The organism is Burkholderia diffusa (assembly GCF_902499115.1).
Classification (GTDB): Bacteria; Pseudomonadota; Gammaproteobacteria; order Burkholderiales; family Burkholderiaceae; genus Burkholderia; species Burkholderia diffusa.
On sequence record NZ_CABVPN010000002.1, the window covers coordinates 282,521 to 338,909 of the forward strand.

55 protein-coding genes (2 of these 55 cut by a window edge) are annotated in these 56,389 nt (G+C 68.0%); 24 read left to right on the top strand and 31 right to left on the bottom strand.

The genetic code is table 11. The features are described from left to right. From BTE28158_RS03210 to BTE28158_RS03245, 8 genes are all read right to left on the bottom strand, one after another. On the bottom strand, window positions 1-139 hold the 5' end (the start) of the coding sequence (locus tag BTE28158_RS03210) for a sigma-54 dependent transcriptional regulator (protein ID WP_151049089.1). The gene continues 1,283 nt to the left of window position 1, outside the view; the window shows 139 of its 1,422 coding nt (coding positions 1-139); it begins with the start codon at window positions 137-139; its stop codon lies off the left edge, out of view. Between the two features lie 112 nt (window positions 140-251). Next, on the bottom strand, window positions 252-836 hold the full coding sequence (locus tag BTE28158_RS03215; RefSeq protein WP_059600071.1) for a hypothetical protein: 585 nt from the start codon (window positions 834-836) through the stop codon (window positions 252-254). 155 nt (window positions 837-991) lie between these two features. Beyond that, on the bottom strand, window positions 992-2,668 hold the full coding sequence (locus BTE28158_RS03220; protein WP_174919667.1) for a chemotaxis protein CheA: 1,677 nt from the start codon (window positions 2,666-2,668) through the stop codon (window positions 992-994). Between the two features lie 44 nt (window positions 2,669-2,712). After that, window positions 2,713-2,994, bottom strand: coding sequence for a hypothetical protein (locus BTE28158_RS03225; protein ID WP_124901261.1), 282 nt, complete (start codon window positions 2,992-2,994; stop codon window positions 2,713-2,715). A gap of 77 nt (window positions 2,995-3,071) precedes the next feature. Then, complete coding sequence (locus BTE28158_RS03230; protein WP_151051884.1) at window positions 3,072-3,662, bottom strand: hypothetical protein; 591 nt, start codon at window positions 3,660-3,662, stop codon at window positions 3,072-3,074. Between the two features lie 111 nt (window positions 3,663-3,773). After that, the gene (locus tag BTE28158_RS03235; protein ID WP_124901259.1) at window positions 3,774-4,100 is read right to left on the bottom strand and encodes a hypothetical protein; all 327 of its coding nucleotides are present in this window, start codon (window positions 4,098-4,100) and stop codon (window positions 3,774-3,776) included. 1,174 nt (window positions 4,101-5,274) lie between these two features. Continuing rightward, entirely contained in the window at window positions 5,275-5,511 is a 237-nt protein-coding gene (locus tag BTE28158_RS03240) for a hypothetical protein (protein WP_151051886.1), read from the bottom strand. A 495-nt stretch (window positions 5,512-6,006) separates the two neighbouring features. Further along, window positions 6,007-6,933: an AraC family transcriptional regulator gene (locus BTE28158_RS03245; protein WP_124628159.1), complete on the bottom strand. Its 927-nt coding sequence runs from the start codon at window positions 6,931-6,933 to the stop codon at window positions 6,007-6,009. 183 nt (window positions 6,934-7,116) lie between these two features. Here BTE28158_RS03245 and BTE28158_RS03250 point away from each other — a divergent pair, with 183 nt between their 5' ends. From BTE28158_RS03250 to BTE28158_RS03275, 6 genes are all read left to right on the top strand, one after another. Further along, on the top strand, window positions 7,117-7,578 hold the full coding sequence (locus tag BTE28158_RS03250) for a (2Fe-2S)-binding protein (protein ID WP_059468378.1): 462 nt from the start codon (window positions 7,117-7,119) through the stop codon (window positions 7,576-7,578). Between the two features lie 2 nt (window positions 7,579-7,580). Further along, a complete protein-coding gene (locus BTE28158_RS03255) occupies window positions 7,581-9,791 on the top strand; it encodes a xanthine dehydrogenase family protein molybdopterin-binding subunit (protein ID WP_151051888.1) in 2,211 nt (736 codons plus the stop codon). A gap of 457 nt (window positions 9,792-10,248) precedes the next feature. After that, window positions 10,249-10,647 carry a winged helix-turn-helix domain-containing protein gene (locus BTE28158_RS03260; protein WP_059526731.1) on the top strand — a complete coding sequence of 133 codons (399 nt, stop codon included), beginning with the start codon at window positions 10,249-10,251 and terminating at the stop codon, window positions 10,645-10,647. Window positions 10,648-10,998: 351 nt separating this feature from the next. After that, the gene (gene sctQ, locus BTE28158_RS03265; RefSeq protein WP_174919669.1) at window positions 10,999-12,153 is read left to right on the top strand and encodes a type III secretion system cytoplasmic ring protein SctQ; all 1,155 of its coding nucleotides are present in this window, start codon (window positions 10,999-11,001) and stop codon (window positions 12,151-12,153) included. Window positions 12,154-12,156: 3 nt separating this feature from the next. After that, window positions 12,157-12,831, top strand: coding sequence for a type III secretion system export apparatus subunit SctR (sctR, locus tag BTE28158_RS03270; protein WP_044847619.1), 675 nt, complete (start codon window positions 12,157-12,159; stop codon window positions 12,829-12,831). After that, window positions 12,828-13,622, top strand: coding sequence for a lytic transglycosylase domain-containing protein (locus BTE28158_RS03275; protein WP_151052172.1), 795 nt, complete (start codon window positions 12,828-12,830; stop codon window positions 13,620-13,622). Before sctR ends, BTE28158_RS03275 begins: the two co-directional genes overlap by 4 nt. Window positions 13,623-13,674: 52 nt before the next feature. On the opposite strand, the gene asnB is transcribed toward BTE28158_RS03275, so the two are convergent. The 15 genes from asnB to BTE28158_RS03350 all read right to left on the bottom strand — a co-directional run bounded on the left by asnB (window position 13,675) and on the right by BTE28158_RS03350 (window position 30,022). Continuing rightward, on the bottom strand, window positions 13,675-15,642 hold the full coding sequence (asnB, locus tag BTE28158_RS03280; protein WP_151052174.1) for an asparagine synthase (glutamine-hydrolyzing): 1,968 nt from the start codon (window positions 15,640-15,642) through the stop codon (window positions 13,675-13,677). 258 nt (window positions 15,643-15,900) lie between these two features. After that, on the bottom strand, window positions 15,901-16,932 hold the full coding sequence (locus tag BTE28158_RS03285; RefSeq protein WP_124628147.1) for an EscU/YscU/HrcU family type III secretion system export apparatus switch protein: 1,032 nt from the start codon (window positions 16,930-16,932) through the stop codon (window positions 15,901-15,903). A gap of 24 nt (window positions 16,933-16,956) precedes the next feature. Next, window positions 16,957-17,766 (bottom strand): type III secretion system export apparatus subunit SctT, encoded by an 810-nt coding sequence (gene sctT / locus BTE28158_RS03290; RefSeq protein ID WP_059526749.1) that lies wholly within the window; start codon window positions 17,764-17,766, stop codon window positions 16,957-16,959. Continuing rightward, the gene (locus BTE28158_RS03295; RefSeq protein WP_174919671.1) at window positions 17,760-18,449 is read right to left on the bottom strand and encodes a hypothetical protein; all 690 of its coding nucleotides are present in this window, start codon (window positions 18,447-18,449) and stop codon (window positions 17,760-17,762) included. Before BTE28158_RS03295 ends, sctT begins: the two co-directional genes overlap by 7 nt. Further along, window positions 18,442-19,827 carry a type III secretion system ATPase SctN gene (sctN, locus tag BTE28158_RS03300; RefSeq protein ID WP_124901250.1) on the bottom strand — a complete coding sequence of 462 codons (1,386 nt, stop codon included), beginning with the start codon at window positions 19,825-19,827 and terminating at the stop codon, window positions 18,442-18,444. Before sctN ends, BTE28158_RS03295 begins: the two co-directional genes overlap by 8 nt. Then, window positions 19,824-20,453 (bottom strand): type III secretion system stator protein SctL, encoded by a 630-nt coding sequence (gene sctL, locus BTE28158_RS03305; protein WP_059600083.1) that lies wholly within the window; start codon window positions 20,451-20,453, stop codon window positions 19,824-19,826. Before sctL ends, sctN begins: the two co-directional genes overlap by 4 nt. Further along, window positions 20,435-21,175 carry a SctK family type III secretion system sorting platform protein gene (locus BTE28158_RS03310; protein WP_151052575.1) on the bottom strand — a complete coding sequence of 247 codons (741 nt, stop codon included), beginning with the start codon at window positions 21,173-21,175 and terminating at the stop codon, window positions 20,435-20,437. Before BTE28158_RS03310 ends, sctL begins: the two co-directional genes overlap by 19 nt. Beyond that, window positions 21,172-22,056: a type III secretion system inner membrane ring lipoprotein SctJ gene (gene sctJ, locus BTE28158_RS03315; RefSeq protein WP_174919673.1), complete on the bottom strand. Its 885-nt coding sequence runs from the start codon at window positions 22,054-22,056 to the stop codon at window positions 21,172-21,174. Before sctJ ends, BTE28158_RS03310 begins: the two co-directional genes overlap by 4 nt. Before the next feature lie 53 nt (window positions 22,057-22,109). Continuing rightward, the gene (locus BTE28158_RS03320) at window positions 22,110-22,592 is read right to left on the bottom strand and encodes a hypothetical protein (RefSeq protein WP_151052675.1); all 483 of its coding nucleotides are present in this window, start codon (window positions 22,590-22,592) and stop codon (window positions 22,110-22,112) included. A 124-nt stretch (window positions 22,593-22,716) separates the two neighbouring features. After that, entirely contained in the window at window positions 22,717-22,938 is a 222-nt protein-coding gene (locus BTE28158_RS03325) for a hypothetical protein (protein ID WP_040141234.1), read from the bottom strand. Between the two features lie 145 nt (window positions 22,939-23,083). After that, the gene (sctD, locus tag BTE28158_RS03330) at window positions 23,084-24,442 is read right to left on the bottom strand and encodes a type III secretion system inner membrane ring subunit SctD (RefSeq protein WP_174919676.1); all 1,359 of its coding nucleotides are present in this window, start codon (window positions 24,440-24,442) and stop codon (window positions 23,084-23,086) included. Then, window positions 24,423-26,462 carry a type III secretion system outer membrane ring subunit SctC gene (sctC, locus tag BTE28158_RS03335; protein ID WP_151049389.1) on the bottom strand — a complete coding sequence of 680 codons (2,040 nt, stop codon included), beginning with the start codon at window positions 26,460-26,462 and terminating at the stop codon, window positions 24,423-24,425. The genes sctD and sctC overlap by 20 nt, the downstream gene beginning before the upstream one ends. Beyond that, window positions 26,462-26,740 (bottom strand): type III secretion system export apparatus subunit SctS, encoded by a 279-nt coding sequence (sctS, locus tag BTE28158_RS03340; RefSeq protein ID WP_006751731.1) that lies wholly within the window; start codon window positions 26,738-26,740, stop codon window positions 26,462-26,464. The genes sctC and sctS overlap by 1 nt, the downstream gene beginning before the upstream one ends. Further along, window positions 26,737-28,950 carry a type III secretion system export apparatus subunit SctV gene (gene sctV, locus BTE28158_RS03345; RefSeq protein ID WP_124628131.1) on the bottom strand — a complete coding sequence of 738 codons (2,214 nt, stop codon included), beginning with the start codon at window positions 28,948-28,950 and terminating at the stop codon, window positions 26,737-26,739. The genes sctS and sctV overlap by 4 nt, the downstream gene beginning before the upstream one ends. Before the next feature lie 238 nt (window positions 28,951-29,188). Next, on the bottom strand, window positions 29,189-30,022 hold the full coding sequence (locus tag BTE28158_RS03350; RefSeq protein WP_124628129.1) for a helix-turn-helix transcriptional regulator: 834 nt from the start codon (window positions 30,020-30,022) through the stop codon (window positions 29,189-29,191). 280 nt (window positions 30,023-30,302) lie between these two features. Here BTE28158_RS03350 and BTE28158_RS03355 point away from each other — a divergent pair, with 280 nt between their 5' ends. Then, on the top strand, window positions 30,303-31,208 hold the full coding sequence (locus BTE28158_RS03355) for a helix-turn-helix transcriptional regulator (protein ID WP_124628127.1): 906 nt from the start codon (window positions 30,303-30,305) through the stop codon (window positions 31,206-31,208). Window positions 31,209-31,291: 83 nt separating this feature from the next. Here BTE28158_RS03355 and BTE28158_RS03360 read toward each other — a convergent pair whose 3' ends face one another. Continuing rightward, the gene (locus tag BTE28158_RS03360; RefSeq protein ID WP_151049387.1) at window positions 31,292-32,938 is read right to left on the bottom strand and encodes an NRAMP family divalent metal transporter; all 1,647 of its coding nucleotides are present in this window, start codon (window positions 32,936-32,938) and stop codon (window positions 31,292-31,294) included. Between the two features lie 104 nt (window positions 32,939-33,042). Next, window positions 33,043-33,180: a hypothetical protein gene (locus BTE28158_RS03365; protein WP_170296434.1), complete on the bottom strand. Its 138-nt coding sequence runs from the start codon at window positions 33,178-33,180 to the stop codon at window positions 33,043-33,045. A gap of 1,053 nt (window positions 33,181-34,233) precedes the next feature. On the opposite strand from BTE28158_RS03365, the gene BTE28158_RS03370 reads away from it, so the two are divergent. Both BTE28158_RS03370 and BTE28158_RS03375 read left to right on the top strand, forming a co-directional pair. After that, window positions 34,234-34,503 carry a hypothetical protein gene (locus tag BTE28158_RS03370; RefSeq protein WP_151049385.1) on the top strand — a complete coding sequence of 90 codons (270 nt, stop codon included), beginning with the start codon at window positions 34,234-34,236 and terminating at the stop codon, window positions 34,501-34,503. 110 nt (window positions 34,504-34,613) lie between these two features. Continuing rightward, entirely contained in the window at window positions 34,614-36,107 is a 1,494-nt protein-coding gene (locus BTE28158_RS03375; protein ID WP_151049383.1) for a carbohydrate porin, read from the top strand. 99 nt (window positions 36,108-36,206) lie between these two features. Here BTE28158_RS03375 and treA read toward each other — a convergent pair whose 3' ends face one another. Next, window positions 36,207-37,931: an alpha,alpha-trehalase TreA gene (gene treA / locus BTE28158_RS03380; protein ID WP_151049381.1), complete on the bottom strand. Its 1,725-nt coding sequence runs from the start codon at window positions 37,929-37,931 to the stop codon at window positions 36,207-36,209. A gap of 331 nt (window positions 37,932-38,262) precedes the next feature. Here treA and BTE28158_RS03385 point away from each other — a divergent pair, with 331 nt between their 5' ends. Then, window positions 38,263-39,651 (top strand): MFS transporter, encoded by a 1,389-nt coding sequence (locus tag BTE28158_RS03385; protein ID WP_151049379.1) that lies wholly within the window; start codon window positions 38,263-38,265, stop codon window positions 39,649-39,651. Window positions 39,652-39,994: 343 nt separating this feature from the next. Next, window positions 39,995-41,206, top strand: coding sequence for a winged helix-turn-helix domain-containing protein (locus tag BTE28158_RS03390; RefSeq protein WP_124901243.1), 1,212 nt, complete (start codon window positions 39,995-39,997; stop codon window positions 41,204-41,206). 95 nt (window positions 41,207-41,301) lie between these two features. On the opposite strand, the gene BTE28158_RS03395 is transcribed toward BTE28158_RS03390, so the two are convergent. Next, window positions 41,302-41,520, bottom strand: coding sequence for a DUF1653 domain-containing protein (locus BTE28158_RS03395; RefSeq protein ID WP_006751720.1), 219 nt, complete (start codon window positions 41,518-41,520; stop codon window positions 41,302-41,304). A gap of 55 nt (window positions 41,521-41,575) precedes the next feature. Continuing rightward, the gene (locus BTE28158_RS03400; protein ID WP_059685971.1) at window positions 41,576-42,019 is read right to left on the bottom strand and encodes a GNAT family N-acetyltransferase; all 444 of its coding nucleotides are present in this window, start codon (window positions 42,017-42,019) and stop codon (window positions 41,576-41,578) included. Window positions 42,020-42,221: 202 nt separating this feature from the next. On the opposite strand from BTE28158_RS03400, the gene BTE28158_RS03405 reads away from it, so the two are divergent. Continuing rightward, window positions 42,222-42,845 carry an HAD hydrolase-like protein gene (locus tag BTE28158_RS03405; protein WP_059600317.1) on the top strand — a complete coding sequence of 208 codons (624 nt, stop codon included), beginning with the start codon at window positions 42,222-42,224 and terminating at the stop codon, window positions 42,843-42,845. A gap of 396 nt (window positions 42,846-43,241) precedes the next feature. Further along, a complete protein-coding gene (locus BTE28158_RS03410; protein ID WP_151049377.1) occupies window positions 43,242-43,823 on the top strand; it encodes a DUF4142 domain-containing protein in 582 nt (193 codons plus the stop codon). A 111-nt stretch (window positions 43,824-43,934) separates the two neighbouring features. Here the strand turns inward: BTE28158_RS03410 and BTE28158_RS03415 are convergent, their stop codons facing one another. Both BTE28158_RS03415 and BTE28158_RS03420 read right to left on the bottom strand, forming a co-directional pair. Then, window positions 43,935-44,534 carry a GNAT family N-acetyltransferase gene (locus BTE28158_RS03415; RefSeq protein WP_151049375.1) on the bottom strand — a complete coding sequence of 200 codons (600 nt, stop codon included), beginning with the start codon at window positions 44,532-44,534 and terminating at the stop codon, window positions 43,935-43,937. Between the two features lie 75 nt (window positions 44,535-44,609). Then, a complete protein-coding gene (locus BTE28158_RS03420) occupies window positions 44,610-45,524 on the bottom strand; it encodes a LysR family transcriptional regulator (protein ID WP_059600096.1) in 915 nt (304 codons plus the stop codon). Window positions 45,525-45,633: 109 nt separating this feature from the next. Between BTE28158_RS03420 and lysA the strand changes: the two genes are divergently transcribed. From lysA to BTE28158_RS03450, 6 genes are all read left to right on the top strand, one after another. After that, window positions 45,634-46,872, top strand: coding sequence for a diaminopimelate decarboxylase (gene lysA / locus BTE28158_RS03425; RefSeq protein ID WP_151049373.1), 1,239 nt, complete (start codon window positions 45,634-45,636; stop codon window positions 46,870-46,872). Window positions 46,873-47,422: 550 nt separating this feature from the next. Beyond that, the gene (locus BTE28158_RS03430) at window positions 47,423-48,223 is read left to right on the top strand and encodes a transporter substrate-binding domain-containing protein (RefSeq protein ID WP_124628104.1); all 801 of its coding nucleotides are present in this window, start codon (window positions 47,423-47,425) and stop codon (window positions 48,221-48,223) included. Window positions 48,224-48,306: 83 nt separating this feature from the next. Beyond that, window positions 48,307-48,966 (top strand): amino acid ABC transporter permease, encoded by a 660-nt coding sequence (locus BTE28158_RS03435; RefSeq protein ID WP_151049371.1) that lies wholly within the window; start codon window positions 48,307-48,309, stop codon window positions 48,964-48,966. A 43-nt stretch (window positions 48,967-49,009) separates the two neighbouring features. After that, window positions 49,010-49,735, top strand: a complete 726-nt coding sequence (locus BTE28158_RS03440) for an amino acid ABC transporter ATP-binding protein (protein ID WP_059468348.1) — start codon at window positions 49,010-49,012, stop codon at window positions 49,733-49,735. Window positions 49,736-49,784: 49 nt separating this feature from the next. Beyond that, window positions 49,785-50,972, top strand: a complete 1,188-nt coding sequence (gene metC / locus BTE28158_RS03445) for a cystathionine beta-lyase (protein WP_124901239.1) — start codon at window positions 49,785-49,787, stop codon at window positions 50,970-50,972. Window positions 50,973-51,048: 76 nt separating this feature from the next. After that, complete coding sequence (locus BTE28158_RS03450; protein ID WP_124628100.1) at window positions 51,049-51,393, top strand: DUF3088 domain-containing protein; 345 nt, start codon at window positions 51,049-51,051, stop codon at window positions 51,391-51,393. 224 nt (window positions 51,394-51,617) lie between these two features. On the opposite strand, the gene BTE28158_RS03455 is transcribed toward BTE28158_RS03450, so the two are convergent. After that, window positions 51,618-52,301, bottom strand: coding sequence for a helix-turn-helix transcriptional regulator (locus BTE28158_RS03455; RefSeq protein ID WP_151049369.1), 684 nt, complete (start codon window positions 52,299-52,301; stop codon window positions 51,618-51,620). A gap of 272 nt (window positions 52,302-52,573) precedes the next feature. On the opposite strand from BTE28158_RS03455, the gene BTE28158_RS03460 reads away from it, so the two are divergent. From BTE28158_RS03460 to BTE28158_RS03480, 5 genes are all read left to right on the top strand, one after another. Further along, on the top strand, window positions 52,574-53,266 hold the full coding sequence (locus BTE28158_RS03460) for a DUF2589 domain-containing protein (RefSeq protein WP_059600103.1): 693 nt from the start codon (window positions 52,574-52,576) through the stop codon (window positions 53,264-53,266). A gap of 210 nt (window positions 53,267-53,476) precedes the next feature. After that, window positions 53,477-54,157, top strand: coding sequence for a DUF2589 domain-containing protein (locus BTE28158_RS03465; RefSeq protein ID WP_244107998.1), 681 nt, complete (start codon window positions 53,477-53,479; stop codon window positions 54,155-54,157). After that, on the top strand, window positions 54,141-54,587 hold the full coding sequence (locus BTE28158_RS03470; RefSeq protein WP_124628096.1) for a lysozyme: 447 nt from the start codon (window positions 54,141-54,143) through the stop codon (window positions 54,585-54,587). The genes BTE28158_RS03465 and BTE28158_RS03470 overlap by 17 nt, the downstream gene beginning before the upstream one ends. A gap of 169 nt (window positions 54,588-54,756) precedes the next feature. Beyond that, a complete protein-coding gene (locus BTE28158_RS03475) occupies window positions 54,757-55,872 on the top strand; it encodes an extracellular catalytic domain type 2 short-chain-length polyhydroxyalkanoate depolymerase (protein WP_151051368.1) in 1,116 nt (371 codons plus the stop codon). A gap of 55 nt (window positions 55,873-55,927) precedes the next feature. Next, window positions 55,928-56,389: the 5' portion of a hypothetical protein gene (locus BTE28158_RS03480; protein ID WP_124901236.1), read on the top strand. 81 nt of this gene lie beyond the right edge of the window; 462 of the gene's 543 nt are visible here — the first part of the coding sequence; the start codon lies at window positions 55,928-55,930; its stop codon lies off the right edge, out of view.

Here is a 56,389-nt window from a genome sequence, read left to right on the forward strand (position 1 = left end):
CATCGGGACGCTGCGACAGATACACGAGCGGGCGTGACTGCACGCTATGGAGACGCGGGACCGCGACGAACTGTGGCGTGCACGGGGCCCGTTCATCCTCCAGCGGGCCTGACAGTCTGATTGGGCAGCATTGGTTCACGATGGCCTCGCCGCATGGGGTTGTCTGGCGGAATGGACGGCGCGAAACGGTGCGCGGCAGGCCGCCCTGCCCACGCGCGACGCTGCCGGCATGTCCGCTCGGGAAAGTTTCGTCATCGGCAGAACACGACACGCTGCAGGTAGATCTGCGGTTCGACGACGGGCCGCGCGGTCTGGTTGAGATCCTCGCGATAAGCACGGTAGGTCTTGCCGTTCACCGTCACTTCCGTCGCAGTCGCCGTCTCGATCGTGTTCAGCCCTTTGCGCTGCCAGTCGCTGACCCGCGCCGACGCGGACACGCTCGACTCGCCGGCGATCTTCTGCGTGATCGCGCTGCTGTCGCTCCACGGCTGCGTCTGCATGTCCTCCGCGTGCTGCATCGCGCCGATCGTCTTGCCGGTCGGCGTCGGCCCGGTCTGCGCTTCGAACGGCGCGCCACGACCGTACACCGGCGATTGCCACGACGGTGCGTGTCCTTCCGCCGGCATCATGTAGATCATCTGCGGATCGCCGACCATCATCATCGGCACGCATGCCGTGTTGTCCGAGCGGCCGAGCGTCGTCAGCGCCTGCTGGACGCTCGCGGCATTCGCGAGGGTCTGCTCGCTCAGGATGACAAAGACCGCAGGGTTCTGGAAAACCGACTGCGCGGCGGCTTGTGTGCCGACCAGCATCAGCGCGACCAAAAAGATCCTCATGATTGAGGCCTCCTTGTACCCTCGTCAGGCAAAAAGAGGTGTTGACCTCGGGGAGGGACCAACACCCGTCAAACTTGCGACCTGCGTCGCGCCGCGGATCCCGGCGGTGCCCGTGCGATCGGCATGCCGGTCGCACGGGCGCCCTGTCCGCATGATTACGACGACGTGCTCGTCGAGATGACGGTCGGCGCCGGCATCATCGGCGCGGCCGGGGCGGCCTGCTGGTCAACCGTGGCCGGCGCCGGATCGGATGCGGCCGGCATGTCGGCGGACGGTGCGGGCGCGGCAGCGGATTCGACGGCTTCCGTCGCCTTCGCGTCGGCGGCCGGCGTGTCGGCAACCGCAGCCGCTGCGGCGGGCTCCGCGGCTTCCGGCGCAGGTGCTTCGGCTGCCGCCTGCGTGGCCGGTTCGGCAGCCTTCGCATCGATCGCGGGCGCGGCCATTGCAGCGTCCTGGGTCCGCGGTGCGGCGTCGGTCGCGGCCGGTCCGGATTGCGCGATATCCGGCGTCTCCGTGACGGCGGCCGGCGCTGCCGCGGCTTGCGCGGCGGTGTCGGTTGCAGCCGGTGCAGGTTCCGGTGCCTTGTCGGCGACCGCCGGCGCGGGTTGTTCCGGCGCCTTCGTATCGACCGCAGGCGCCGCCGTAGCTTGCGCCATGGTGTTGGTTGCAGCCGGCGCGGGTGCCGAGGCCTTGCTGGCAACCACCGGCACGGGTTCCTTCGCCTTCGTGTCGACCGCAGGCGCCGCCGCGGCTTGCGCCGTGGTGCCGGTCGAGGCCGGCGTGAGTTCCGGAGCCTTGTCGGCAACCGCCGGCGCCGCAACGATGGCCGCAGCCGGCACCGCGCTCACCGCGGCCGGTGCTGCCGCAGGCGCGGCGCTCACTGCCGGTGCGGCCGCGGCAACCGGTGCGGCAACGGCGGCAGGCACGAGGGCAGCCGCTTGCGTCGCCTTCACGGCGGCCGCCTGTACTGCAGCAGGCACCGCGGTCGTCGCCGGCGCGGCGATCGACGGCGCGGGCACCGGCGCCGGGATCGGCGCCGCCTGGACCGCGGTCGTCGCCACCGGGCGCGTCTGCACGGGCGCGGCGGCATCGAGCGGCGGCAGGCCCATGCGGTTGCGCACGAGCGGATCGCGATACTTCACGTCGTCGGCCACGGTCGCTTCGGCGGAGGGCGCGACGTTCGAGCGCGCAAGCGGCGCGGTCGTGCCCGGGCACAGGTGCCCGGTCGCTTCCACCGCGCGCCGGTTCGCGTCGCTCTGGCAAAGCAGCGCGAGCGCGACGTCGGTCAGCCCCATCGCGCGGAATTCACGCGCGTCGAGACGACGCACGCATGCCTGGTCGACCAAGGTCGTGCCGCCCGTCGCGCCGAAGCCCGGAAACGACACGCCGACGCTCACCGAGCCCATGCAGGTATCGGACAGCGTGGTCGTGAGACCTGGCGCCTGGATCGCCGGGTTCGTCTTGATCGTCTGGGTGCCCGAGTAGTTGACGTTTTCCGCCGCCTGGGTGTTGTACGGGCTGGTGCCGGGCGAGCCGGCCGCGAGCGAGCTCGTGCTCTGCGGCGTCACGTTCGAGCCGCCACTCGTGGAAGACGGCAAGTTCAAGTTCACCTGCACGCTCGAATTGCCGCTGCTCCGAACGCCGCTGCTGCTCGTGGCATTGCCGCCGGTCGTGTTGTTCGTGTTCATGCTCGCGCCGCCGCCAAGGCTGACTGCCGTCGACGACGTCGAGGACTGCGCGCTTGAAGTCGAATCGGCGGTCTGCGCTTGGGCACCGATCGTGGCCATCGCGAACATTGCCGCACATGCCACCCTGATCTTGTTGCTGTTCATTTCAATCTCCGGACGTGGTTTGACCTCCCACCCAGGCAACCGTATTAATTCCCCTGAATTCCTTCAGCTTTGCCTGCTTCCCCGAACTGCTTCCAGCCGCTGCCCAGCTGGGACCATGAACCGCCCGACATGCCCGGCCATTGCGGGGCCGCCGATGCACCGATGGCGCTGCCCGACGAAAGCGTGTGTTGTTGTGACGGTTTGGTTGTCTGGTCAGGATTGCTTGACGTTTGCACATTCGATTGCACGTCGTCGGCAGCACGGTCAGCGCCATACGCCGTCAGAGACGCGAGCATCAGAGCGGCGGCAATCAGTTTCTGCTTCATGCCAACTCCTTACGGTGACAACAAGGCGAGGAAAGAGAGACCAGCGTCGTTGGGAAGCTGGCCCCCCGACACGCGAATCAGGGACTGCCGGCGGTCGCGCCGGAGCTGCCCTGACTGCCGCCCGATGCGAACGGCGATCCGGCCGGCCCCGTGCCCCATACCGTCGACGAGTTGTAGTGGTTCGAGCCCGCGACCGTTCCCGACCACCCACTTCCCGCCATGCCAGCGGCCCCCGCGTTGGCAATACCGTTGTCGTTCGCGCCGGTTGCCGTGTAGTGGTTCGCGCCGAGTACGATCGTGGCGGTCACCCCTCCCGACAGCGCATTGGCGTTCTCGCTCGTGTTGCCGGTTCCACCGAACGAACCTGCGGCGCCGATACCGCCGCCTGCCGCGAACGCGCCTCCGTTCGTGCCCCAGCCGCTGGCCGTCGAAGTCGAGTCGTGATAGGCGGATGCCGTGCCGGTGGATCCGGCGGGTGTCACGGTGCTTCCGGCGTTCGCGCCCGCGACCGAAGTCGAGTTGCTCGTGTAGCTGCCGGTACCGACCAACACCGAACCGGAGACGCCTGCCGCGACGGATTGCGTCTGGTTGAATGTCGTCGGACCTGCCGCCAGCACGGCTGACGATAGGGCGGTGAGCGCTGTCGCTAAAATGACGTTGGCTTTCATAGCAATTCCTTGCTGTGAGGAAATTCGGTGGCCAGGTCGCCGGGTCCGCCCTCGCGGGACGAAACCCGGCATCCCTGTCACCTATCCATGACGAACGCTATGCGCCGCGGCTTAGTAGTGATACATCGTCCAGCCGGTCGATCCGGCATTCGCGCCGCTGGAACCACCAGCTTGTGCGCCGCCGAAGCCGAAGCCGCTCACCGTCGATGTGTTGGTGTGGTTCGTGTACGAGATCGAGCTGCTCGCGCCGCCACCGGCCGTTGCACCGGCAGCGCCGAGCGCCGCGCCGGAATCCATGGCAGTGAACGAACCGAACCCGACGACACCGGCCATCGTCTGGCCACCGCTCGACGAATTGCTGGTCGAAACCGTGCCGCTCGCTGCGAACGCTGCACCCGAAACCGCCATAACTGCTACTGCAATCAGAAGCTTCTTCATGGTCGACTCCATAACGGCGTGGACGGAACAAGCGAGGAAAGCTGCACGCCTTCAACTTCCCTGCCTCGAGCAATCCCTAAAAATAAGGATCACTATCCAATCACAAAAAAAAGATTCATCTCGAATCCGAGACCACGTAATCGTTGGACATTCCAACTTCATGTTCGTATTTTTTAGTTTTCCGAATTTTTATGAAAATTTTCGATATCGAATATCGATTTTCAAAAATCAGAAAACAAATTGCCTCACGCACCCGAATACAGGAACTCGACATTCGGGACTGGTTTTTTCGAAATTCGCACCCGCGACATACCAGCACATGGCATTCGCTTCAGCGATCGAAAATGCGTGAAAATGGTTAACTACCGAAAATGCAGCGCCAGCGAAAACATGCACGTCATCGTGGCGATAACGGGCCTGCATTACGGTCAGTCGGCATCGCTTCTCCCTGAGTTACCGATCAACGATCTTCCGGGCAATCCGGCCAACGGGTATTCGAGCTAGTCCGGCCAGCGCCGGCATATGCCCGGCGCACTCGATACGGCCGTGCACGGTAGAAGTCGGCTCGGGGTCGAACTGTCCGGCACGAACAGCCCGGTCCACCCGGACGTGATGGAAGAAGGGGAGCACCGCTGTCGGCCGGTTGTCATGCGGAACGACAGGCGTTCCAGCACGTGCAACGCGCGGATGCCGGGAAACCGGCAACGAACCCGCGAGGCTGGCACTGCATCGCGAGCCGTACTCCAATCTGTCCGACTACCCCACGGATGCGCAAGGAATGCGCGGAAAGAATGACTGCTTCTGGTCTTCATCGCTGTTTCCCCGACTGCTTATTGACGAACACGTCGCCCCCCCATCTTTGTCGCATCAGGTTGACCGCTCGCCGGTACGCCCAATGCTGCAAGCGGCATGCCATGCGTGATTCCACCGGCGGTTGCACGACGCTTACCGTCCGCGACACGCGGCCATATCGCCAGGAATCGCTTTTTTCGTTTCAGGAATGTATCGCGACAACCGTAGGCAGCTTGCGCCGATCATTGAATGCCGCGAAGCAAGGCTGAAAAAGGCGGACGAATGCGGCCCGCGGGGCCTCCCGCAAGGGGGTGGCGAACGGGTGTTTCATACTTGAGAAGTGCGCGGTCGCACATTGCGGCCGATCTGCACATCGGCCCTGTCAAACCGCCTGCTGCAGCCCGTTCGACGGCGTTCGCATGCCCGAAAAACGACGAATCGAAATACGCGGCGCCCGGTGCAGCGGAGCCTGCACGGCCGATATCGGCAAAGCTTGCGGATGTGCACACCAGCCGCCGCGAAACGCAATTGATTCATCCGTGAAAATACCGACGGGATCAGGTATCGACCGACAACGCGAACGTGCGGCAAAAACGGCAATTGAGGTGCAGGCTGACATGGCTTTCACGCCACCTGCATATCGGAAAAAATGACGGCGTGTGCCGCACGAACCCTTCAACACCCTTTATTCATTTTTACTGGCGTCATTCGATTCGGCGACATTCAATGTCAATAACCGTCGTGCTCCAATCGCTGGATGACGACACACGATGCGCGCGAGAAACATTTCCGATGCGATATCGGCGCGAATCTCATTGCTGAAACATGTTCGTGCAAAGCACGATTCATGCAGAAAATTCGTGACGGCGCGACTTTTTTGCGAGTTTCGATCGGTCGATTCGTGTGCTGCCGGCAAGTGTCGCACCGGTTCGCGCAATCCAGGGATGCATGCGTGAAACAGAAGTTCGCGCGCGGCGCGGCAGCGCTGTCCGCCGCTCCCTCGCATCCTCACGCAGCAACCCTGGCACGCCGATTGTATGTCGTCCCGATTCGGCAGACCGCGCATCGCGCGACGAAGCCACGCGCGATGCAATCGAAATGAACCGCGCGGCCGCTATGTGCCGAGCAATTCCTTCTTGCGCAGATGCACGACGTCGCGCATCGGCGGCGCGCCGAACAGCCGGCTGTATTCGCGGCTGAACTGCGACGCGCTTTCATAGCCGACGGTCGCGGCCACGGACCCGACGTCGCCGCCCTGCCGCAGCAATAGCCGCCGCGCCTCGTGCAGCCGCAGCTGCTTCTGATACTGCAGCGGGCTCAGCGTGGTCACGTGCTTGAAGTGGTGGTGTAGCGACGACACGCTCATGTTGACCGCCTGCGCGAGCGTGTCGACGCGCATCGGCTCCGCGTAGTGATCGCGGATCCATTCGATCGCGCGTGCGATCCGGTGCGTCTGGCTGCCGGCAACGGCCATGTGCCGCAGCCGCGTGCCCTGCCCGCTCGTCATCAGCCGGTACAGCAGCTCCTTTTCGATCAGCGGCGCGACCACCGGAATGTCAGCCGGCGTTTCGAGCAGCCGCAACAGCCGCAGCGCGGCATCGAGCAGCGGCGGCGTCAGCTCGGCAAGTGCGATGCCCTCGCCTTCGGGGCCGGCATCCGGCTCCGGCAGCCGCATCTCGGCCGCGAGCTCGACGATGCGTTGCGGATCGAGCGTGAGCGACAGGCACAGGTAAGGCGCGTCCGGCGAAGCCTGCGTGACGCGCGAGAGAATCGGCAAGTCGATCGACGCGATCAGGCAGTTCCGCGTGTCGTATTCGTAAGCCTGGCCGCCCACGATCACACGCTTCGCGCCCTGCGCGGCGATCACGAGCGCGGCGCGCGACACGCCGCAGCCGAGATCGACCGGATGCCCATGCCGATGCAGCATCAGCGCGGGCACGGCCGTCGAGTGGGAGCCGTCCGTCGGCGCGAAGCGGGCAATCAGCGATGCCAGTTCGCGCCGCCCGGATTCGCGCGACGCCGCGATTTCGGTCATGTCCATGACGGGTTCCTCGCTTCGTTTCCCTGAACCGCGCGAGCATAGCGAATCGCTTGCCGTCGCGCCGGGGATTTGCAGGATTGTTCAATAAATTTGCAGGATTGGGTAGACGCAAAAATCGCGCGCTCGCGCACACTGCCCGCTAACCTGGCGCATGCCGGGTTTTCCCCATGGAGACATACAAACATGCCTACCTCGTTTGTCCTCAACGGCAAGAACGTTACGCTCGACGCCGATCCGTCGATGCCCGTCCTCTGGGCGATCCGCGAGCACGCGGGGCTGACCGGCACGAAGTTCGGCTGCGGCATGGCGCAGTGCGGCGCGTGCACCGTCCATCTCGAAGGCCAGGCCGTGCGCTCGTGCGTGCTGCCGCTCGCCGGCATCGCGGGCAAGCACGTCACGACGATCGAAGGCCTGCAGAGCAAGCCCGCGCAGGCCGTGCAGGCCGCCTGGGTGAAGCTGCAGGTGCCGCAGTGCGGCTATTGCCAGTCCGGCCAGATCATGTCTGCCACCGCCTTGCTCGAACAGAATCCGAAGCCGACCGACGCAGACATCGACGCGGCAATGAACGGCAACATCTGCCGCTGTGCGACCTACGCCCGCATCCGGGCCGCGATCCACGACGCGGCAGCGACACTGGGAGCCTGACCATGACGATCGAACTCGAGAATCGCGGTTCGGTGCGACCGTCGCGCCGCACGTTTCTGAAAGCCGCGGGCGCCGCGGCCGCCGTCAGCCTGACGATCGGCTTCGAATGGGCCGGCCTCGGCCGCCGCGCACTCGCCGCGACGGCACCCGCCGCCGATTTCGCGCCGAACGCATTCCTGCGCATCACGTCCGACGGCGTGGTCACCGTCGTCGCGAAACACGTGGAAATGGGCCAGGGTGCCTACACGGGCATCGCGACGATCGTCGCCGAGGAGCTCGACGCCGACTGGTCGAGCGTACGCGTCGAAAGCGCGCCGGCCGATGCGAAACGCTATGCGAACCTCGCCTTCGGCACGATGCAGGGCACGGGCGGCAGCTCGGCCATGTCGAACTCGTGGCAGCAACTGCGCGAAGCGGGCGGCAAGGCCCGCGCGATGCTCGTGTCGGCCGCGGCGGCGCGCTGGAAGGTGCCGGCCGGCGAGCTGACCACCGCCAACGGCGTGGTCACGCACGCGACGAGCGGCAAGACGGCCGCCTACGGCACGCTGGTGGCCGACGCGTCGAAGCTGCCGGTGCCCGACAAGGTCACGCTGAAGCAGCCGGCCGACTTCAAGCTGATCGGCCATCGCATTCCGCGCGTCGACGGGTCGGCCAAGTCGAACGGCACCGCGCATTTCACGCTCGACACGACCTTCCCCGGCATGCGCGTCGCGCTGCTGCAGCGCCCGCCGCGCTTCGGCGCGACGGTCAAGTCGTTCGACGCGACGGCCGCGAAGGCCGTGCCGGGCGTGGTGTCGGTCGTGCAGGTGCCGGGCGGCGTCGCGGTCGTCGCGACCGGCTTCTGGGCCGCGAAACAGGGCCGCGACGCGCTGAAGGTCGACTGGGACGAAACGAACGCCGAAAAGCGCGGCTCGGCCGAGATCATGCGCGAGTACCGGCAGCTCGCCGCGAAACCCGGCGCGTCCGCGCGCAAGGACGGCGATGCCGACGCGGCGATCGCGGGTGCCGCGCGCAAGGTCAGCGCGACGTACGAATTCCCGTATCTCGCGCACGCTCCGATGGAGCCGCTCGACGCGGTCGTCAAGCTGACCGCGAACAGCTGCGAGATCTGGGCGGGTGACCAGTTCCAGACGGTCGACCAGGGCAACGCCGCCAGGGTCGCGGGCCTGAAGCCCGAACAGGTGCAGATCCACACGCTGTACGCGGGCGGCAGCTTCGGCCGCCGCGCGAACGCGTGGTCGGACTACGTGGTCGAGGCCGTCTCGATCGCGAAGGCGCTGGGCGCGGACGGCCAGCCGGTCAAGCTGCAGTGGACGCGCGAGGACGACATCCAGGGCGGCTTCTACCGCCCGATGTACTTCCACAAGCTCGACGCGGGGTTGACCGCGGACGGCAAGCTGGTCGGCTGGCGCCACCGGATCGTCGGCCAGTCGATTCTCGCCGGCACGCCGTTCGAGGCGTTCATGGTCAAGAACGGGATCGACGCGACATCGGTCGAGGGCGCGGCGAACCTGCCGTACGCGGTGCCGAACGTGTCGGTCGAACTCACGACCACCAAGGTCGGCCTGCCCGTTCTCTGGTGGCGCGTGGTCGGCAGCTCGCACACCGCGTACGCGGTCGAGGCGTTCATCGACGAAGCCGCGCACGCGGCCGGCAAGGATCCGTACCTGTTCCGCCGCGACCTGCTCGCGAAGGAGCCGCGGATGCGCGCGGTGCTCGAGCTGGCCGCGCAGAAGGCCGGCTGGGATCCTGCGAAGCCGCTGCCGAAGGGACGCGGGCGCGGGATCGCGGTGGCCGAGGCATTCAAGAGCTATGTCGCGCAGGTCGCGGAAGTGTCGGTCGACGCCGCCGGCAAGGTGAAGGTCGAACGCGTGGTGTGCGCGGTCGACTGCGGGATCGCGATCAACCCCGACATCGTCGCCGCGCAGATGGAAGGCGGCATCGGCTTCGGGCTCGGTGCGGCGCTGCACAGCGCGATCACGCTGAAGGACGGCCAGGTCGAGCAGCGCAACTTCGACGGCTATCACGTGCTGCGGATGGCGGAGATGCCGAAGGTCGAGGTGCATATCGTGCCGTCGGCCGAGGCACCGACCGGCGTCGGCGAGCCGGGCGTCGCGCCGGTGGGCCCGGCGGTCGCCAACGCGATCTTCGCGGCGACCGGCAAGCGCCATTACGTATTGCCGTTCGATTCGGGCGACACCGCGAAGGCTTGACCGGCAGGTGAAACGCCGGTCGCGCGGCGGGCGTGTCGCGCGACCGGTTTTCTTTCTTTCCGCTTGGGGCAGGCCCCGGCGCACGGTCCGAAATCGGCAAAAATCCGCCCCAACCCATTGATTCCGCTCTGCAATCCGTCCCAGCAAGGGAGCGTTCGATACAGGGTTCGCCGTCCGGTCGGCGCGCTGCCTGATCGGCGGGAATTTCCCGCCCCCACGTAACACCGCCCGTAACGCCCGTAACGTTCCCGCCGGATGCTACGTAACAATCCTTCACTGTTGCTCCGACCCTTTCGAAGCCTGCCGCGCGTCCTGCGTTAAAAATTCTTTTAGATTCAAGGCCGGCGTACCTCCAGCCCCGCCCCCGCCGCCCGTCGACGCCTGACAGACCCTCCCTGGCCCGGAAGTTGCGGTACATGACCCGCAAACACTCCTTTACGGACATGCGAGGGCCAACATGGATTGCAAATACCTGTACATCGACAACATAAAAATCAACTTCGTGCGCCGCACGATCGAAATCGACAACAAAGTCGTCGACGTCACGCCGCGTGAATTCGACGTCGTCGAATTCCTGCTCGACAACATGAACAAGATCGTGCCGCGGCAAGCGATCCAGGAAGCGGTCTGGGGCCGCGAGCTCGGCGTGTCGTCGCGCACGCTCGACACCCACATCTCGCGCATCCGTTCGAAGCTGCAGCTCGATCACGACAAGAACCTGCGGATCATCCCGATCTATGCGGTCGGCTATCGGCTGGTGCTGTTCGGCGCGGCCATGACGCACGTCGAGCGCCACGACGCGGCGCCGATCCTGCGCGCCGCGCCGCAGCAGGCGCTGGCTGCCGACTACGCGTAACGGCGCACCCGCGCGCCGCCACTGCGCGGCGCGCCGGCAAGGCTCCCCACCGCGCCGCACGTCCGACGTGCGACGCCTCGCGGCCCGGCACGCGTGCCCGCCGCGCCACGACCGCCGCCTCCGGGCGGCGGCCGCCTTTGTGCGTGCGACGCGCCGCATGCGGCCACGTCGCCGCGCAGCAGGCTTCGTAGCTCGCCGCCGCCCGCGCGGCCGGCGCATGCGCGCGACTACGGATTCCGGCGCGGCACGCGGCCGGCGCCGTCCCTACAATCGACGCAGCAGCCGCGCGCCCCCCGCGCCGCCGGCCACAACAACCCGTCGAACCAACGCCGAATCCGCCCCGATCCCGCCGTGCCTGCGCTGTCCCTGACGAATGCCGACGCCGGCGACGCCGCGAACCGGGCCTCGCCCGCCGCGGCGCCCGCCATCCCGCCCTCGCCGGCCGTGGTCGCGCTCGACGCGTCGCCCTGGCTGCCGCGCCTGTCCGCCGCCGCCGCGCGCGGGCTGTCGCATGCGTACGGTGCCACGGGCGCGGTCCCGGTCACGCTCGGCGAACACGCGTACGAGGTGCGCTGGCGCGTCGACGCCGAACCGGCCGCCGACGCGCACGCATACCGCTTCGTCATCGGCCCGGCCGCCGGCACGCTATGGATCGATCCGGTCGCGGAAAGCGCATGGCTCGACGACGCGGCCGACCCGGCCGTACCGGCCGTGATCCGCGCGGCGCTGCTCGCCGACCTCGTCGCACCGCTTTCGGCCGTGCTGCAGGCCGCGACACGGCAGCGCGTGGAACTGCTGCCGCCGCCGACGAGCGTGCCCACGTGGCGCAGCGCGCCAGCCGCGCTGCGCTTCGAACTGCGTCGCGCCGACGGCGCATGGCGCTGCCACGGCGCGCTGCTGTTCGATGCACCGGACGCGCTCGCGGTGTTCTTCGCGGCGCCGGCGGCCACGCGGCCCGACACGCGCGCCGCGTATGCAAGCCTGCCGGTGCCGCTGGTATTCGAGATCGGCCGGACCGAGCTGACGATGGCCGAGCTGGCCGACGTCGTCAGTGGCGACATCATCGCGATCGAGCGCTGGCGCGCGCACGAGCAGAACCTGCTGTGCGTCGCGCGGGTGCCGGCCGCGCCGGCGTGGGAGATCACCGGACGGCCGTCGGGCAACCGGCTGACCGTCGAACGAATCAGGGAGATGCCTTTGGAACCGACCCGCACCGACACCCCGCCCGCGACTGCGCAGGATGGGTCGCCCGACGATGCGCCGCGCTCGCTCGACGGCCTCGCGGTCGACCTGCGTTTCGAATTGCCGCCCACGTCGATCCCGCTCGGCGAACTCGGCGCGCTGCAGCCCGGCGCGGTGATCGAATTGCAGCAAGGCATCAACCAGAGCGTGATCCATCTCGTCGCGAACGGGATGCTGATCGGCACCGGCCATCTGATCGCGGTCGGCCAGAAGCTCGGCGTGCGCGTCGTCACGCTGACGCAGCCCGCGCCGCGCGAGCGCTGAACGATGGGCAGCCTGCCGAATCCGGTCGCGCTGATCGCGGTGATCGCCGCGCTCGGCATCGCGCCGTTCGCGGCGCTGATGGTGACGAGCTACACGAAGCTCGTGGTCGTGCTGGGCCTGCTGCGCTCCGCGCTCGGGATCCAGCAGGTGCCGCCGAACCTCGTGCTCAACGGCATCGCGCTGATCCTGTCGCTGTTCATCATGGCGCCGGTCGGCATGTCGATCCGCGACGCGCTGCAGGCACGCCACTTCGACGCATCGGGACAATTGTCGACCGCCGACATCGGTGCGCTCGCCGATGCCGCGCTGCCCCCCGTCAAGGATTTCCTGGTGTCGCATACGCGGCAGCGCGACCGCGAATTCTTCGTGCGCACCGCGACGTCGGTCTGGCCGAAGAACCGCGCGGACGGCATCAAGGACGACGACCTGCTCGTGCTGGTGCCGAGCTTCACGCTCGCCGAGCTGACGAAGGCATTCCAGATCGGTTTCGTGATCTACATCGTGTTCATCGTCGTCGACCTGCTGGTTGCGAACATCCTGCTTGCATTAGGCATGCAGATGATCTCGCCGACGACGATCTCGGTGCCGTTCAAGCTGCTGCTGTTCGTCGCGCTCGACGGCTGGTCGCTGCTCGTGCACGGGCTCGTGCTGTCGTATCGCGTGGCGGGGGCAGGATGAGCGCGCGTGGCCCGCGCGGCGTCGCCGCGATCCTGTGCGCGCTGCTCACGCTGGTGCTCGCAGGCGCGGGCATGCAGCCGCGCGGCGCGCACGCGGCAGGCATCGCCGCAGGCTTCGCGCAGCTCGCGCGCGCCTGCGCACCGAACGTCGATCCCGACACGCTCGCCGCGCTGGTGCGCACCGAATCCGGTTTCAATCCGTATGCGATCGGCGTGGTCGGCGGCCACCTGACGCGCCAGCCCGCGTCGCTCGACGAGGCGCGCGCGACCGCAAGCGCGCTGGCCGCGCGCGGCTTCAGCTACAGCGTCGGCCTCGCTCAGGTTAACGAACGAAACTTCGCGAAATACGGCCTCGACGACACGACGATGTTCGAACCGTGTCGCAACCTGCGGGCAGGCGGCGCGATCCTGACCGAATGCTTCACGCGCTCGTCGAACACCGGCCGCCCCACGCAGGCCGCGCTACGCGCGGCGCTGTCGTGCTATTACAGCGGCAATTTCACGACCGGGTTCTCGAGCGGCTATGTGAGCCGCGTCGTCGCGAGCGCGCAGCGCAACGCACGCGAAGGCGGCGTCGAACCGATTCCGGTGGTGCGCGACATGCCGCCACCCGCGCGGCAACGGCGCATGGACGCGGCCGCGACCACACCACCCGAACGCGCGCGCAGGCTCGCGTCGCCCGCCGCCTCCGCCGACGCGCCGTCGTGCCATGCGCGACCGGTCGTGATGATGTGCCGCGGATTGTCGGCGAGCCAGGCTAAGCGGCTGTGCGTGCGGTGCCTCGATCAGTGAGCGAGCGCCGAACACCAACATGACGTGACGCGGCTTGCCGCGTCATCCCGCTTCATGCCGCCCACTGATGTTCCAGCCACGCCTGGAACATCAGCACCGTCCACAGCTGATGCTGCCAGTTCATCCGGCCCGTCTGGTGCTGGCGCCACAGCCGCTCGACGGCCGCCGCATCGAAGAAGCCCTCGTCGCGCAGCCGCGACGGCTGAAGCAGCGCTTCGGCCCAGTCGCGCAATGCGCCGCGCAGCCAGTGATCGACGGGCGCGCAGAAGCCCTGCTTCGGCCGGTCGATCAGCGACGACGGCACGTACTGGTCCAGCAGCCGGCGCAACAGCGCCTTCGACTGCCCTTCCGGCAACCGCACCGACGCAGGCAGGCGCCACGCGAATTCGACGACGTGATGGTCGAGGAACGGCATGCGCGTCTCGAGGCTGACCGCCATCGCCGCGCGGTCGACCTTCGCGAGAATGTCGGTCGGCAGGTACGTGAGCGTGTCGATCGCCATCGCCTGCTCGGCGAAGCTCAGGTTCGCGGGCCATGCGGACACCGTGTCGAGCGGCGTCGGCGGCTCCTGGCCGCGCAGCGCGATGCGCTCCGGATGATGTACCGACGACATCAGCAGCCGGTACAGCCCGATGCGGCTCTCGGCCGTCATCACGTGGCCGAGCTTGTGCAGCCGGTCGCCGATGCGGGTCGCCGAGTCGCGCGCGTCCACGCCGCCCCATGCGCCCTGCGCAACCGCCGCGAGCTGATCGGCATGATCGGGGCGCAGCGCATGCAGCGCGGCGGCGATCCGCGCGCGCACCGCCGCCGGCACGCGATGCAGCTTGCGCCACAGGCGCGGCGTCAGGAAGTAGCGCGTATAGCCGCCGAACAGTTCGTCGCCGCCGTCGCCGGACAGGCTCACCTTCACGTGCCGGCGCGTCAGCTCCGACAGGAGGAAGGTCGGAATCTGGGAGGCGTCGGAGAATGGTTCGTCGTAGATCGTCGGCAGCTTCGGCACGACGCCGAGCGCATGGTCGGCCGTCACGTAGAGCTCGGTGTGGCGCGTGCCGAGATGGCGCGCAACCGCCTTCGCGTAACCGGCTTCGTCGTAACCGGCCTCGTGAAAGCCGATCGTGAACGTGTCGACCGGGTTCGCCGACTGCGCCTGCATCAGCGCAACGATCGCCGACGAATCGATACCGCCCGACAGGAACGCGCCGAGCGGCACGTCGGCTTCCATCTGCCGCGCGACGGCCTGCCGCAGGACCGCGTCGAGTTGCCCGACGGCCTCGTCGGCACTGCCCTCGAACGGCTGCTCGCGGCCCGCTTCGATCGCCTGCTCGAGCGTCCAGTACGCGCGCAGGCGCGGCGTGTCGCGCGCATGTTCGAACTGGACGAAGGTGCCCGGCGGCAGCTTGCTGATGCCGCGATAGATCGTATGCGGCGCCGGCACGCTCGACTGGCGCAGGTACAGGCACAGCGCGTCGCGATCGATCGTGCCGTCGAAGCCCGGATACCCGCGCAGCGCCTTCAGTTCCGACGCAAACACGAGTGCGTCGCCGATCCGGCCGTAGTAAAGCGGCTTCTCGCCGATCCGGTCGCGCGCGAGCGTCAGCACCCGCGACGCGCGATTCCACAGCGCGAACGCGAACATGCCGGTCGCGCGCCGCAGCGCCGCCTCGACGCCCCACGCGACTATCGCCGCGATCAGCACCTCGCTGTCGGAGTGGCCGCGCCACGCCGGTGCGCGACCCGCGCGCTCGAGCTCCGCGCGCAACTCGCGATGGTTGTAGATTTCGCCGTTGAAGACCATGACGTAGCGGCCGCATGCGGATGCCATCGGCTGCCGGCCGTGTACCGACAGATCGACAATCGCAAGCCGCCGGTGCCCGAGCGCGATACCAGCCTCCGGGTCGACCCAGAGGCCCTGCCCGTCGGGCCCGCGATGCGCGAGGCTCGCCGTCATTCGCGCGAGCGTGCCGCGCGCTGTCTCCTCATCGCAGGCGACGCTATTCAGAAAGCCGTCGATTCCGCACATTGATTTGTCTGCCCCTGTTGACCTGTTCCGTCAGCGGCGGCGCAATCTCGCAGCCCGCCGCCCGGTTGACGGTCGAGCCATATTACGAAGAAATAAATCAGCAATAATTCATGGGTGAATGTCGGACAAATCCGGAAAAAAAACCGCGTCAAGCCCGACGTACCATCGGCCTGGCGAGCAGGAAACGGGTCCACATCACGGCGCATCGACGCATCGTCGAGTCGCGTGCATGCCGGCGTGCCCGACGGGTCGTATTCGTCATGCCGCGCCGGTCGCCCACTTCAGCAACTGCGCGACCTCGCGGAAATGCTGCTGCTGGATCGTGCCCTTTTCGGGCGTGCTTTCGTACAGCGCGTGCGCGAGGCCGGCGTTCGCGAGCGTCGGGCGCAGCGCGTCGCGCGCGAGCCGCACGATCCGCTCGGCCGCCTCGCCCTCGCCGCGCGCGAGCACCCACGGCAGCGTCCCGATCCCGCCGTAATAGAGCGCAACCGCGACGCTCGACGAATAGACGACCACCGACGCGAAGCCGATCCGGTCGGGCAGCGACGAGAACTGCGCTTCACGCGCGAGCTGCCGGCGCTTTGCCTCGATGTGCGGATCGCCCTCGTCTTCCTTGTGCTCGCGCCGCACTTCGTCGATCGACATCTTCATCTTCTGGTTGAACTCATGGCGCTGGTGAACGATGTCGATCAGCGCCATCACGATGTAGATCAGCGCGGCCCAGCCGAACAGCAGCATCAGCAGCTTCACGATCAGCGCGAGAATCGACATCGGCCGCGTGAAGCCGGCCTGCACCGACGGGTCGAGCGACTCGACGATCAGCCAGCCGAGCGTCGCGGCGAGCAGCACGGTCTTCAGCAGCATCTTCGCGAGATTCACGAGGTTGCGCATCGACCACATGTTCTTCAGCCCCTCGGCCGGATTGAGCCGCGACAGCTGCGGCACGAGCCGGCTCCACGCCATCACGCCGCCCACCTGCACGAAGCCCGCGAGCACGCCGGCCAGCAGCCCGGCCGCGACGATCTGCGCGGACAGCAGCGCCCAGTCGCGCGCGGCGCCGTCGATCAGCACGGCGAGCCGCGCGGACGGATCGGCCGCGCCGGCCGCATCGAACACGAGCCGGAACAGCGCCTGCAGCCGCGCGAACAACGTGCCGAGCCCCACCGCGAGCGCGACGCACACGCCGACGAAGAACGCCGACGAGATCGTCTCCGCGCTCTTCGGCACGTCGCCCTTCTGGCGCGCCTCGCGCAAGCGCTTCGCGGTCGGCTGCTGGTTCTTCTCGGACATGGGCGCTCCGGTTCCGGCGGGCCGTCACGCGCCGCCGTGCGCGGCGAACAGCGCGCGCAGCAGCGCCATCAGCCCGCTGTCGGGGCTCAGCAGCGCATGCAGCGACGCGTACACCACCGGCAGGAACAGCACCATCATCAGCACCGCGAGCGCGCTCTTCACCGGCTGCGCGAACACGAAGATGTTCAGCTGCGGCACCGCGCGCCCGACGAGACCGATGCCGAGCTCGACGAGCACCAGCACGATGATGACGGGCGCGGCGAGCTTCACCATCCATTCGAAGATCGTGTCGGTCTGCCGCACGACGAAGGTCTCCAGCATCGACGAGAAATCGGGGCCGAGCGAGCCGATCGGCCACCACGCGTACGACTGCGCGAACAGTTGCACCAGCACCTGCAGGCCGCCCGCGGTGACGAACAGCGCGATCGCGACGAAATTGAGGAAGCCCGAGGTCGGGCCGCCCTCGTGCCCGCCCATCGGATCGAAGAACGCGGCGCTGCCGCTGCCGGTCTGGAAATCGATCAGGTAGCCGACACCCTGGATCGCGAACAACACCGCGCTGAACGCGCCCGCGAGCAGCATGCCGACCACCGCCTCCTTCGCGACGAGCAGGCACCACATCAGGAACGGCAGCGCGGCGACCTGCGCCGGGTCGATCACCGGCGCGACGAACGCGGCGATCACCACCGCGATTCCGTTGCGCACGAGGCCCGTGACGATCTGCTCGTTGAACACCGGCACGACGAACATGACCGGCAGCAGGCGCGGCATCACGTAGAGCAGCGGCCGCAGCGTGCCGGCGATGTCGTTGAAGTTCGCGGCGTGGTCTAGCATCGGCGGTCCGCGGCGGCGGGTGCCGGGTCGGCGGCGGGGGTGGGTGCAGTGTCTGCGGCGGTCGGGTCGGAGGTGTCGGCCGCGTCCGTCCCATCCGCATCCGCATCCGCCGGCCGCGACACCATCTGCGCATCGAATACGGCGGCCATCTCCGGCTGCTCCGACGCATGCGCGTGCGCATCGCCCGCCCAGACGCCCGCCGTCGCGAAACGCCGCACCGCATGCGCATCCGCAACTTCGTCAGCGTCGTGCTCGACCCGCGCGGCACGCGCATGCAATGCCTTCTCGCCAGCCTTGTCGAGCTTGTCCTCGGCAGCCTTCGCCTTGCGCGCGGCGCGCTGCAGGTCGGCGAGCGTCGCCTCGTGATCACGATGCACGTGCGCGGCTTCGCTGACCGACGCATTCGCAACGCCGATGTGGCGATCGAACGTGCGGGTGTCGGCCGCGGCGTTCTGCAGCGCGCGCGCCTCGCGCAGGTCGTCGGCGAGCCGCGTCTGGATCGCGGCCTTCGCGGCGACCTGCTGCGCGAGCTGCGCGTGCGCGGCATCGAGCGCGCGGCGGCTCTGCGCGGCGATGCCCTGCTGGCGCGCGGCTGCAACGCGCGCGATCTGGCTGCGCATCTCGCGCACGCGCTTCAGGCGCGCAAGCGTCGCGAGCACGAGACGGTCGTCGGCTTCAGACATGGTCGTTCGCGAGTTTCGTCAGCTTCGCGAGCAGCGCGTCGAAACGCACGTCCTCGTGCGAAACCTGCGCGCAGAACGCGCCGATCGCATCGCGCGCACGCAGCGCGAGATCGCCGAGCCGGTCGCTGCCTTCGCGGTACTCGCCGATCTGCACGAGCAGCTCGATCTCCTGGTACTTCGCGATCAGCTCGCGCACGCGCGCGGCCGATTGCTGATGCGCGCGGCTCGCGACGAGCGGCATCACACGCGACAGGCTCGCGAGCACGTCGATCGCCGGATAGCGGTTCGCGAGCGCGATCTTGCGCGACAGCACGATGTGGCCATCGAGGATCGAGCGCACTTCCTCGGCGATCGGATCGGATTCCTCATCGCCTTCGACGAGTACCGTGTACAGCGCTGTGATCGAGCCGGTCGCGCCCTGGCCCGCGCGTTCGAGCAGGCGCGGCAGCACGGCGAACGTCGACGGCGGGAAGCTGCGCCGCGTCGGCGGCTCGCCGCTCGCGAGGCCGACCTCGCGCTGCGCGCGCGCGAAGCGCGTCAGCGAATCGACCAGCAGCAGCACGCGCTTGCCCGCATCGCGGAAGTGCTCGGCGATAGCGGTCGCCACGAGCGCGGATTTCACGCGCTCCATCGCGGGACGGTCGGAAGTCGACACGACGACGATCGAGCGCGCGCGCACCTCGGGCGACAGGCTGTGCTCGATGAACTCGCGCACTTCGCGGCCGCGTTCACCGACCAGCGCGATCACGTTCACGTCGGCTTGCGCACCGCGCGCGATCATCCCGAGCAGCGTGCTCTTGCCGACGCCGGACGGTGCGAAGATGCCGACGCGCTGGCCGATGCCGAGCGTCATCAGGCCGTCGATCACGCGCACGCCGGTCGGAAACGGCGTGTCGATCATCTTGCGCGCAAGCGGGTTCGGCGGGTCCTGCTGCGTCGATACCCACGCGGCACCCGTCACGGGCCCGCGATCGTCGAGCGGGCGGCCGAGGCCGTCCAGCACGCGGCCGAACAGCGCTTCGCCGACCGGGAACACGTGCTCGCGCCCGGACGGCACGACGGTCGTCTCCGGCGACAGCCCGGCCACGTCGCCGAGCGGCGTGAGCAGCGTGGTCTGCCGCGAGAAGCCGACCACTTCGGCGAGCAGCGTCGGCTGGTTCGGCGTGCGCAACTCGCAGATCTCGCCGAGCCGCGCGCGGATGCCGGTCGCGTTGAGGATCTGCCCGACCGCGTGATTGACGCGGCCCTGCACCGACACCGGCGAGAAGAACGCGAGCCCCGCGTCGAGGTCGCCGACGAGGCGGCCGCGATCGAATGGCGCCGCATCGTCGTCGCTGTCACCGCCGAACGACTGCGGATCGTCGAGCGGCACGTTCATCGCGTCGTGCCCTTCAGCGCATCGCGGCGGATCGCCTGGCGCAGCGCGTCGATCTGCAGGTCGAGGCTCGCGTCGATGCGCCCGGACGGCGTCTCGACCGTGCACGCGTGGCGTTCGAGCTGTGCATCCTCGACGATGCGGATCCTTTGACGATTCGACTGTCCGGCGAACGCGCGGTCGAGCGCGTCGCGCATCTCGTCCTCGCGGCCCGGCGCGACCCGCACGATCAGGAACGCCTCGTCGCGCACGAGCGGCGCGATCCGCGCGAGCGCGGCCTCGTAGAGCTTCTGCGTGCCCATCTCGCCGACGATCGCGCGCACGGCCTTCACGACGATGTCGGCCATCGAATCCTTCATCGACTCCATCGTCCGGGCGGCGGCCAGCGCCTGCGTGTATGCCTGCGCCGCATGCTCGCGCTGCGCGCGGCGCATTCCCTCGTCGTAGCCCGCCGCCTGGCGCTTGTCGAATTCGCGCTGCGCATCGGCGACGATGCGCGCGGCCTCGTCGCGCGCGGTCGCGATCACTGCGGAGGCGTCGAGCAGCGCCGCGTATTCGCGCTCCTTGAGCACCTTGCGCTCCGACAGCAGCTGCAGGTTGTCGCTCGTGATCAGAAAAGCCAGTCCCATGACGCAAGCCTCTCGGGAATCAGAAACAGGAACAGCAATTCGCCGAACTGGTCGCGCTGCGCGCGATTCAGCCAGTACGGCGCTTCGTTGTCGATCGCGCGGTTGAATTTCAGGCGCGCGCGCCGCGCGACCGCGTCGCCGGCCACGCCGATGAAATCCGCGAGCAGTCGCCCGCCGCGCGCACGAATCACCACCGGCAGCGCGGCCGGATCGACACGCCACGGTTCGAGCGTGTCCGCGAGCGCGCCGAATTCCGGCGCGCGCTCGAGCGCGAGCTCCAGCGCGTCGCCGCCGAGCTTCGCCGCGACTTCCGCACGAATGCGGCGCACGGTCAGCGCGTCGCGCAGCCAGCCGCGATGCAGCAGCAGCCCTGTATACGACGCGAGCTGCTCGAGCGCCGCGCCGGGCAGCAGCGCGAGCCGCGCACACGGATTGGCGACGTCGAAGTCGTGGAGTCCGGCCACGCCGTTCGCATCGAGCAGGTGACGAGCAAGCAGCTTGCGGCCGGCCGGGCCGAACGCGTCGGGCGAGCGATAGCGCGAGGGCCACTCGGCCGGCACGCGCGTCACGTGCAGATAGCGGTCCGGGCGCAGGTTGAATTCGCAGACGAGCGCGTGAAACGCCGCGCGCCGCGCGGGAGGCGGCGGCGCGAGCGGTTGCAGCCACGGCAGCGACGCGGCATCGGGCCTGGCACCCGGCGGCAGCGCAGCGTGTTCGCTCATGCGCCGTCGCGCGCGCCGTCCGGCGTGCGCAGGCCGCTACCCGACGACGCGGACGCACCGCCGGTCCCGTTCGCCCCGCGCGGCGTGCCGACCAGCCCGGCCAGCCGGGCGCCGAACATCCCGCGCCGCGCGGCCGACAGCGCGATCACCGCGCAGGTCAGCAGGATCAGCACGAACACCAGCCAGCCGAGCGGCGAGCGCAGCCGCAGGACGTCCGACACCGCGCTGCCGATGCCGTCCACGCGCGTCGTGCGCGCGGCGGCCGGCTGCAGGAACAGCGACACGTTGTCGTACTGCAGCCCTTCGATGCTGTGCGCGACGAGATCCTTGACCATCGGCGCCATCGCGCGCAGGTCCACGCCGGGCCGGTAGCGGATGTACACGGCCGCCGACGACGGCTTGATCTTGTCCGCGAGCGGATCGTTCTCCGGAATCACGACCTGCACGCGCGCGACCACCACGCCCTCGATGTCCTGGAGCGTGCGCGACAGGTCCTGCGACACGCCGTACAGATAGCGCACGCGCTCCTCGGCCGGCGTCGACACGAGCCCCTGCTTCTTGAACAGCTCGCCGAGGCTCGCATAGCTCGGCTTCGGCAGCCCGTTCGCCTGCAGCACGGTGAGCGCCGACTGCATGTCGCCGTCCGCGACGCTCACCTGCCATGCGTTGCGATCCGACGTGTCGCGCGCGTCGTTGTCCTTCGACGCGCTGATGCCCGCATCGCCGAGCACGGCGACCATCTGGTTCGCGTCGCGCTCCGACAGGCCGGAGTACAGCTCCTTCTGGCAGCCGGCCAGCAGCGCGAGCAGTCCCGCGAGCAGCGCACGCGCTGCCCGGCTGCGCCACGCATGCATGCGCGGCGTCGAATCGATCGTCGTCATCGTTTGTCCGCTTCAGGGCGCGCGGCCGCTTCAGGCACACGCACCGGCCTTCGTCACTCCTGCGTCTTCAGCACCGTATGCGTGAAGCCGTTCGCCGCCTGCGCGACCGACAGGCTCAACTGGTATTCGGAAATCGTGGTCGTCGCCGTCCACTGGAAATCCATCGCCTTCACCATCGTCATCAGCGGATCGCTGCGGTTGTCCGCCATCGACGTCAGCATCTCGGTGCGATGCTTGTCGATGTTCGCGTACCGCGTGTCGAGATCGTTGCCGTACGTGCGCAACCGCTCGACCAGCGACGCATGATTCGCCTGCGCGGGTGTCGCAGGCGTCATCTGCACCGCCGGCGCCGCATCGGCCGGCGCGCGCGACATCGCGACGCCCGACGCCGACGGCGAGCCCGCGGCGGTACCCGGCTGCATCAACGCATCGAACTGGCGCACCTGCGCCGGATCGGACGCCGTGCCCGCCTGCTGCACGGCGCCCGCGAGCGCGGCCGCGCCCGGCGGTGCTGCACCTACGCCTGTTACCGACATGATCGTGTCCTCCTTGACCGGCAGCGCCGGAAACGAGCCGGCCGACACGCACGCGCGCCCCGCCAGGCACCCTGCACGGGCTGCCCGGGCATGTGGCGTCGCGCGGCGCGGCCGGCGTCCGGCGTCATGCGCGGCCGGCGGAACTCAGGTGTTGCGCAACCTGGGCGTTCGCCGTCCCTTCCTGCGCGGTCACTGCGTTGCTGGTTTCGAACGTCGCGGTCGACTGCTGGACCTGGAAGTTGATCTTCGTCAGTTCGAGCTGCGTCTTGGTCAGGTCGTCCGCCTGCTGCTGGACCTGGGTCGTGTCGTTCGGACCACCCGTGCTACCGGCTGCTGAGGCACCCATATTTCGCTCCTTTTGCGTGAAGAACGTCATCCACTTTCCGGCGGCGGCCCCATGCCCCGCCAGTGACGTGACGCGCCGCATGCATGCGGCGTGTCGCGTAATGCGCGCACCGCGCGACGCGCGATGCGCAAATCCTGTCGCGACGCTAGTGCGCCGCCTCCTTCGATGCACCAGCGGCCGCGACGGCCGGCGCCGCCGGCGCCTCCTGCAGCAGCGTCGGGCCCGGCACCGGCTGCGCGACGCCTGCCGCCGCACCGCTCGCGAGCGGCGGCACGGGCGGCGCCGGCGCGCGCTCGGGCGCGCTCGCGGACGGGCCGCCAAGCGGCATCGTGATGCGCTGGCCGTTGCGCTCGAACACGACTGCGTCCGGACCGATCGACACGACGGTCGGCCCCTCCTTCAGCCGCGCGCCTTCGAAATAGCGGCTGCCGTCCGCCATCTCGATGTAGCGCTGGTCGCCGTCGCCCGCGAATACCGTCGTGATCTCCGGAATCCCCGCGACGCCGCCGAGCGTCGTCGCGGTGCGTGGCGCGGCGGCATCGGCGTCGCGCACGTGGTCCACCACCTCGAGCGCCGGACGCGCGTCCTTCATGTAGTTGCGGATGCGCGGCTCGATCTGCGCGCGCTCGGCCGCGCCCGTCAATTCGATCCGGCCGCGGCCGAGATACGCGACCGTCAGCGCCGTGTCGCTGAAATAGGTCTGCGCGGTCGCGACCAGGTCGCTGACCACGTAGATGTTGCCGAGCGCCGCGTTGTCGACGCCCGCGACGATCTGCGCGACGCGTTCGCGCGCGGCCGGATCGCTCACGTAGCCCGACACGATTACGCCGTCGTCGCGCGGCGCGACGGCCAGCTCCGGATACGCGTGCAGCAGTTGCTGCAGCCGGTGCGTGCGCGCGAGCACCGATTCGTGCTGCCACGGCAGGCGCCCGGACCAGGTGACGAAGCCGTAGCCGAGCGCGCCCAGCAGCACGCCGAGCCACAGCGCGACCAGCGCGATCACGAGCCGCCGGCTGCCGAGGCGGCGCAGCCCGCCTGCGAGCCAGCCGAGCCACGCGGCCTCGCGCGCGGTATCCGGCGCACCGGTCTCATCCGGCAGCGCGACGCTCGCCTGCGCGTGCCGCGCGATGCCGAGCCGGATCGAGCCGACCGTCACGACGTCATGCGGCGTCAGCGAGCGGCGGCCCGCGCCGAGCGGCTCGTCGTTGAACAGCACCGGCGCCCCGCCGTCGCCGCCGTGGTTCTGCACCGTCACCGCGAGCGCGCCGACCTGCAGGCACACCTGTTTCGCGCCGATCTCGCGATCGGGCAGGATCACTTCGCAGTCGGCCGCGGTGCCGACCCAGTTCGCGCCGCGCGCGAGCGACATCGTGCGGCCGTACATCGGCCCGCTCAGGAAGCACAGGTTCCACGGCGACACGAGCGCGGCCGACCCGGCCGCGGCGCCTCCCGCACCGCCGGGCAATGCGCCGTCGCCGTGCGGATCAATGATGGTCGTCGACATGAGTGGACGCTCCTGCGGTCGTCGCCACGGGCTGCGCGGCCGAATCCTTCGGCGGCGGCAGCGCAGGCGGGCCGAACTTCGTGCCGGGCAGCGGCGCGGGCGTGAGCGGCACCGCGATGTCGTTGTCCGGCGGACGGTACATCGACGTGCCGTTCGAACCGGCCGGCCCGTCCGCGCCCGGATTCACCGGCGAGCCGTCGGGCGCATACATCGACGCGGTCGTCACCACGCGCGGCGTCAGCAGGTAGAACCGCTCCATGTGGTTGCCCGACTTGTCGGTGTACTTGAACAGGTTGCCGATCAGCGGGATGTCGGACAGCCACGGCACGCCGCTCTTGTTCAGCCTCACCTCGTCGTCGTTGAAGCCCGCGATCAGCAGGCTCTTGCCTTCGTCGATCATCGTCTTGGTGACGATGTTGCGCTGCTGGATCACCGGCACGTTCGACACGGCCTGCCCCGGCACGATGTTGCCGTCCTGGATGTCGATCGACATCATCACGCTCTGCGGGTTGCCGGAGACGGCGGCCGCGTTGCGGATCGCCTCGTCGACGATCATCGGCGTCACCTTGATGCTCGTGCCGGTCGTCACGCTGTACAGCGACGAATCCTGGTAACCCTGCACCTGCACGTAGAACTGCGTCAGGTTCTCGAGAATGGCCTCGGTGTTGTCGAGCGCGAGCACCTTCGGCTTCGATCGCAGCTGCGCCTGCCCCTTCTGCGCGAGCGCGTTCACGCGCGTGAGCAGGTAGTTGCGCAACGAGCCGCCGATCGACGCGGTCAGCGCGATCCCGGTCGGCATGAAGGCGCCCGTCTGCCCGGTTTCCGACGTGCCGATGCCGAACGTCAGCGGCGGATTGCCGGCGCCGTTGAACTGCGTGTTGCCGTTCAGCGGATTCTGGCCGTTGCCGATCTGCACGTCGCCGTGCGTCGTGTGCAGGCGCCAGTCGATCCCGAGGCTGTCGAGCGAATCCTCGTTGATGTCGATGATCGTCACGTTGATCTCGACGATGCGCGGCCGCTCGTCGAGCTGGTTGATCAGCGACTGGTAGCGGTACATGTTCTCCGGCAGGTCGCGCACGATCACCGCATTGATCGCCGGATCGGCAACGATCTGCGGCAGCGTGTCGCCACCGCCGCCGCTCGAGAACGGCGAGAAGCCGCCCGCGCTGCTGTCCGCCGCGCCATAGCCGCCCTGGCGCGCGCCGCCGGACATGTCCGGGAAGTCGAGCCGCGGCACGGCGATCGTCAGCCCCGAGCCGAGCTTCACCTGACGCGCGGCCTGCCCGAGCGGCGTGCTCGACGGCAGTTCGCTCGTGCCGCCGCCCCTGCCGAACAGCCGGCGCAGGATCGTCGCGACACCCGGCACCGTCACTTCCTTGCCCGAGCGGTTGATCGTGAAGTCGGACGCCCAGCCGTACCTGAGGCGGAAAGCGCGGATGTCCGCATGCGCGCCGTTCGCCGACGGATCGCCGACCGAGCCGACCGCCTGCCGCACGAGCTCCACGTAGCGGCGCGGGCCGGCCACGTATACGCTGTTCGCGCGGTCGTTGATCACGAGCGTGTAGCGCTTGTCGGGAATCTGCATCGCCTGCAGCGCGCGCCCGATCTCGCCGGCCGCGTTCGGCGGGATCGGGATCATCTGCGTCTGCGACTGGTCGGCCGGGTCGACGTACAGAAACGAGCCGTCGTAGTACCACGTGAGCCCGTAGGTCGAGCAGATCGTGTCGAGCGTCTGCTGCGGCGTGCCCGAGAAGCGGCCGCTGATCACGCCGTCGACCTTCGGGTCGACCACGGCCGTCACGCCCTGCGACGATGCGAGCTCGCGAATGAAGTCACCGATCTTCTTGCCGTTCGCGACGATCGTAAACGGCTTGTTGCGCCAGCGCAGGTCCGCCGCGCGCGCCGGCTGCGCGACCGTCATGCACAGCGATGCCGTGAGCAGCGCGGTCGCGCACATGGCGAGCGCGGCCCGTTGCAGGCGGCGCGGTTGAAACCGGATCGGGGTGACGCGTCGGCGCATCAAAGCACTCCTGTGGAAGAAACGAACATGCGTTCAAGCGCCTGCTGCGCGAAGCGCAGCACCTCGCTGCCGAGCCAGCCCGACAGCAGCACGAGCGCGACCATCACGGCGATCAGTCGCACCGCGATGCCGATATTGGCGTCCTGCACCTGCGTGACCGCTTGCAGGATCGCGACCACGAGGCCGGTGACGGTGGCGATCAGCACGATCGGCAGCGACAGCAGCAGCACCAGCATCAGCGCCTGCCGGGTCAGGTCGAGGATCGTCGAGCTCGTCATTGCGCGACTCCCGGCGCGCGCACGCCGGCGCCCGCGCCGAGCGTGCCGTCGTCGGGCGGATTCTTCACCCAGCCGACCGTATGCAGTTGCACGTCCTCCTCGACCTCCTGGTACGACAGCACCGCGAGTTCGGGCAGCACCGGCTGCAGGATCGTCTTCACGTAGCGACGCGCGCCGAGCGCGACCATCACCGCGAGCCGCGCGGCGCCTTGCGGGTTGCCATGGCCGCCTGCGCCGGCCGCCTGCGCCGACGTCGCGGCCTGCACGATCGCGCGCACCTGTTCGCCGATGTCCTGCTTGATCGCGCTCGACAGCGCGAGGAAATTGCCCTGCTTCGTGCGCATGACCGCGTTCTCGATCCGCTCCTGCAGGTTCTGCTCGAACAGCACGACGCGCAGCTGCCGCGTCGCGCCCGCATGACGATCGGTGATCATCCGGCGCAGGTCGACGCGCACCAGCTCGACCAGCGCGATCACGTCGTCCGGCTCGTTCGGCGCCCACGTGATGAGGCTTTCGAAAATCACGCGCAGGTTTCGGATCGGCACCTGTTCGGCAAGCAGCCGGCGCAGCACCTCGGTCACGCGCTGCAGCGGCACGAGCCGCGTCAGTTCCCCGACGAGTTCGGGATGCTCGCGGCGCACCAGGTGCACGAGCGCTTGCGTTTCCTGGATGCCGATCAGCTCGTCCGCATGCTGGCGCACGATCTGTTCGACGTGCGCGGCGAGCGCGCCTTCGCTCGTCAGCCACTTGCCGTCCGGCGCCGCGCCGTCTGGCTTGATCCACAGCGCGGTCGCGAACGGGCCGAACGCCTCGGCCGGCTGGCGCTCCGCGCGCTCAGGCAGCGGCGCGACGCCGTCCCACAGCAGCCAGCCCGGCTTCAGCGCGCCATGCGCCGCAAGCACGTCCTGCAGATAGATCCGGTACGTGCCGGCCGCTGCGCCCTCGTCGTCGTTCAGCGTGATGCGCGGAAATACCGTGCCGATATCCGCGTCGACGCGCGCCTTCGCGCTCGACAGCGCGGTCTGCAGCTGCGCAAGGTTCAGCGTCGTGCGCAGGTCGTCCGACAGCGACACCGCGATCAGCGACGTGACGCCCGCCGCATGCGACACCTTCGCGGGCTGGCCGTCGTCGGTCGCGCCGATGCGGCCCGCGATATGAATCAGGTTGAAGCTCGGCGCGGTCGTCTTGCGCTTCAGCTGCGTGAATGCGAACGCGCCGAGGCCAAACGCGATCAGCGCGAACGACCACTTCGGAAAACCGGGCACGACGAGGAAGCCGGCCAGCACCAGCGCCGCGATCAGCAGCGCGCGCGGATGCGCGCCGAGCTGCTCGCCCAGTTGTTCGCCGAGCTGGCGCTGCCGCGTGTCGCGCGTCGCGACGCGCGTCGTCACGATGCCGGCCGCGATCGACACCAGCAGCGACGGGATTTGCGACGCCATCCCGTCGCCGACCGTCAGGATCGCGTAACGTTGCAGCGCCTCGCCGATGTCCATGCCGTGCATCAGCGTGCCGACCGCGATGCCCGCGACGATGTTGATGAACGCGATCACGAGGCCCGCGATCGCGTCGCCCTTCACGAACTTCATCGCGCCGTCCATCGCGCCGTGCATCTGCGATTCCTGTTCGAGCTTCTCGCGACGCTCGCGCGCTTCGTCGGCGCTGATGATCCCCGCGCGCAGGTCCGCGTCGATGCTCATCTGCTTGCCCGGCATCGCATCGAGCGAGAAGCGCGCACCGACTTCGGCGACCCGCTCGGAGCCCTTCGCGATCACGATGAACTGCACGACGGCGATCACGAGGAACACCACGCCGCCCACCACGACGTTGTTGCCGACCACGAGCCGGCCGAACGCGTCGATCACGTGGCCCGCGTTCGCGTGCAGCAGGATCAGCTTGCACGACGCGATGTTCAGCGCAAGCCGGAACAGTGTCGTAAACAGCAGCAGTGCGGGAAACGACGAGAAGCTGACGGCCGAAGGCACGTAAGTCGACACCGTCAGCAACACGACGCTGGCGGCGAGATTCAGCGAGATCATCCCGTCGAGCGCGGCTTGCGGCAGCGGCAGGATGAACAGCGCGACCACCGACACGATGAACGCGGCGAGAAACAGGTCGGCGCGCGGCGATGCCCCGAGACGTCGCCCGGACACGCTGCGGGCGGCGGAAAAGATCCGCTGCCAGTCGCGAGGGAGCGCCTTCGGTTCTGCCATCGTGCCGTCGTCCTGTCGTTGTCGCCGGCGGGCACGGGCCGTCATGCCCCGTGTCGCGCGGACCGTTGAATGGGACGAGTGTAGCGACGCGACACCGCGCAAAAAGGGATGCACCTCGTAGCGGCGCGGCGGTTTTTCGGTGACGATCGGATCCGACTACGAAACCCGGCGGCGCCTGCTCGCGCGCATCGCCGGAACCGCTTCCATCGCGCGGCGGGCGCCGCGCGCGCAGACAGGGTCAGGACTCCAGACGGCGTGCGGCGAGATACGCGAGCTGCGCGCGATTCCGGACGTTGAAGAGTTTTTCGAGCGAACGGATGTGGTGACCGACCTTGTGCAGCGACGTGCGCAGCGCGCTCGCGATCTCCTGGTCGGACAGCCCGTGCACGAGGCGCTCGAGCACCTGCTGCTGCTCGTCGCCCAGCGCGAAGCCGCGCATGCGCGCGATGCGCGCCTCGAGAAACGGCAGCGCGACGCGATGCACGGCGAGGCTCACCGCCAGCGCGCCGCCGATCACGCGATCGTCGATCCACTCGGTACCGTGCGCTTCCGACGTCACGTTCACCGCGACGCGCAGGTCGAGCCGCGGCGCCGACAGGCTGAAGATCACGCCGCTGTTCATCGCATGCGCACGCAGATGGCCGGCCAGCGCGAGCACCTTGCGGTCGCCGCTGCCCTGCGCGGACGACTCGATCTCGTCGAGCCGCCACGCGACCGGAAAGCCGCTTTGCCGCACTTGCGCGAAACGCGGGTCGCTCTCGTAGAGCATGCCCTCGATATACGGCTGCACGAACGTCGCGGGCGCGAGGTCGCGCAGCAGATGCGCGCACAGAATGCGCCGCCCGATCATTTCATATGCGCCGTAACCGAGTGTGCTGAAACCGATTTGCCGCAATCGGGCATGGCATTGGGCGAAATCGACGGGAGCGAGGTCGGATTTACCGGGTGCGATTTGGATGCCGGTAAAAACGTCGCGCTCGATTGCATGAATTTCTTTTGAATAAGCGGCAGCAGCAGCGATATCGGCTTGCGAGAACCACTCGACGCGTGGCGCGTCGTCAGCATATGTCATGAGGAGCCCACCCTTTCCCAATATGTGAACCTGCCCCGTCACGATCTGGTCTTTTCTTTATGTTTTTCTGGTCTTCTCTATACCGGTGCGAATATGAACCTTTCGCCCGAATTAGTATTACGGCATATTACGCGCACACAGGCATTTTTGTACAATGCCCCCGCGTTTCGTCAGGATGACGATCGACGCATATCATAAAGATGCTCGATCGCATCGTCGCGAGCGCCGTACACGATACGGTTGCCGCCACGCGATGCGCGTCGATTCCGAGGGATGGCTCATGTCCGATATTGCATTGCAAGAAGAAGCGGTCGCCCCAACGTTGTCCCGTCCGTCGCGGCGGACGGCCGCCTGCAACGACGCGTCGAGAGAACGCACGGTGCAGGTCGTCTGGTGCGACGACGTCAAGCGCGGCGACATCGCGCAGCCGCACGCGCCGAAGCTTGGCGTCGCCGATACGCTCGCGCACGCGCAGAGCACCGCGGAGCGCAACCGGATCGTCGCAAGCCTGCTGCACCTGACGGGCTTCTCGACGTTCGCGTATTTCGCGCTCGAATTCTCGCGAGAGCGCGTCGAAAGTCTCTACCTCCACGAGGCGTTCACGCCGACCACCTATCGCGGCGACTACGTGAGGCACAACCATCACGACATCGATCCGCGCACGCTTGGCGCGCGCGTCTGCAACATGCCGATCGTGTGGGACCTGCAGCAGCTGCGCCGCGAACACCGCGAGCGCGACGACGCGCCGTGCGTCACGCCGGCAGCGCTCGACGGCTTCCTGCAGACGATGCAGGACGACGGCATGTGCAGCGGCATCATGTATTCGATGGCCGTGCCCGGCACGCGGCTGCACGCGTTCATGAGCTTCACCGCGCCGCGCCGCACGCGCGAGTGGATCACGCCGGCGACGATCGAGCAGGCGCTGTCGATCGGGCTGTCGGTGCACAAGTTCGCATCGCCGCAACTGATCGCGACGTCGCGCGAACGCGCGGTGAACGGGCTCACGCCGTTCGAACAGGAACTGCTGCTGGGCATCGCGGAAGGCGCGTCGGACAAGGAGATCGGCCGGCGCCTCGACACCAGCGCGCACAACGTCGACTATCACCTGCGCAAGCTGCGCAAGCGCTTCGGCGTCGCGAACCGGATCCAGCTCACGTACCTGACGTCGAAGCTCGAACTGATCTGACGCGCGCGACGAACCCGCGTATACGCACATGCCGGCCTCGCGGGCCGGCATGTGCGCACACCTGGCGACGACGCCGTAAGGCGCTACTTCAGCAGCGTCATCTGCACGACCTTGACGATCACGAGGCCGACCGCGATCACCAGATAGCCGCGCATCACGGCCATCCAGACGCGCGTCGCGACCGTCATCTTCTGCGGCTCGAGAGAATCGAGCGGCGGCATGCGCCATGTTTCGCGCAGCGTGCGGTCGATGCTCGGCTCGACGACACGCTTGTTGCGGCGGATCAGCACCGTCGCGAGATAACCGGCAATCGCGAGCACGGTGCCGCCGATCAGCACGTCGACGATCGCTTCGCCGCTGATGTCCGGATACATCACCGATGCCGTCAGGATGATCGACAGCAGCACGAGCACCCAGATCACCGCGCCCGTGAATACGTTCAGCTTCGTGGAGTTGACCCACGGGCCGAGCACCTGGCGATCGTTGCAGAGCACGAGCAGGAACACGGTCGCGCTCGGCAGCAGTACACCGGCGAGCGTCTGCACCGCTTCGGTCAGCAGGCCGAGCGGGCTGCCGGGAATCAGCACGAGCGCGGCGGCCGCCGCGACGATGCCGAAGTAGACGAGATAGAAGCCCTTCGCATCCGACACGCCGCGATGCAGCGAATGACGGATCTTGAACACGTCGCCGATCGCGTACGCAGTCGACAGCGACACCGCCGCCGCGCCGATGATGCACGCGTCGAGCAGCGCGACCGCGAACAGCGTCGCGCTCGTGCGGCCCGCATATCTCTCGAGGCCCGCGATCACGCCGCCCGCGTCGGTGAAGCCGCCCGCTTCCGGATGGCCGCCGAACAGCGCGGCACTGAAGCCGATCATCGCGACCGCGCCGATCAGCACGAACGCGATGCCGATCCACAGGTCGACCTTTTCATACTTCATGAAGCGCGGCGTGATGCGCTTGTCGATCACGTAGCTCTGCTGGAAGAACAGCTGCCATGGCGCGACCGTCGTGCCGACAATGCCGATCACGAGCAGCATCACGTCGGACAGCTTCGCGTGCGCGGGCCAGTTCGGTACGAAGAAGTCGCGCGACATCTGCGCCGCCGGCGGGTGGATCGACACGAGCACCGGCACGAGCAGCAGGCTCATCACGCACAGCACGATCGCGAACCGCTCGAAGCGCCTGAAGTCGCCGGTACTCACCGCCGCCATCGTCAATGCGGCCGCCACGCAGACGCCCGCAACCTTCGGGAGCCCGAAGAAAGCCAGCACGAACGTGATGCCGATGAACTCGGTGACGATCGTCAGCGCATTGAGCAGGAACAGGTCGATCACGCTGAACGCGCCCCAGAACTTGCCGAAGCGCTCGAAGATCAGGCGCGCATGGCCAACGCCGGTGACGGCACCGAGGCGCAACACCATCTCCTGATTCACGTACAGCACCGGCACAAGCAGCAGCAGCGTCCACAGCAGCGTCGTGCCGTAGTTCTGGCCGGCCTGCGTATAGGTGCCGAATGCGCCGGCGTCGTTGTCGCCGACCATCACGATCAGGCCGGGGCCGATGATCGCGAGCAGCGTGCGCAGGCGCGCCCACCACGTCCCGCGCGCGGCGGTGTCGTGATGCGCGATGGTGCCGAGCGCGCCGCGGATGTCGCCCAGGTGGGCTTCGTCGAGCACGGCGCTGCGTTCGACGGCGATCGGTGGAGAGACGTTCGATGGCGTGGACATGATGAATTCCGTACGGCTGGTTTTTGATACGGCAAGCGTGTGGCCTTGGAATACGCGCGCGGAACGGGTCCGCGCGCGCATGCCGAGACGCGCTCGGCGCTTCTTCAGCGGATCAACGATTTCAGCTGGTTCAGCAAACGGGAGAACACCCGCGGACGGGCGTCGAGCGTCAGCATCGCGTCGTAATGCGGACGCGATTCCGTGACGTGCGGGAGGTTCGACAGCAGAAGGCCGAAGTTCATGGTCTGGCTCCTGGCGGCAACGGCATGCGTGCCGGCCGCTTGGTGGGCGCGGGGCCTGAACGACGTGTCAGGCTAGTCGGCCGGCATGTCCCTGCGACCCGGGTTCAAAAGGGTCTGTTGATGCAACGGGCATAAGGGACAACTGTCACTGTCGTTCACGGCGGCTCCTGTGCGGTGTTCCGGAGAACACGGTTGACCGCCATTAGGCGCGCTCCGCCGTTCGGGTGCATGCGAAACGCATGCGCGAACGCGGCCGCGCGCCGGGCGGCGGCAAAACCGGATGGCGCATGCGAAAACGCATCACGCTAACCGGCGCGAATCAGGGTGCACGTAGGGAGTTGCTGCGGAATACTGCTGCGCGCACCGTTTGCCTGGACGACAAACGGCGGCTTCGATGAGGCGCGGACGTCGGTCGCTCAGGCGGAAATTTCGTTCGAAGATCGACTACTGCAGGCGTCCAAGGCGGCGGCCCCAAGAGTGAAGATGCAGGATTCTATGGACCGGCCGAAACGGAAGTCAACCCTCTGACCCGCGCTGGGGGGAATTTTTTTCCGCCCCCTACACACTGAAAGATTCGCGCCCGGAATGGCGCGCCGCAACCTTTCAACGCGTTGCAGGGCGCGCGCCGCCGATGCGTACGAGCAACAGTCGCCGCTGCCGCCGGTGGGTCGGCGTGCCGGGCATCGGCCTGCCTGCGGCGCGGCGGCGCTGCCGATGCAACATGCGCAACGCCGCTGCTTTTTTGCTTGCACCGCAGCAAAGCTCGCGACTACAATCCGCCCCAATTCATCAAGGGAGTCCCTTCGTGGACACATGCTCCAGTTGCAGTTCGATGCCGGTCCAGGCCGACCAAGCCATCGCGAGATAGCAGCCAGACGCATGTCATTCGCCGCTAGCTCGCATTCGTCGGGTTAGCGCGCTTCCCCCGATGCCGGCATAGCCGGCTCGTCCGTCGCACGCTCCGTTACGTTCCAACCGCCGATCGCAGGTCGCGTCATGCACCCGCGCTCGATCACGTCGTCCGGCATGCGCCGGACCGGACGGAGGATCGTCATGTTCTTTCAATCGTTCGCGGCCAGACTCAAGCGACTCATATACGTCGCGTCCGACCGCTTGCTGGTTTCGGGCCTTTCGCCGCTCGCCCACGCGTTCGGCGACTGGCGCGGCAGCGCCCTCGCGCACCTGCCGGCGGCACCGCGCCCGCTCGACTGCGTGCTGATCGGTGCGATGGCCGCCGCCGTCGCGCTCGTCGCGCTGCTCTGCACGGCCGCATCGCGCCTCGGCTTCGCATACGTATGGCGGATCAGCGGCTGGCTGCCGTAACCGGCGGTGCGCAACGCGCGGCATGCCTGCGTGTCGCTGCCCCCACCTGCTCCATCGCTTCGCGTTCCCATTTCTTCAGTCGAGCTAATCAATCAAACAACGGAGCCCGCATGAAAAATCGCTTCGAATCCGCACCGCGTACACCGCGCCTCGATGCGCTCGCCGCGTTGCTGCTGTCGCTCGCCGCCGCGCCCGCGCTCGCGCAATCGTCGTCGCCGGTTGCAGCGTCCGCCGCGGCCGAGCCGGCGGCCGACGTCAGCGACGCCGCCCCCGCACCCGCTGCCGATGCTGCCGCGCCAGCGCCCACCGGTTTCTGGGAGCGCTCGAACCTGCTCGGCAACATGGGCGGCCTGCGCGACGTGCTCGGCGATCACGGCATCACGCTGAACCTGCAGGAAACCAGCGAATACCTGTACAACGCCGCAGGCGGCACGCAACGCGGCGGTGCCTATCAGGGCCTCACGCAATTCGGCTTCAACGTCGATACGGAAAAGGCGATCGGATTGCCGGGCGGCACGTTCAACGTGTCGGCGCTGCAGATCCACGGCACCAACCTCACGCAGCGCTATTTGCAGACGCTGCAGACCGCGACCGGCATCGAAGCGAATTCGACCACGCGGCTGTGGGAGCTCTGGTACCAGCAGGCGTTCCTCGCCGGCAAGGCCGACGTGAGGGTCGGCCAGCAGAGCGTCGACCAGGAATTCATGGTGAGCCAGTACGCGGCGACGTTCATGAACGCGACGTTCGGCTGGCCCGTGCTGCCGTCGACCGACCTGCCGTCCGGCGGCCCCGCGTATCCGCTGTCGTCGCTCGGCGTGCGGCTGCGCTTGAAGCCGGCCGACGCGTGGACCGCGATGGTCGGCGTGTTCGACGGCAACCCGGCCGGCCGCAGCGACGGCGACGCACAGGTGCTGAACGCGCACGGCACCAACTTCAACCTGCGCAGCGGCGCGTTCGTGATCGGCGAACTCCAGTACGCGCTGAACGCGCCGCCTGCCGATCCGAAGGCGCCGCAACCACTCGGCCTGCCGGGCACGTACAAGGTCGGCTTCTGGTATCAGTCGCAGCACGCGAACGATCCGCGCGTCGGCACCGACGGGCTGTCGCTCGCGAATCCGGCCAGCAACGGAATCCCCGCCACGCATCGCGGCAACTACGGTTTCTATGCGGTCGCGGATCAGATGGTGTGGCGGCCGTCGGCGGACAGCCCGCGTTCGGTCGGCGTGTTCGCACGCGTGATGGGCTCCCCGGGCGATCGCAACGTTGTCGATTTCGCGGCGAATGCGGGCGTGACGCTCAAGGCGCCGTTCAAGGGCCGCGACGACGATACGGCCGGCATCGCGATCGGCTACGCGAAGATCGGCTCGCATGCACGTGCGCTCGACGGCGACACGGGCACGTATACGACGCCCGGCTATCCGGTGCGTCGCGCGGAAACGGTGATCGAGGCGACCTATCAGTACCAGGTCGCACCGTGGTGGCAACTGCAGGCCGACCTGCAGCACTTCTTCCGGCCTGGCGGCGGCATCCCGAACCCGAACCAGGCCGGCGCGCGCATCGGCGACGAAACGGTGGTCGGCGTACGCACGACGATCACGTTCTGACACGCGCGCATGTGATATGGGCCGGACTGCCGCTCGCGCGGCGATCCGGCCCGTGTCCGTTTACGTGCCTGCGTGCCTGCGTGCAACGCACGCGGCCCGTCACTCGCCATACAGGCCGAGCAGTTTCAGCGTGACGCCGTTGGTCCAGCCGAAGCCGTCCTGCAATGGATATTCGCCGCCACCGCCACCGCCCGCGCCGGCCCCTTCCACCACGTACTTCTCGACGAGCTTGCCTTCGGTCGCATACACATGCTTCACGTCGGCCAGGAAGCGCGTGCCGATGTCCTTCGCGAGCGCCGGTTCGCCGTAGCGGCGCAGTCCGTCGATCGCGATCCACTGCAACGGCGCCCAGCCGTTCGGCGCGTCCCATTGCTGGCCGGTGTTCTCGGTCGTCGTCGCGAGGCCGCCCGGTTGCAGCAGCGTCTTGCGCACCTCGCGCGCGGTCGCCTTCGCGCGTTCGGGCCATGCGACACCCGCGAACAGCGGATACAGCGCGGCCGCCGTCACGCCGTCGCGCGGCTTGCGCAACTGCCAGTCGTAGTCGCCGTAATAACCGCGACGATTCCACAGATAGTGGTTGATCGCCGCCGCGCGCCGCGCCGCCCGGCCGGAAAAATCCGCCACGCACGCGATGTCGCGCGTGACCGCGCAGCCCTTCACGATCGTCGTCTCGAGATGGAACATCAGGCTGTTCAGGTCGACCGGCACGATCGACGTCGTGCGGATCGTCGCGAGCGTCTTGCCGTCGCCGAACCAGCGCGAGCTGTAGTCCCAGCCGCTTTCGGCGCCCGCGCGCAGGTCGCGGTACACCTCGTTCGCGGGGCGATTCGGCACCGCCTTCGCGGTCGTCACGTCCTCGAGATACGACTCGTCGCGCGGCGTGTCGCTCGCGTCCCAGTAGCGGTTCAGCACCGCGCCGTCCGGCATCGCGACCACGTTGCGCGCCGCCTGCCCGCGCGGCGTCGTGGTTTCGCCCTGCATCCAGTACGCATGCTCCTTGCGCAGCGCCGGCAGGTATTTCTGGTAGACCTTGTCGCCTTCGGCTTGCGCGGCGAGCGTGACCATGTAGGCGAAGAACGGCGGCTGCGATCGGCTCGCGTAGTACGTGCGGTTGCCGTTCGGGACGTGGCCGATCGTGTCGATCAGATACGCGAAGTTGTCGAGCATGTCGTCGACGAGATCCTCGCGCCCCGACACCTGCAGCCCGAGCATCGTGAAATAGGTATCCCAGTAATAGCCTTCGCGGAAGCGGCCGCCCGGCACCACGTACGGCTTCGGCATCGCGATCAGCGAGCTGTACGGCGGCACCGTCATGCTGGTGCGCGTGAGCTGTGGCCACAGCCAGTCGATGTGCTGGCGCAGCGTCTGGTTCGCGGGTGGCGTGACCCCGCCTTCCGGCGGCGGCGTGAAGTGCTGGTCGACGAACGCCTTCAGCGAGAAGCCCGGCTGCGACTTCTGTTGCTGATACAACTGTACGATCGTCGCGGGATCGGTGTTGGGCGTCGCGTCGACGAAGGTCTTCTGATCGGGATAGATTTGAGCCGTCTGCACCGCGACGAACAAGTCGCCGTAGAGCTGGCTCGGTGGCGGCAGCAGCGTGCCGGAAGCCGGGCTCGCGAGCGTCGCCGTGGCGGGCGTGGCAGGCGCGGCGGACTGGCTGGCCGCCTGCATCGAGGCTTGATTTGCGCTGTCGGCCTGCGCCGCGCAACCGGTGACGGCGAGGTAAGCAACGGCGAGGACGGCGGCCCAGCGCAGACGCGGCGCGGGAACGGACGGATGCGAGGCAGGATGCGATGCGGTCGATGCGGCACGACGTGACGTCATGACGTGTCCCCTCCTTTCGATGATGAATGGTTCGGCAGGGGTCTCGTTCGCGCGTGCGCTCGTCTCGATGGCCGTCGATCGATGCGCGTCGTTGTATTACGCAGATGAGTTCCGACTGTCGCACGAAACGCGCATCGCACGCAAGTTTCGCGGCGGCCACCGCGAGCGCACGTCATGTGCCGTGTCACGAATCGCACCCGGCACCGCAGTCGTTCCTTCTTTCACGCGCGGTAACAGGAACGACTGTTGCAACATGCGGAACAACCATTGTCTCGCGTGACGCAACGACCACATTGTGGGCATAATGGCGTCTTTACCGCGCGCCCTGCCCATGTCGCCCGTCTTTCTAGCACCGCTCATCGTTGCCTGTGCGTTGTTCATGGAAAGCGTCGACGCGAACATCATCGTCACCGCACTGCCCGCGATGGCGAGGGACTTCGGGCACAATCCCGTCACACTGAACATTGCGATCACGGCCTACGTGGTCGGCCTCGGCGTATTCATCCCGATCTGCGGATGGCTTGCCGACCGCTTCAGCGCGCGCGCCGTCTTTCGCACCGCGATCGGCATCTTCGTCGCCGGCTCGCTGATGTGCGCGGCCTCCAACTCGCTCGGCGTGCTGACGTTCGCGCGCTTCGTGCAGGGCGTCGGCGGCGCGATGATGGTGCCGGTCGGCCGGATCATCATCTTCCGCGCGGTGCCGCGCTCCGATCTCGTGCGCGCGATGAACTACCTCGCGATTCCCGCGCTGTTCGGGCCGACGCTCGGGCCGCTCGTCGGCGGCTTCATCACGACCTACCTGCACTGGCGGATGATCTTCTTCATCAACGTGCCGATCGGCATCTACGGGATCTACCTCGCCAGCAAGCACATCGCGAACACGCACGAGCCCGATCCCGGCCCGCTCGACTGGTTCGGCTTCCTGCTGTCGGCAAGCGGCGCCGCGCTGCTGCTGATGGGCCTCACGCTGATCGACGGCTCGCTCACGTCGCGCGGCAACGCGCTCCTGATGTGCGTGGCCGGCGCGGTGATGCTCGCGCTCTACGTGCCGTACGCGCGCCGCAAGGCGCGTCCGGTGCTCGACCTCAGTTTCCTGAAGATCCCGACCTATCACGCAAGCGTGGTCGGCGGGTCGCTGTTCCGCATCGGCCTCGGCGCGGTGCCCTTCCTGCTGCCGCTCGCGCTCCAGGAAGGCCTCGGGATGAGCGCGTTCCACTCCGGGCTGATCACCTGCGCATCCGCGCTCGGCGGCGCGGTGAGCCGCTCGACGGCCACGCATACGCTGCGCCGCTTCGGTTTTCGCACGGTGCTGATCTACAACGCCGCATTCGCCGGGCTCGCGATCGCCGCCTACGGCGTGTTCCATCCGGGCATGGCGACCTGGGCGATCTGGACGATCGTGCTGGTCGGCGGCATCTTCCCCGCGCTGCAGTTCACGAGCCTGAATTCGATGATCTACGCGGATATTTCGCAGGCCGATGCAGGCCGCGCGACGAGCCTGGGCAGTGTCGTGCAGCAGATGTCGCTCGGGCTCGGCGTGACGGTCGCCGGCCTCGTGCTGCACTTGTCGCACTGGCTGCAGGGACATCAGACGATGGTGTGGTCGGATTTCTGGCCCGCGTTCGTCGTGGTCGGGCTGTGTTCGTTCGCGTCGATTCCGATCACGCGGCGGCTGCCGCCCGGCGCCGGCGATGAAGTCGCGCGCGGCAAGCGGCAATAAACAGGCTGTCCGGGAAAGGGCTGGCAGCGGAATAACCGGAAAACAAAAAAATCAGCGGACATCCACACGGGGCCGGTGCACAGCCGCATGGATGTCCGCTCAGGGCTCCGGGTCTCTCATTGGGGGTTGAGATTCCCTGATCTGCTTCCTGCGTGCCATGGACATATGTGCGTCGGAAGCCGAATCGTTGCGCGCACATTTCGTCGCGCCATGACTGCACTATAGGGAAAGTCGCGCCGCGCATCTGTCAAGCATTGTCAGAAGCGTCGCGTGCATGCGTCGCACACGTGCGCCGCTTTCGCGCTAAAGTGGTGCCCGACTGCCACCCTCAGCCGCCGTTCCGATGCTTACGCTCTCGCCCGCCGCCGCCCGCGCGCTGCATCTTGCCGCGCAGGGCCTGCTGACCCCGCCCCGCCGCAAGGCCACCAAGGCCGACGTGCTCGACACGATCCGCCGGATGGCGCAGTTGCAGATCGATACCATTCACGTCGTCGCGCGCAGCCCGTATCTCGTGCTGTTCAGCCGCCTCGGCGACTTCGCCCCGCAGTGGCTCGACGAACATCTCGCCGAGGCGCGCCTGTTCGAATACTGGTCGCACGAGGCGTGCTTCCTGCCGGTCGAGCAATTCGGGCTGATGCGCTACAAGATGCTCGATCCGTCGGGAATGGGCTGGAAATACGCGGCCGAATGGCACGAGCAGAATCGCGCGGACATCGACCGCATGCTCGCGCGAATTCGCGACGAAGGCCCGGTGCGGTCGGCGGATTTCATTCGCGAAGACGGCGCGAAGGGCAACGGATGGTGGGACCGCAAGCCCGAGAAAAAGCACCTGGAGGTGCTGTTCACGACCGGCGACCTGATGGTGTCCGAACGCCGCAACTTTCAACGGATCTACGACGTGCGCGAACGCGTGCTGCCCGGCTGGGACGATGCACGCGACCTGCCGCCGCGCGACGCGGTGCTGCCCGCGCTGCTCGACTACACGTGCCGCGCGCTCGGCGTCGTGCGCGCGGACTGGGTGGCCGATTACTACCGGCTGCCGCGCCGTTCGTACCGCGCGGAGCTCGAGCGGCTGGCGGATGCGGGCGAGCTGATTCCGGTGGAGATCGCGGACTGGAAGGAGCCGGCCTACGTGCATCGCTCGCTCGAAGCGCTGCTGCCGGCCGCCGCGGCCGATACGCTGCGCTCGACCGTCACGACGCTGCTGTCGCCGTTCGATCCGGTGGTGTGGGACCGGCGGCGCGCGTCGACGCTATTCGGGTTCGACTACACGATCGAGTGCTATACGCCCGCGCACAAGCGGCGCTACGGCTATTTCTGCCTGCCGGTGCTGCATCGCGGCCGGCTGATCGGGCGCGTCGACGCGAAAGCGCATCGCGCGCTCGGCACGTTCGAATTGAAGGCGGTGCATGTCGAGCCGGGCGTGCGGTTCGGCACGGGGCTCGCGGCCGACGTCGCGAAAGCCGTGAAACGGCTGGCGGCGTGGCATGGGACGCCGGAGGTGGCGGTCGCGCACGCGCCGCCCGAATTGTCGAAGGCGCTGGCCGGCGCGTAAGGCCGGCGGAGCCGCGCCGCGCGACGGGCAACAGCGACGCGCGCGCCGATTGCGATTGCGCGGCGGCGCGCCCGTCTGCCGCCACCTGCCACGACTCAGTCGCGCAGTTTGCGAAAACGCGGGGTGCCGTCCGGCAGGTTCTCGTTGAACATCGCTTCCGGCCGCACCCACAGGCCGCGCGCATGCGGCCACAGATGCTCGTACACCACCACCGATTCCTCGGTTTCGGAATGACGGGCAACGCCGATGTAGCGATACAGCCCGCCCTTGTAGTGACGATGCGTGGCGAGTTGTTCGGCTTCCTGTTCGGTCATGATCTGCTTCCCTTCGGCAAGAACGAAAGCGCGTATTGTATGCGCTCGCCGCGCGTCAGCGTTTCGCGTAGATGTCGGGGCGGCGAATCTCCATCAGCCGCTCCGGATTCGCGGACGGCCCGAAGCCGACCGGCCGGTACAGTTCGTGCGCATCGGTCGTCACGAGCATGATGCGGCGCAGGCTGCGCACCATCGGCTGCGCGAATACGTGGTCGATCAGCGCGCGGCCATAGCCGTTGCCGCGGTCGGCCGGCAGGACGAAGACGTCGCACAGGTACGCGAACGTCGCGTGGTCGGTCACGAGCCGCGCGAACCCGACGAGCCGGTCGCCCACGTACGCGCCGAAGCACAGCGATCCGTCGATCGCACGCTCCACGACGTCGCGCGGAATGCCCTGCGACCAGTACGCGTCCCGGTGCAGGAAATCGAAGATCGCGTCGATGTCGAGTTCGCGCTTGTCGGTGGAAAATCTCAGCGTGGCGGGAGTGGCTGCGGGCACGTCGGCTCTCCGGTCGGGTCGGGGGCGGAGCAGCAACGATAGCGCGACTCGACCAGCCGAGGCAACCGAACGCCGCGCGACGCACTCTGGCGTCTGCTCTTCCATCTCGTCTCGCCTCGCCACGGGCACAACTGATCGCACGGGCCACGCGGCTCGATTCGGTGATATCGTCACCGGCTCAATGAACTCGCAGCATCGCTTCATGCCCTATCGACTCATCGCGTTCGACTTCGACGGCACGCTCGCCGATTCGCTCGACTGCTTTCTCGCGGCGCTGACCGAAGCGTCGCGCATGCACGGCTTTCGCGACGCGACGGCCGACCTGCGCCCGGCGCTACGTGGCATGTCGGCGCGCGAGATCATCCGCGCGCTCGAGGTGCCGATGTGGAAAGTGCCGCGCGTGACGCTCGACATGCGCCGGCTGATGCGGCCACGCATCGCGCACGTGAAGCTGTTCCCGGGTGTCGACACGACCTTCGACGCGCTCGCCGCGCGCGGCATCCGCATCGCGATCGCGACGTCGAACAGCGAGGACATCGTGCGCGACCGGCTCGGCCCGCATGCGAGCCGATGCGTCGATACGTTCGCGTGCGGCATTCCGCTGTTCGGCAAGGCACGCCGGCTGCGCGCGCTCGTGCGCGAAGCGGGCATGCAGCCCGCCGACGTGCTGTACGTCGGCGACGAAATCCGCGACGCCGAAGCGGCACGCCGCGCGCGGATCGCCTTCCAGGGGGTCTCGTGGGGTTACACGGCCGCCGATGCGTTGCAGGCGCATTGCGCGACGCCATTGCTGCCGCATCTCGACGCCTTGCTCGACCGCGTGTGAGGACGCAGCGCGGATCGCGCGTTCGATTCGGCGGATCGCGAAGCAACCGGCGCGCTCCGCGCGCAAGACGATGAAACGCCGATGACACGCGCACACATCGCAGCCATTGCATGCACGCCGCGCACGCAAAAATTTCCGCCACGATGCGCGCGACAGGTACGCTCTACCTGCCCGCGCGCACACACATCGATTCGTCTTACCAACCGTTACACAAACCACAGCGCGGTTGCACCTGCTACCTGAGCGGTCTCCTAGAATCAGTCGGGCCGGGAAACACTTCGAACGCCGCCGCGGCAGACCGGCCACCGAGTCCGGCCCGGGCGCGCCCGGTCTCTCGCACAGCTGCGGATCACCCGATCCGCCCGTTAATCAGAGCCCCGATTGAAAGGAGGTCCCATGAACCGCTTTCCCCAAGTCTCGCGCCTTGCATTGTCTGCCGCTGGCCTGCTTCTCGTCGCCGTGACGGCGACCGCGCAAACCGCGCAAACCGCGCAACCGGCGCCGGCCGCACCGGCCGCCGCCACGCAGACGCGCATCCACGAAGCCGACCAGACTTTCATCACCGACGGCACGAAAACCGTGTCGACGCAGCACGATGCCGCACGCATCGCCAATTCGCGCACGTCGGACAGCCAGGTGAAGGCGTTCGCGCAGCGCGTGTCGACCGACGACGAGAAGATCATCCAGGCGATGCGCGCGGCCAGCCCGCGCGGCGTCGACGTGCCGGCCGACGATCCCGACACGGCCGTGCTGGACGGCATCAAGAACCTGCGCGGCGCGGAATTCGACAAGGCATACATCGAGCAGGTCGCGCTCGCCGGCCAGCAAAAGACGATCTCGGCATTCCAGGCCGAAATCGCTTCGGGCCGCGACACGAAGCTGAAGGAAGTCGCACGCCAGGCGCTGCCGATCCTGCAGGCGCACTACGCGGACGCGCAGAAGCTCGCCCAGCGTCACCACCTCGCATCGGCACAGTAACGCGATGCCCCACCGCGCATCGCGCGCGGTGCTCCTCTTCCCCGCTTCCCCGCTCGTCGCGTCGCCGTCCCCCCTTTCGGCGGCGCGACGCCAGCGCCTCCCCGGTTCGCGTTACGTCGCCAGCTTCGCGCGCAACCGCTCGCTCACGTCCGGCCATTCGTCGTCGATGATGCTGAAGCGCACCGAATTGCGCTTGCGGCCGTCGGGCATGATCCGCTCGTGACGCACGATCCCTTCCTGCTTCGCGCCGAGCCGCAGAATCGCCGCGCGTGACTTCTCGTTCAGTTCATCGGTCGTGAACTGCACGCGCACGCAGTGCAGCGTGTCGAACGCGTACGAGAGCAGCAGCCATTTCGCCTCGGTATTCGCACGCGTGCGCTGCGCCGATTCGCTCAGCCACGTATGACCGATCTCGAGCTTGCGATTCTTGCGGTCGATCTTCCAGAAACGCGTGCTGCCGATCGCGCGGCCCGACGCGCGATCGACGATCACGAACGGCATCACGGTGCCGGCCGCGCGGCCTTGCAGCGCCGTGTCGACATAGGCGTCGACCGTGTCCTCGCCCGGCACGACCGTGACCTTCAGGTTCCACAACCGACCGTCCGCCGCCGCATCGAGCAACGCTTGCCGGTCGGATGCCTCGAGCGGCCGCAGTACGATGCGCTCGCCGGTGAGCGTCGGTTGTTCGAGGGAAGATGATGCGTCCGTCATGTCCGGTTCCGTTTCCATGAAGATGACGCGGAGGATGACCCACCGCGCAGCGAAACGCCCATCATACGGCCAGCGTCAGCCGGGCAGCGCGGCGAGCCGCTGGCGAATCGCGTGCGCTTCGCCGCGCAGCGCGTCGGCGAATGCGTCGACGAGCAGGCTCTTCGGCCGGTGCTCGGGCACGATCACGCTGACGCGGTACGGAAACGAGCGCGTGAGCGGCCGCACGTGCAGGTCGCGTCCGACGAAATCGAGCGCGGTCAGCGGGTTGACGATCGCGGCGCCGAGCCCCTGCCGCACGAATGCGCACACCGACACGGCCGACGGCGTCTCGACGATCGAACGCGGCGCGACGCCGAGCTGCGCGAACGCCTCGTCGATCAGGATCCGGTACGGGTCGTTCAGCGACAGGCTCACGAACGGGCGGTCGGCGAGATCCGCGAGATCGATCGCGCGTTGCGCGAGCAGCGGATGGCCGTCGGGCAGCACGCATACCTCGTCGACTTCGAGCAACGGCGTGAGGACCGTGCCGGCCGGCGCGATGTCGTGTTCGGTCAGCCCGAGATCGTAGCGCTGCGCGGTCAGCCACTCCTCGAGCACGGGTGACTCCTGCGTCGCGACCGACACGCTGACGCCCGCATGCGCGTCATGGAAACGCCGGCAGGCGCCGGGCAGGATCGCGTGCGAAAACGCCGGCAGCGCGATCACCGACAACTGCCCGTCGCGAAACTCGCGCAGCCGCGCGGCCGTCGCCGCGACACGCTCGAGCCCCACATACGCGAGCCGCACGTCGTCGAACAGCGTGAGCGCGGCCATCGTCGGCCGCAGCCGCCCGTGCGAGCGCTCGAACAGCGCGAAGCCGATCACCTGCTCCATGCGCGCGAGCTCGCGGCTGATCGTCGGCTGCGACGTATAGAGCATCTCGGCCGCACGCGTCGTGCTGCCGGTGACCATCAGCGCGCGGAAGACCTCGATGTGCCGGTGTGTGAGCATGAGCGCCTATATCCAAAATGAATAGAATCTCGAAAAACAGGCATTTTACTGTATAGGCGTTCAGGCGCATCATTCACGCTATCCGTTCATTCGATCCGATTCTTCCGCCATGTCCCTCGATTCCCGCCAGCTCGCGGCGCTCGCGCAGCAATACGGCACCCCGCTGTGGGTGTACGACGCCGACGTCATCCGCAACCGCATCGCCCAACTGCGCCAGTTCGACGTGATCCGCTATGCGCAGAAGGCGAACTCGAACCTGCATATCCTGAAGTTGATGCGCGACGAAGGTGCGTGCGTCGACGCCGTGTCGCTCGGCGAAATCGAGCGCAGCCTCGCGGCCGGGTTCAGTCCGGCGGGCGAACCGGAAGGCGTCGTGTTCACGGCCGACCTGATCGACCGCCCGACGCTCGCGGCCGTGCTGAAGCACGGCGTGACCGTGAACGCCGGCTCGCTCGACATGCTCGCGCGCGTCGGCGAGCATGCGCCCGGCCACCGTGTCTGGCTGCGCGTGAACCCGGGCTTCGGCCACGGCCACAGCAACAAGACCAACACCGGCGGCCCGCAGAGCAAGCACGGCATCTGGATCGACGACGTGCCGCGCGCGATCGAGATCGTTCGCCAGTACGGGCTGAAGCTGGTCGGTATCCACATGCATATCGGCTCGGGCGTCGACTACGGCCATCTGTCGCAGGTGTGCGACGCGATGGTCGACCTCGTCACGTCGCTCGGCCACGACATCGAAGCCATCTCCGCCGGCGGCGGGCTGTCGATTCCGTATCGCGACGGCGAGCCGCGCGTCGACGTCGGTCACTACTTCAGCCAGTGGGACGCCGCGCGCAAGCGGATCGAACGGCATCTCGGCCACGCGGTGCGCATCGAGATCGAACCGGGCCGCTTCCTCGTCGCGGAAGCCGGCACGCTCGTCACCGAAGTGCAGGCCGTGAACCACCGGCCGAAGCACGACTTCGTGCTGATCGACGCGGGCTTCAACGACCTGATGCGTCCGTCGATGTACGGCAGCTACCACGCGGTGTCCGTGCACACGCACGACGGCGCACTGCCTGCCGGCCGGCCGCTCGTCGACATCGCGATCGCAGGGCCGCTGTGCGAGTCGGGCGACGTGTTCACGCAGGACGCGGGCGGCGTGGTCACGCACCGCAAGCTCGCGCAGCCGCAGATCGGCGACCTGCTGTTCCTGCACGATGCAGGCGCATACGGCGCGTCGATGTCCTCGAACTACAACAGCCGGCCGCTCGCGCCGGAAGTGCTCGTCGATCGCGGCACGCCGCGGCTGATCCGCCGCCGGCAGACGATCGACGAACTGCTTGCGCTCGAAACGTTCGAGTAAAACGCGCCTTCGCGCCGCGTTCGACGCGGCGGACGCCAACGGCCAGGCTTGCCACTACCGGCATGCCTGGCCGTTCTGCTTTTCAGCAATCGTTTCGGGCGCAACCGCTCGACCACGCCGTAGCACCCGATGCTGCGCACCCCGTACAACCGCAGCAGATCGCATGCACCGTGCTTCACGCATGGAGAAAAACTTTCCACGCCGCGTGGAAAGTCCATGCTTTTTTGGAAGCACTTTCCTTTTTGACAAAACTAAGATTGCCCTCAGTCGTTCAGCATTTGCGTCACCGGACACGCATCGACGATGCAGCCGGTCTACCCCACTCGCAAGCCGCACGGGCACTCATGAACACGATGCTTGAATTCTTCGCCGCGCAACGCTACGCCACCGTGCCCGAACGCATGCCGTAACGCCTCGCGGCACACGGCTCGCACCGTCTCTCGCCGCACTGTTTCCCGCTTCCCGCCCACGGCGACGCCGCCCGTCGCCGCGGACGCGCTCACCCTGAATTTTCGACAACGACGTTTCGACAACAACCCTGGAGACAACCATGAAGCCCTTCACCCCGACGCTCAAGCAAGGCCTCGCCGCCGCCCTCCTCTGCGTGGCGGCCACCGCGTCGCACGCGGCGGACCTGCTCGACACCGTCAAGCAGGCCGGCGTGCTGAAGATCGCGCTCGAAGGCACCTACCCGCCGTTCGACTACCGCAACGCCGAAGGACAACTCGAAGGGTTCGACGTCGACGTCGCGAAGGCCGTCGCCGCACGGCTCGGCGTGAAGCCGCAGTTCGTCACGACCGAATGGAGCGGGATTCTCGCCGGGCTGCAGGCCGGCAAGTTCGACGTGATCGTCAACCAGGTCGCGATCACGCCGTCGCGCCAGCAGGCGCTCGACTTCAGCATGCCGTACGTGTATTCCTCCGCGCAGCTGCTGCAGCGCCAGAACGACACGCGTGCGTTCAAGTCGCTCGACGAGCTGAAGGGCAAGAAGGTCGGCGTGACGATGGGCAGCAACTACGTCGATCTCGTGAAGACCGTGCCCGCGATCGATCTGCAGGTCTATCCGGGTACACCGGAAAACCTGCGCGACCTCGCGGCGGGACGTATCGACGCGGCGGTCAACGACCGCCTGATGCTGAGCTATCTGATCAAGAACTCGCACTTGCCGCTGCGCCCCGGCTCCGTGCTCGCCGGCGGCGAGGACCGCATGGGGATCCCGTTCCGCAAGGGCAACCCGAAGTTCGCGAAGGCGATCGACGATGCGGTCGCGTCGCTGCAGCAGGACGGCACGCTGAAGAAAATCTCGATGCAGTGGTTCGGCTCGGACACGACCAAACCGATCGCGCAATAACGCAGCCGTCACGCGGCCGCGCACACGCGCGCGCGGGCCGGCCGCCACCTCGGCGCACACGACACACAATCAGGAGACACGCGATGGAAGCACTCGATCTGGTCATTCAAACCCTGCCCGTGATGGTGAAGGGCGCGCTGCTCACGCTGAAGTTCGCGGTGGCGTCGATGGCCCTCGGCCTCGTCGTCGGGCTCGTGGTCGCGATCATGCGGATCGGCAGCAACCGGCTCGCGTCCGGTCTCGCGCGGGGCTACGTCAGCCTGATGCGCGGCACGCCGCTGCTCGTGCAGATGTTCGTCGTCTACTACGGGCTGCCCGATCTCGGCATCACGCTCGATCCGACGACGGCCGGCATCTTCACGCTGACGCTCAACGCCGGCGCTTACCTGTCGGAAAGCATGCGCGGCGCGATCCTCGGCATCGGCCGCGGACAATGGGCGGCCGCGCACAGCCTCGGCCTCACGCACGTGCAGACGCTGCGCTACATCGTCTGCCCTCAGGCGCTGCGCCTCGCGGTGCCGAGCCTCGGCAACACGCTGATCAGCCTGATCAAGGACACGTCGCTCGTGTCCGTCATCACCGTCACCGAGCTGCTGCGCTCGACGCAGGAAGTGATCGCCGCGACGTTTCAACCGCTGCCGCTCTACCTCGCGGCCGCCGCGATCTACTGGGTGCTGAGTACGCTGCTCACGCGGCTGCAGGGCCGCGTCGAGACGCGCCTCTCGCTGCCGTCCACGCATTGAGCATGCGCACCTCGTTCAACCCGAACCTCAACCACGGACAACCATGATTACGCTCGACAACGTTTCCAAGTGGTATGGCAAGCATCAGGTCCTTTCCGAATGCAGCGCGGCGGTATCGAAAGGCGAAGTGGTCGTCGTCTGCGGGCCGTCGGGCTCCGGCAAGTCGACGCTGATCAAGACGATCAACGGCCTCGAGCCATTCCAGAAAGGCAGCATCGTCGTCGACGGCATGCGGCTCGGCGATCCCGCCGCGAAACTCGCGCAACTGCGCGCACGCGTCGGCATGGTGTTCCAGCATTTCGAGCTGTTCCCGCACTTGTCGATCACCGACAACCTGACGCTTGCGCAGGTCAAGGTGCTCGGCCGTCGCAAGGACGAAGCGATCGAGAACGCGATGAAGCTGCTCGATCGCGTCGGCCTGAGGGCGCACGCGCACAAGTATCCGGGGCAGTTGTCGGGCGGGCAGCAGCAACGCGTCGCGATTGCACGCGCGCTGTCGATGAACCCCGTCGCGATGCTGTTCGACGAACCGACCTCCGCGCTCGATCCCGAGATGATCAACGAAGTGCTCGACGTGATGGTCGAGCTTGCGCGCGACGGCATGACGATGGTGTGCGTCACGCACGAGATGGGCTTCGCGAGGAAGGTCGCGCATCGCGTGATCTTCATGGACCAGGGAGCGGTGGTCGAGGATGCGGCGAGCGAAGCATTCTTCGCCGCGCCGCGCTCCGAACGCGCGCGCGACTTCCTCGACAAGATCCTGCACTGACCGCGCGACGCCTTCGCTCCGATTTGACCGACTTTCAAAGGACGACATCTTGAACCAACCGCACTCGACCGACACCCTGCTCGCTCACGAAGGCCGCGCGCACGGCCAGCCCGGCTCGCCGGTGAACCCGCCCGTGTATCGCCAGTCGACGCTGCTCTTTCACGGCACCGACGCGCTCGACGCGGTGCGCGGCACGCCGCTCGCGTACGGACGCCACGGCAGCCCGACCACGCGTGCGCTCGAAAAGGCGCTCGCGCGCCTCGAAGGCGCGCACGCCGCGCTGCTCACGCCGAGCGGGCTCAGCGCGATCACGACCGCGCTGCTCGCGGTACTGAACCCCGGCGACCATCTGCTGATGGCCGACTCGGTGTACGACCCGACCCGCTCGTTCTGCGACGAGACGCTCGCGCGCCTCGGCATCGAGACGACCTATTACGATCCGTCGATCGGCGCCGGCATCGCGTCGCTGATGCGGCCGAACACGCGTGCGGTCTTTACCGAATCGCCGGGCTCGCTGACCTTCGAAGTGCAGGACATTCCCGCGATCTGCCGCGTCGCGCACCAGCATGATGCGGTCGTGCTGCTCGACAATACGTGGGGCACGCCGCTGAATTTCCGCTCGTTCTCGCACGGCGTCGACGTGTCGATTCACGCGGCGACCAAGTACATCGCCGGACACTCCGACGTGCTGATGGGCGTGATCCTGACAACCGAGGCGCTCGCGCAGAAGGTCACGCGCTGCTACCGGCAGCTCGGGATGACCGTCAGCGGCGACGATGCGTATCTCGCGCTGCGCGGGCTGCGCACGTTGTCGGTGCGCCTCGAACGCCACCAGCGCAACGCGCACGTGCTGACCGAATGGCTCGCGCGGCAGCCGGAAGTCGCGCAGATCCTGTATCCGGCCCGGCCGGGCGATGCCGGCCATGCGCTGTGGCAGCGCGACTTCACGGGAGCGTGCGGCTTGTTCGGCCTGGTGCTGCATCCGCAGCCCGACGATGCCGTGCGCGCGCTGCTCGACGGCATGACGTGCTTCGGCATGGGCTACAGCTGGGGCGGCTTCGAAAGCCTGATCATCCCGTCGAATCCGTCGCGCCACCGTACCGCGACGCCATGGCTGGCAGCCGGCCCGCTGCTGCGCATCCACGCAGGGCTCGAGCATCCCGACGACATGATCGCCGACCTCGACGCCGGTTTCGCGAGAATGCGCGCCGCCGCGGCCGCGCTCGCGGAAGCCTGACATCGGGCGCGTCGTACGCATCTCCCCGCACTCCCGTTTTTTTCAACGTTCGTCCACCACTGATAGCGAGGCCATCATGAAAGACACGCTGTTCATTCTCCGCCCGGGTTTCTTCAAGGACTCCGAAGGTCCGTTCTACTGCGGCGACTCGGTTGCCGTCGAAGGGCTGCTGAGCTTCTATCCGCAGTTGCGCGACGCCGTCTCGGTCGAGTACGTCGACGCGCCGCGGCCGCGCCGGCCGATCGTCGCGCTGATCGGCGAGGACAACCAGTCCGCGCCGGTGCTCGTCCTGGGCGACGGGCAGGCGCCGAAGGACGACGCGGTCGGGATTCGCGAACACAACGGCCGCCGCTTCATCGATTCGCCGGCCGATATCCGGCGCTACCTGTCCTCGCAATACGGCGTCGCGCACGTCGCGTAAGCACGCCGGCGCCCGGTGTCGACGGGCGCCGCCGAACGGGGCGCGCGGCAGGCGCGGCCCGTTCGCCGTTTCCGCCACGCACGTCGCCGCGCGCGTGCGACGTACTCGGTCACGCGGCTCGCCGCGACCGATGGCCGTCCCGGGCACCCCGCCTCCGGCCCGATGGACTTCAATGCAACGCGACACCGGATGCTGGCACACACCGGGGCCCGCCGCGACCAGCCTCAGCCGGGCGAACTGCAGACGGGCGCGAACGCGAATGCCGCCGGCTCGGACGGCACGTGGCGTGCGAGCCACAATGCGGCCTCGGTCCGGTTGCTCACGCCGATCTGGCGGAACAGCGCATACAGGTGATTCTTGATCGTGCCTTCCGCGACGTTGAGCACGCGGCAGATCTGCTTGTTCGACTTGCCTTCGGCCAGCAGCCGCAGCACGTCGCGCTGGCGCGGCGTGAGACGCTCGAATGCGCGATCGTCCCCGGCCGGCACGCCGCCCGGGCGCGCCTGCGTCGCGCCGCCGTCGCTCGGCGGCACATAGATCGCACCAGCCGCGACCCGGCCGAGCGCGTCAGCGAACTCGTCAGCGCTCGCGTGCCGGTCGATGATGCCGGCCGCCCCCGCCAGCAGCGCATCGGCAATCGTGCGGCGGCACACGGTGGCCACCACGCACAACCACGGCGCGCCGGCGAACGTCTCGTTCAGCACGCTCGGCCAGCTCGGCCGCGCGGCGTGCTCGTCGCATTCGATCGTGATCGCCTCGACCGTCCCGGGCAGCAACGCGTCGCGCAAGCGCAAAACGTCCTCGGGACGGCGGGCCGACCACACATGCCAGTCGACATCGCGTTTACACAGTACGTCCGCCACGCCCGCGACGAATAACGGCGGGCTATCGATCATCAGAACGTTCATTGCGCGGTTTCCTCGAAATCGGGATGCTCGGTTTAGGTTTTTTTGCTTCCCTACCCGGCGTTTTTTTACCGCTGTTTTACCCGCCGCGCACTAGGCCCGTCGCTCCGTGACGAATGGCCTAATTCATCCACGCCGCGCGTACCGATGCCCGCCGAGGGCCGGCCAGGGCCGCCGGACGTGACGGACGTCATATTTTGTAAACGTCTTCAATTTCCTAATGTAAATAAAGACAACGAATTTCCGTTGTCTTCAACACGAAGAGGAGTTTATTCATGGACGCGAATTTCATCGGCTCAGTGATTAACGCTTTACCCATGGACCAAATGATCGCCGGCCCGTTAAAGGCGATGATCAGCGCGCAGACGCAGGCCGCGAAGAGCTACGCGGATTTCCTGATGCAGGTCTGCATCCAGGGCGGCAAGGCCGTGGCCGTCCAGTTCGACTACGACGAGACGCTGGTGGACGAAGCCGGCGTGTCGAAGGGTGTCGTGCAGAAGACGATGCGCATCCCGCTGCTCGCGGCGATCGTCCACCCGATCATCGCTATCGAGGAAGGCACGATCGACTTCGAAATGGAGATTACGCAATCGGAGAAGTCGTCGTCGTCGACCGAGGCCGGCGGCGAATTCCAGGCGAAGTTCGGCTGGGGGCCGATCAGCGTCAGCGTGTCCGGGCGTGTCTCGCACAAGGCGGAGCAGACGCGCAGCACCGACACGCGCGCGAAATATTCGATCCATACGCAGGTGAAGCGCCAGTCGCCGCCCGAAGCGCTGATGCGCGTGATCGACTTCCTGACCGAAGCCGCGACCAAGCCGGTCGTCACGGAAGGCAACGCGAAGGCCGTGAAGCCGCTGCCGGCGACGCCGACCGACGGCAAGCTGGTCGGCGATGCGTCGGCGGCAGGCGGCGGCACGGCCGCGCCTGCTGCAGCCGGTTCGGATGCCCAGCAGCCGGCGCACGCGTAAGCGCGCGGGCCGGCCATGTTCAGGCTCTTCAGACGGTCTCGCCGCGCGGACGGCGGGCACGACGATGGGGATACGCGTCCGGGCGGCAGCACAGCCCGGCCGGAACCGGACGCGACGGACCCGCCGCCGGCCGGTGCGGCGGCCGGCAAGACCGGGACGGTCTCAGGCACCGGTGCCTCGGCGGCGGTAACCGCCGATCCGGTGCCCCACGTGCCGCCCGAGGCCTCCGGCTCGCCGGCCGGGGCCGCGCCGGGCACGCACGACGCATCGGGCAACGCGCCCGGCGCGTCCGCCGGCGGCCTGCCCCCCGCTCCGCCCGCCCCGCCGGCGCCGCCCGGCACGCCGGCCGACGACGAGCGCCCGCCGCCACGTGGCATCGCGCTCGACGAAATCGCGCGCGGGATGCAGCACGCCGCGGCCGCCGCGAACCAACTGCTCGTGCACCAGTACACGGCCGTGCTCGATCAGTTCTTCGACCTGCGCGACGACGGCCTGCTCGCGCCACGCGAGGTCACGGTCGCGCTCGACGCGGAGCACACGATGCCGGTGCCGCTCGTCGCGCTCGCCACGCCGCGCGGACTCGCGCTCGACCGGATGATCGTGCACCTGACGGTGCGCGGCGACTTCACCGAGGCGTTGCCGGCCGGCGGTGTCGCGGGCGACGACGACCAGCGCGGCCGCTTCTACGTGACGTTCGCGCCGCGCTCCGGGAAGAAGGACGCGCAGGGCAATGCGCGGCAGCGCGACACCGAGCACATCGACATCGAAATGCAGTTCGCGGCCCTGCCGCCGCCCGAAGCGATCATGCGCGTGATCGACGAATACACGCATCGCCTGGTGCCGCGCGCACGGCCGGGCAGCAAGGAGAACGACGATGGCGAACCAGCCTGAACACACCGGTGAGCAAGGCATCGCGCTGATCAAGCAGTTCGAGGGGCTGCGGCTCGCGCGCTATCTCGACGCGGTCGGCAAGCCGACGATCGGCTACGGGCACCTGATCCTGCCGCACGAGCGCTTCACACGACCGCTCACGCCGGCCGAAGCCGAGGCGCTGTTGCGGCGCGACCTGCGCGGCGCCGAGCTGAACCTGCGCAAGCTGCTGCGCGTGCCGGTCACGCAGCAGCAGTTCGATGCGCTGATGTCGTTCGTCTTCAATCTCGGCGCGGGACGGCTGCGCTCGTCCACGCTGCTGCGCTACCTGAACGCCGGCGCGTGCGCGCGTGCGGCCGACCAGTTCCTCGTCTGGAACAAGGCCGGCGGCAAGCCGCTCGCGGGGCTCACCAAGCGCCGCCAGGCCGAGCGCGCGCTGTTCATGTCGTGAGCGCCGCGGCACCGCACCGGCCGAACGTCACGGGTCGCCGCGCATGTCGTTCGCGCCATTTCGCACGTCGTCGGCTGCCCGTAAGCTGAAACTGTCGCTGAAGTCTTGCCGCATCCGTTCCAGCCGTTCGTCATTCGCCATTCGTTACTCGTCACGACAGGAGTCCCGCATGAAGGTCACTTGCTCGCCCGGCCGCACAACGCCGCCCGTTTCCACCGTTTCGCGCACGCTGCGCCGCGTGCTCGGCGCCGTATGCGTCGCCGTTGCCGCAGTGGCGTCGGTCGCGCCGCACGCCGTCGCCGCCCCCGCCGATCCGCTGCCCGCATACGGCGCCGACCTCCAGCGCACGTCGGTGTCGGGGCTGTCGTCCGGCGGCTTCATGGCCGCGCAGTTCGACGTCGCGTTCTCGAGCCGGCTGATCGGCGCGGGCATCGTGGCGGGCGGGCCGTTCTACTGTGCGGGCGTGAACGAGTTGATCCCGCCGGCGGTGGCCGCCACCACGCTGTGCATGCAGCCGATCGGCCCCGCGCCATCCGCGGCCGATGCATGGCGCGCCGCGCGCATGTTCGCGCAGCGCGGCGAGATCGACGATCCGGCCGCGCTGCGTGGTCAGCGCATCTACGTGTTCAGCGGCGCGAAGGATACGGTGGTGTCGACGCGCGTCGTCGACCAGACCGCGCGCTTCTACACGCTCGCGCAGGTCCCGGCCGCGAACCTCCAGTACCGCGAATCGCCGGACGCCGGGCATGCGTTCATCACGAACCGCCCCGAAGACAACGCATGCAGCGCGAACGCGAGCCCGTATATCGACAACTGCGGCTTCCAGCAGGCGCACGACATCGTGCGCTGGATCTACGGCACACCTGACAAGCCGCTCAATCCGCCTGCCACTCAGGCGGGCGGCAAGCTGCTGAAGTTCGATCAGCGCGCGTTCGATCCGCAGCGCGGCGCGTCGCTCGGCGACACGGGCTACGCATACGTACCGGCCGACTGCGAGCGCGTGGCCTGCGCGGTGCACGTGGTGTTCCACGGCTGCGTGCAGAACGTCGCTGCCGTCGGCGAGAAGATGATTCGCGGCGTCGGCTACAACGAGATCGCCGATACGAACCGGCTGATCGTGCTCTATCCGCAGGTCGAAAAATCGGCCGTCAATCCGCTCGGCTGCTGGGATTTCTGGGGCTATACGAGCACCGATCCGCTCCACCCCGGCTTCTACCGCCGCGACGCGCCGCAGATGGCCGCCGTGATGCGGATGGTGCAGCGCCTCGGCGCCGCGCGTCAGTAATCCACGTATCGGCCGCCATCGCGCCGTCACCGCCCCTTCATCACGAGGAATCGCCATGTTCTCCACGTTCATCGCCCAATGGGAACGCGCGCACGCCGACGCGCTCCAGCAGTTCGGCAAGGTCGCCGCGCAGGCGACCGGCACCGGCTGCACGCCCGGCGGCCCCGCGTGGCGCGCGTTCGCGCACACCGCGCTGCTCGCCGGCCACCGTTACACGGATGCCTGCCAGGCCGCGACCGACGCGTTGTGGCGCGGCCAGCTCGAACGGTTCGCGCCCGGCAGTTCGGCCGCCGCTGTCAAGGAGCTGGCGGCACTGAACGCCGATCTCGCGACACGCGTCACACAAAGCCATCTGCAGCATGCGGGCGCGATGGCCGACGCGGCCGCGCAATATCTCGACGATCTCGGCCGCACGCGCGGCCCCGCGGATGCCGTGATGGCGCTCGGCCGCTTCGCGGGCGACCTTCAGGCCCAGGCGCGTGCACATGCGCTGCACGTCGCATCGCTCGCGAACGGT

Bases quoted from the DNA above. Each gene is read 5' to 3' on its own strand.
- BTE28158_RS03250 (WP_059468378.1), top strand. From the start codon at position 7,117: ATGCCTACCTCGTTTGTCCTCAACGGCAAGAACGTTACGCTCGACGCC.
- sctV (WP_124628131.1), bottom strand. From the start codon at position 28,950: ATGGCAGAACCGAAGGCGCTCCCTCGCGACTGGCAGCGGATCTTTTCC.
- BTE28158_RS03240 (WP_151051886.1), bottom strand. From the start codon at position 5,511: ATGTCAGCCTGCACCTCAATTGCCGTTTTTGCCGCACGTTCGCGTTGT.
- sctR (WP_044847619.1), top strand. From the start codon at position 12,157: ATGGGCAGCCTGCCGAATCCGGTCGCGCTGATCGCGGTGATCGCCGCG.
- BTE28158_RS03325 (WP_040141234.1), bottom strand. From the start codon at position 22,938: ATGGGTGCCTCAGCAGCCGGTAGCACGGGTGGTCCGAACGACACGACC.
- BTE28158_RS03435 (WP_151049371.1), top strand. From the start codon at position 48,307: ATGGAAGCACTCGATCTGGTCATTCAAACCCTGCCCGTGATGGTGAAG.
- BTE28158_RS03255 (WP_151051888.1), top strand. From the start codon at position 7,581: ATGACGATCGAACTCGAGAATCGCGGTTCGGTGCGACCGTCGCGCCGC.
- BTE28158_RS03460 (WP_059600103.1), top strand. From the start codon at position 52,574: ATGGACGCGAATTTCATCGGCTCAGTGATTAACGCTTTACCCATGGAC.
- BTE28158_RS03285 (WP_124628147.1), bottom strand. From the start codon at position 16,932: ATGTCCGAGAAGAACCAGCAGCCGACCGCGAAGCGCTTGCGCGAGGCG.
- lysA (WP_151049373.1), top strand. From the start codon at position 45,634: ATGTCCCTCGATTCCCGCCAGCTCGCGGCGCTCGCGCAGCAATACGGC.
- BTE28158_RS03365 (WP_170296434.1), bottom strand. From the start codon at position 33,180: ATGAACTTCGGCCTTCTGCTGTCGAACCTCCCGCACGTCACGGAATCG.
- BTE28158_RS03415 (WP_151049375.1), bottom strand. From the start codon at position 44,534: ATGACGGACGCATCATCTTCCCTCGAACAACCGACGCTCACCGGCGAG.
- BTE28158_RS03310 (WP_151052575.1), bottom strand. From the start codon at position 21,175: ATGAGCGAACACGCTGCGCTGCCGCCGGGTGCCAGGCCCGATGCCGCG.
- BTE28158_RS03405 (WP_059600317.1), top strand. From the start codon at position 42,222: ATGCCCTATCGACTCATCGCGTTCGACTTCGACGGCACGCTCGCCGAT.
- BTE28158_RS03410 (WP_151049377.1), top strand. From the start codon at position 43,242: ATGAACCGCTTTCCCCAAGTCTCGCGCCTTGCATTGTCTGCCGCTGGC.
- BTE28158_RS03275 (WP_151052172.1), top strand. From the start codon at position 12,828: ATGAGCGCGCGTGGCCCGCGCGGCGTCGCCGCGATCCTGTGCGCGCTG.
- BTE28158_RS03215 (WP_059600071.1), bottom strand. From the start codon at position 836: ATGAGGATCTTTTTGGTCGCGCTGATGCTGGTCGGCACACAAGCCGCC.
- BTE28158_RS03455 (WP_151049369.1), bottom strand. From the start codon at position 52,301: ATGAACGTTCTGATGATCGATAGCCCGCCGTTATTCGTCGCGGGCGTG.
- BTE28158_RS03235 (WP_124901259.1), bottom strand. From the start codon at position 4,100: ATGAAGAAGCTTCTGATTGCAGTAGCAGTTATGGCGGTTTCGGGTGCA.
- BTE28158_RS03470 (WP_124628096.1), top strand. From the start codon at position 54,141: ATGGCGAACCAGCCTGAACACACCGGTGAGCAAGGCATCGCGCTGATC.
- sctD (WP_174919676.1), bottom strand. From the start codon at position 24,442: ATGTCGACGACCATCATTGATCCGCACGGCGACGGCGCATTGCCCGGC.
- BTE28158_RS03295 (WP_174919671.1), bottom strand. From the start codon at position 18,449: ATGTCTGAAGCCGACGACCGTCTCGTGCTCGCGACGCTTGCGCGCCTG.
- BTE28158_RS03320 (WP_151052675.1), bottom strand. From the start codon at position 22,592: ATGTCGGTAACAGGCGTAGGTGCAGCACCGCCGGGCGCGGCCGCGCTC.
- BTE28158_RS03260 (WP_059526731.1), top strand. From the start codon at position 10,249: ATGGATTGCAAATACCTGTACATCGACAACATAAAAATCAACTTCGTG.
- BTE28158_RS03390 (WP_124901243.1), top strand. From the start codon at position 39,995: ATGCTTACGCTCTCGCCCGCCGCCGCCCGCGCGCTGCATCTTGCCGCG.
- sctJ (WP_174919673.1), bottom strand. From the start codon at position 22,056: ATGACGACGATCGATTCGACGCCGCGCATGCATGCGTGGCGCAGCCGG.
- BTE28158_RS03245 (WP_124628159.1), bottom strand. From the start codon at position 6,933: ATGGACATGACCGAAATCGCGGCGTCGCGCGAATCCGGGCGGCGCGAA.
- BTE28158_RS03220 (WP_174919667.1), bottom strand. From the start codon at position 2,668: ATGAACAGCAACAAGATCAGGGTGGCATGTGCGGCAATGTTCGCGATG.
- BTE28158_RS03440 (WP_059468348.1), top strand. From the start codon at position 49,010: ATGATTACGCTCGACAACGTTTCCAAGTGGTATGGCAAGCATCAGGTC.
- sctN (WP_124901250.1), bottom strand. From the start codon at position 19,827: ATGAACGTGCCGCTCGACGATCCGCAGTCGTTCGGCGGTGACAGCGAC.
- sctC (WP_151049389.1), bottom strand. From the start codon at position 26,462: ATGCGCCGACGCGTCACCCCGATCCGGTTTCAACCGCGCCGCCTGCAA.
- BTE28158_RS03370 (WP_151049385.1), top strand. From the start codon at position 34,234: ATGTTCTTTCAATCGTTCGCGGCCAGACTCAAGCGACTCATATACGTC.
- sctT (WP_059526749.1), bottom strand. From the start codon at position 17,766: ATGCTAGACCACGCCGCGAACTTCAACGACATCGCCGGCACGCTGCGG.
- asnB (WP_151052174.1), bottom strand. From the start codon at position 15,642: ATGTGCGGAATCGACGGCTTTCTGAATAGCGTCGCCTGCGATGAGGAG.
- BTE28158_RS03350 (WP_124628129.1), bottom strand. From the start codon at position 30,022: ATGACATATGCTGACGACGCGCCACGCGTCGAGTGGTTCTCGCAAGCC.
- BTE28158_RS03450 (WP_124628100.1), top strand. From the start codon at position 51,049: ATGAAAGACACGCTGTTCATTCTCCGCCCGGGTTTCTTCAAGGACTCC.
- BTE28158_RS03430 (WP_124628104.1), top strand. From the start codon at position 47,423: ATGAAGCCCTTCACCCCGACGCTCAAGCAAGGCCTCGCCGCCGCCCTC.
- BTE28158_RS03375 (WP_151049383.1), top strand. From the start codon at position 34,614: ATGAAAAATCGCTTCGAATCCGCACCGCGTACACCGCGCCTCGATGCG.
- sctL (WP_059600083.1), bottom strand. From the start codon at position 20,453: ATGGGACTGGCTTTTCTGATCACGAGCGACAACCTGCAGCTGCTGTCG.
- BTE28158_RS03230 (WP_151051884.1), bottom strand. From the start codon at position 3,662: ATGAAAGCCAACGTCATTTTAGCGACAGCGCTCACCGCCCTATCGTCA.
- BTE28158_RS03355 (WP_124628127.1), top strand. From the start codon at position 30,303: ATGTCCGATATTGCATTGCAAGAAGAAGCGGTCGCCCCAACGTTGTCC.
- BTE28158_RS03225 (WP_124901261.1), bottom strand. From the start codon at position 2,994: ATGAAGCAGAAACTGATTGCCGCCGCTCTGATGCTCGCGTCTCTGACG.
- BTE28158_RS03360 (WP_151049387.1), bottom strand. From the start codon at position 32,938: ATGTCCACGCCATCGAACGTCTCTCCACCGATCGCCGTCGAACGCAGC.
- BTE28158_RS03420 (WP_059600096.1), bottom strand. From the start codon at position 45,524: ATGCTCACACACCGGCACATCGAGGTCTTCCGCGCGCTGATGGTCACC.
- BTE28158_RS03385 (WP_151049379.1), top strand. From the start codon at position 38,263: ATGTCGCCCGTCTTTCTAGCACCGCTCATCGTTGCCTGTGCGTTGTTC.
- BTE28158_RS03475 (WP_151051368.1), top strand. From the start codon at position 54,757: ATGAAGGTCACTTGCTCGCCCGGCCGCACAACGCCGCCCGTTTCCACC.
- BTE28158_RS03395 (WP_006751720.1), bottom strand. From the start codon at position 41,520: ATGACCGAACAGGAAGCCGAACAACTCGCCACGCATCGTCACTACAAG.
- sctS (WP_006751731.1), bottom strand. From the start codon at position 26,740: ATGACGAGCTCGACGATCCTCGACCTGACCCGGCAGGCGCTGATGCTG.
- treA (WP_151049381.1), bottom strand. From the start codon at position 37,931: ATGACGTCACGTCGTGCCGCATCGACCGCATCGCATCCTGCCTCGCAT.